Source organism: Streptacidiphilus jiangxiensis, from assembly GCF_900109465.1.
GTDB classification, from domain to species: Bacteria; Actinomycetota; Actinomycetes; order Streptomycetales; family Streptomycetaceae; genus Streptacidiphilus; species Streptacidiphilus jiangxiensis.
On sequence record NZ_FOAZ01000019.1, the window covers coordinates 114,060 to 168,948 of the forward strand.

At 70.7% G+C, this 54,889-nt stretch carries 54 protein-coding genes and 2 tRNA genes (2 of these 56 only partly in view); 29 read left to right on the plus strand and 27 right to left on the minus strand.

Annotation, left to right across the window (positions count from 1 at the left end):
* Together BMY61_RS30840 and BMY61_RS30845 are read left to right on the plus strand one after the other, a co-directional pair.
* Positions 1 to 685 carry the 3' portion of a sensor histidine kinase gene (locus tag BMY61_RS30840; RefSeq protein ID WP_042444754.1) on the plus strand. 560 nt of this gene lie to the left of the window's left edge, so the window shows 685 of its 1,245 coding nt (coding positions 561-1,245); its start codon lies beyond the left edge, outside the window; it ends in the stop codon at positions 683 to 685.
* A 64-nt stretch (positions 686 to 749) separates the two neighbouring features.
* Entirely contained in the window at positions 750 to 1,430 is a 681-nt protein-coding gene (locus BMY61_RS30845) for a response regulator (protein ID WP_042444752.1), read from the plus strand.
* A gap of 302 nt (positions 1,431 to 1,732) precedes the next feature.
* On the opposite strand, the gene ligD (BMY61_RS30850) is transcribed toward BMY61_RS30845, so the two are convergent.
* Both ligD (BMY61_RS30850) and ku read right to left on the minus strand, forming a co-directional pair.
* Positions 1,733 to 2,707, minus strand: a complete 975-nt coding sequence (gene ligD, locus BMY61_RS30850; RefSeq protein WP_042444750.1) for a non-homologous end-joining DNA ligase — start codon at positions 2,705 to 2,707, stop codon at positions 1,733 to 1,735.
* Positions 2,708 to 2,721: 14 nt separating this feature from the next.
* Positions 2,722 to 3,801, minus strand: a complete 1,080-nt coding sequence (gene ku / locus BMY61_RS30855) for a non-homologous end joining protein Ku (protein ID WP_042444749.1) — start codon at positions 3,799 to 3,801, stop codon at positions 2,722 to 2,724.
* Positions 3,802 to 3,999: 198 nt separating this feature from the next.
* Between ku and ligD (BMY61_RS30860) the strand changes: the two genes are divergently transcribed.
* Positions 4,000 to 4,899, plus strand: a complete 900-nt coding sequence (gene ligD, locus BMY61_RS30860; protein WP_143094599.1) for a non-homologous end-joining DNA ligase — start codon at positions 4,000 to 4,002, stop codon at positions 4,897 to 4,899.
* 140 nt (positions 4,900 to 5,039) lie between these two features.
* Here the strand turns inward: ligD (BMY61_RS30860) and BMY61_RS30865 are convergent, their stop codons facing one another.
* A complete protein-coding gene (locus BMY61_RS30865; protein ID WP_042444841.1) occupies positions 5,040 to 5,690 on the minus strand; it encodes an HAD family hydrolase in 651 nt (216 codons plus the stop codon).
* A 172-nt stretch (positions 5,691 to 5,862) separates the two neighbouring features.
* Here BMY61_RS30865 and BMY61_RS30870 point away from each other — a divergent pair, with 172 nt between their 5' ends.
* Together BMY61_RS30870 and BMY61_RS30875 are read left to right on the plus strand one after the other, a co-directional pair.
* Positions 5,863 to 6,399 (plus strand): DUF6542 domain-containing protein, encoded by a 537-nt coding sequence (locus tag BMY61_RS30870; protein ID WP_143094600.1) that lies wholly within the window; start codon positions 5,863 to 5,865, stop codon positions 6,397 to 6,399.
* Positions 6,392 to 7,999 carry an LCP family protein gene (locus BMY61_RS30875; protein WP_143094601.1) on the plus strand — a complete coding sequence of 536 codons (1,608 nt, stop codon included), beginning with the start codon at positions 6,392 to 6,394 and terminating at the stop codon, positions 7,997 to 7,999. The genes BMY61_RS30870 and BMY61_RS30875 overlap by 8 nt, the downstream gene beginning before the upstream one ends.
* Positions 8,000 to 8,026: 27 nt before the next feature.
* On the opposite strand, the gene BMY61_RS45385 is transcribed toward BMY61_RS30875, so the two are convergent.
* The gene (locus BMY61_RS45385) at positions 8,027 to 8,662 is read right to left on the minus strand and encodes an MTB12 C-terminal domain-containing protein (protein ID WP_143094602.1); all 636 of its coding nucleotides are present in this window, start codon (positions 8,660 to 8,662) and stop codon (positions 8,027 to 8,029) included.
* Positions 8,663 to 8,754: 92 nt separating this feature from the next.
* Positions 8,755 to 9,162: a hypothetical protein gene (locus BMY61_RS30890; RefSeq protein WP_042444741.1), complete on the minus strand. Its 408-nt coding sequence runs from the start codon at positions 9,160 to 9,162 to the stop codon at positions 8,755 to 8,757.
* Positions 9,163 to 9,406: 244 nt separating this feature from the next.
* Here BMY61_RS30890 and BMY61_RS30895 point away from each other — a divergent pair, with 244 nt between their 5' ends.
* On the plus strand, positions 9,407 to 10,750 hold the full coding sequence (locus tag BMY61_RS30895) for a DUF2254 family protein (protein WP_042444738.1): 1,344 nt from the start codon (positions 9,407 to 9,409) through the stop codon (positions 10,748 to 10,750).
* Positions 10,751 to 11,124: 374 nt separating this feature from the next.
* Here BMY61_RS30895 and BMY61_RS30900 read toward each other — a convergent pair whose 3' ends face one another.
* A complete protein-coding gene (locus tag BMY61_RS30900) occupies positions 11,125 to 11,676 on the minus strand; it encodes a YdeI/OmpD-associated family protein (RefSeq protein WP_042444839.1) in 552 nt (183 codons plus the stop codon).
* Between the two features lie 165 nt (positions 11,677 to 11,841).
* On the opposite strand from BMY61_RS30900, the gene BMY61_RS30905 reads away from it, so the two are divergent.
* Positions 11,842 to 11,916 (plus strand) — tRNA-Val (locus BMY61_RS30905).
* A gap of 56 nt (positions 11,917 to 11,972) precedes the next feature.
* Here the strand turns inward: BMY61_RS30905 and BMY61_RS47985 are convergent.
* The 4 genes from BMY61_RS47985 to BMY61_RS30920 all read right to left on the minus strand — a co-directional run bounded on the left by BMY61_RS47985 (position 11,973) and on the right by BMY61_RS30920 (position 15,927).
* The gene (locus BMY61_RS47985) at positions 11,973 to 12,413 is read right to left on the minus strand and encodes a tyrosine-type recombinase/integrase (protein ID WP_052438497.1); all 441 of its coding nucleotides are present in this window, start codon (positions 12,411 to 12,413) and stop codon (positions 11,973 to 11,975) included.
* Between the two features lie 594 nt (positions 12,414 to 13,007).
* A complete protein-coding gene (locus BMY61_RS45390; RefSeq protein WP_143094603.1) occupies positions 13,008 to 13,577 on the minus strand; it encodes a hypothetical protein in 570 nt (189 codons plus the stop codon).
* 460 nt (positions 13,578 to 14,037) lie between these two features.
* Positions 14,038 to 14,766: a HEPN domain-containing protein gene (locus BMY61_RS45395; RefSeq protein WP_143094604.1), complete on the minus strand. Its 729-nt coding sequence runs from the start codon at positions 14,764 to 14,766 to the stop codon at positions 14,038 to 14,040.
* 6 nt (positions 14,767 to 14,772) lie between these two features.
* On the minus strand, positions 14,773 to 15,927 hold the full coding sequence (locus BMY61_RS30920; RefSeq protein ID WP_052438496.1) for a DUF262 domain-containing protein: 1,155 nt from the start codon (positions 15,925 to 15,927) through the stop codon (positions 14,773 to 14,775).
* Positions 15,928 to 16,457: 530 nt separating this feature from the next.
* Between BMY61_RS30920 and BMY61_RS30925 the strand changes: the two genes are divergently transcribed.
* On the plus strand, positions 16,458 to 17,405 hold the full coding sequence (locus BMY61_RS30925; protein WP_143094605.1) for a hypothetical protein: 948 nt from the start codon (positions 16,458 to 16,460) through the stop codon (positions 17,403 to 17,405).
* Between the two features lie 269 nt (positions 17,406 to 17,674).
* On the opposite strand, the gene BMY61_RS30930 is transcribed toward BMY61_RS30925, so the two are convergent.
* Positions 17,675 to 18,316 carry a CGNR zinc finger domain-containing protein gene (locus BMY61_RS30930; RefSeq protein WP_082014860.1) on the minus strand — a complete coding sequence of 214 codons (642 nt, stop codon included), beginning with the start codon at positions 18,314 to 18,316 and terminating at the stop codon, positions 17,675 to 17,677.
* A gap of 90 nt (positions 18,317 to 18,406) precedes the next feature.
* Between BMY61_RS30930 and BMY61_RS30935 the strand changes: the two genes are divergently transcribed.
* From BMY61_RS30935 to BMY61_RS30950, 4 genes are all read left to right on the plus strand, one after another.
* Positions 18,407 to 19,162 (plus strand): MBL fold metallo-hydrolase, encoded by a 756-nt coding sequence (locus tag BMY61_RS30935; protein ID WP_042444733.1) that lies wholly within the window; start codon positions 18,407 to 18,409, stop codon positions 19,160 to 19,162.
* 131 nt (positions 19,163 to 19,293) lie between these two features.
* A complete protein-coding gene (locus tag BMY61_RS30940) occupies positions 19,294 to 19,518 on the plus strand; it encodes an FmdB family zinc ribbon protein (protein ID WP_042444731.1) in 225 nt (74 codons plus the stop codon).
* A 111-nt stretch (positions 19,519 to 19,629) separates the two neighbouring features.
* The gene (locus tag BMY61_RS30945; RefSeq protein ID WP_042444729.1) at positions 19,630 to 20,136 is read left to right on the plus strand and encodes a DUF4383 domain-containing protein; all 507 of its coding nucleotides are present in this window, start codon (positions 19,630 to 19,632) and stop codon (positions 20,134 to 20,136) included.
* Between the two features lie 61 nt (positions 20,137 to 20,197).
* The gene (locus BMY61_RS30950; protein ID WP_042444727.1) at positions 20,198 to 21,070 is read left to right on the plus strand and encodes a TerD family protein; all 873 of its coding nucleotides are present in this window, start codon (positions 20,198 to 20,200) and stop codon (positions 21,068 to 21,070) included.
* A gap of 81 nt (positions 21,071 to 21,151) precedes the next feature.
* Here BMY61_RS30950 and BMY61_RS30955 read toward each other — a convergent pair whose 3' ends face one another.
* On the minus strand, positions 21,152 to 21,886 hold the full coding sequence (locus tag BMY61_RS30955) for a Tellurium resistance (protein ID WP_052438495.1): 735 nt from the start codon (positions 21,884 to 21,886) through the stop codon (positions 21,152 to 21,154).
* A gap of 210 nt (positions 21,887 to 22,096) precedes the next feature.
* On the opposite strand from BMY61_RS30955, the gene BMY61_RS30960 reads away from it, so the two are divergent.
* Complete coding sequence (locus BMY61_RS30960) at positions 22,097 to 23,107, plus strand: DUF2637 domain-containing protein (protein ID WP_042444725.1); 1,011 nt, start codon at positions 22,097 to 22,099, stop codon at positions 23,105 to 23,107.
* Positions 23,108 to 23,376: 269 nt separating this feature from the next.
* Positions 23,377 to 24,594 carry an ROK family protein gene (locus tag BMY61_RS30965; RefSeq protein WP_052438494.1) on the plus strand — a complete coding sequence of 406 codons (1,218 nt, stop codon included), beginning with the start codon at positions 23,377 to 23,379 and terminating at the stop codon, positions 24,592 to 24,594.
* Between the two features lie 184 nt (positions 24,595 to 24,778).
* Here the strand turns inward: BMY61_RS30965 and BMY61_RS30970 are convergent, their stop codons facing one another.
* From BMY61_RS30970 to BMY61_RS30995, 6 genes are all read right to left on the minus strand, one after another.
* Entirely contained in the window at positions 24,779 to 25,543 is a 765-nt protein-coding gene (locus BMY61_RS30970; RefSeq protein ID WP_236655921.1) for a class I SAM-dependent methyltransferase, read from the minus strand.
* A 9-nt stretch (positions 25,544 to 25,552) separates the two neighbouring features.
* The gene (locus BMY61_RS30975; RefSeq protein ID WP_042444723.1) at positions 25,553 to 26,725 is read right to left on the minus strand and encodes a DUF475 domain-containing protein; all 1,173 of its coding nucleotides are present in this window, start codon (positions 26,723 to 26,725) and stop codon (positions 25,553 to 25,555) included.
* A gap of 76 nt (positions 26,726 to 26,801) precedes the next feature.
* Positions 26,802 to 27,380 carry a TerD family protein gene (locus BMY61_RS30980; protein ID WP_042444721.1) on the minus strand — a complete coding sequence of 193 codons (579 nt, stop codon included), beginning with the start codon at positions 27,378 to 27,380 and terminating at the stop codon, positions 26,802 to 26,804.
* Positions 27,381 to 27,563: 183 nt separating this feature from the next.
* The gene (locus tag BMY61_RS30985) at positions 27,564 to 28,022 is read right to left on the minus strand and encodes a peroxiredoxin (RefSeq protein ID WP_042444719.1); all 459 of its coding nucleotides are present in this window, start codon (positions 28,020 to 28,022) and stop codon (positions 27,564 to 27,566) included.
* 86 nt (positions 28,023 to 28,108) lie between these two features.
* Entirely contained in the window at positions 28,109 to 29,029 is a 921-nt protein-coding gene (locus BMY61_RS30990; protein ID WP_143094606.1) for a hypothetical protein, read from the minus strand.
* A gap of 164 nt (positions 29,030 to 29,193) precedes the next feature.
* Positions 29,194 to 29,640, minus strand: a complete 447-nt coding sequence (locus BMY61_RS30995) for a DUF3052 domain-containing protein (RefSeq protein ID WP_042444715.1) — start codon at positions 29,638 to 29,640, stop codon at positions 29,194 to 29,196.
* A 549-nt stretch (positions 29,641 to 30,189) separates the two neighbouring features.
* Here BMY61_RS30995 and aceE point away from each other — a divergent pair.
* From aceE to BMY61_RS31015, 4 genes are all read left to right on the plus strand, one after another.
* On the plus strand, positions 30,190 to 32,940 hold the full coding sequence (aceE, locus tag BMY61_RS31000; RefSeq protein WP_042444713.1) for a pyruvate dehydrogenase (acetyl-transferring), homodimeric type: 2,751 nt from the start codon (positions 30,190 to 30,192) through the stop codon (positions 32,938 to 32,940).
* A 169-nt stretch (positions 32,941 to 33,109) separates the two neighbouring features.
* Positions 33,110 to 33,850, plus strand: coding sequence for a G1 family glutamic endopeptidase (locus BMY61_RS31005; protein ID WP_042444711.1), 741 nt, complete (start codon positions 33,110 to 33,112; stop codon positions 33,848 to 33,850).
* 290 nt (positions 33,851 to 34,140) lie between these two features.
* The gene (locus BMY61_RS31010; RefSeq protein WP_042444709.1) at positions 34,141 to 35,259 is read left to right on the plus strand and encodes an alpha/beta hydrolase; all 1,119 of its coding nucleotides are present in this window, start codon (positions 34,141 to 34,143) and stop codon (positions 35,257 to 35,259) included.
* 65 nt (positions 35,260 to 35,324) lie between these two features.
* Positions 35,325 to 36,740, plus strand: coding sequence for a DUF4241 domain-containing protein (locus BMY61_RS31015; RefSeq protein ID WP_052438493.1), 1,416 nt, complete (start codon positions 35,325 to 35,327; stop codon positions 36,738 to 36,740).
* A 20-nt stretch (positions 36,741 to 36,760) separates the two neighbouring features.
* Here the strand turns inward: BMY61_RS31015 and BMY61_RS31020 are convergent, their stop codons facing one another.
* The gene (locus BMY61_RS31020; RefSeq protein WP_042444706.1) at positions 36,761 to 37,771 is read right to left on the minus strand and encodes an aldo/keto reductase; all 1,011 of its coding nucleotides are present in this window, start codon (positions 37,769 to 37,771) and stop codon (positions 36,761 to 36,763) included.
* A gap of 20 nt (positions 37,772 to 37,791) precedes the next feature.
* A complete protein-coding gene (locus BMY61_RS31025) occupies positions 37,792 to 38,187 on the minus strand; it encodes a MerR family transcriptional regulator (RefSeq protein WP_042444704.1) in 396 nt (131 codons plus the stop codon).
* A gap of 86 nt (positions 38,188 to 38,273) precedes the next feature.
* Here BMY61_RS31025 and BMY61_RS31030 point away from each other — a divergent pair, with 86 nt between their 5' ends.
* Positions 38,274 to 39,104: a serine hydrolase domain-containing protein gene (locus BMY61_RS31030; RefSeq protein ID WP_042444702.1), complete on the plus strand. Its 831-nt coding sequence runs from the start codon at positions 38,274 to 38,276 to the stop codon at positions 39,102 to 39,104.
* On the opposite strand, the gene BMY61_RS31035 is transcribed toward BMY61_RS31030, so the two are convergent.
* On the minus strand, positions 39,091 to 39,816 hold the full coding sequence (locus BMY61_RS31035) for a pirin family protein (RefSeq protein ID WP_042444700.1): 726 nt from the start codon (positions 39,814 to 39,816) through the stop codon (positions 39,091 to 39,093). The genes BMY61_RS31030 and BMY61_RS31035 overlap by 14 nt on opposite strands.
* A gap of 225 nt (positions 39,817 to 40,041) precedes the next feature.
* On the opposite strand from BMY61_RS31035, the gene BMY61_RS31040 reads away from it, so the two are divergent.
* The 5 genes from BMY61_RS31040 (at position 40,042) to fabF (ending at position 44,956) form a co-directional block, all read left to right on the plus strand.
* On the plus strand, positions 40,042 to 41,217 hold the full coding sequence (locus BMY61_RS31040) for a PucR family transcriptional regulator (protein ID WP_042444832.1): 1,176 nt from the start codon (positions 40,042 to 40,044) through the stop codon (positions 41,215 to 41,217).
* A gap of 117 nt (positions 41,218 to 41,334) precedes the next feature.
* Complete coding sequence (locus tag BMY61_RS31045; protein WP_042444698.1) at positions 41,335 to 42,279, plus strand: ACP S-malonyltransferase; 945 nt, start codon at positions 41,335 to 41,337, stop codon at positions 42,277 to 42,279.
* Positions 42,276 to 43,310 (plus strand): beta-ketoacyl-ACP synthase III, encoded by a 1,035-nt coding sequence (locus tag BMY61_RS31050; protein ID WP_042444697.1) that lies wholly within the window; start codon positions 42,276 to 42,278, stop codon positions 43,308 to 43,310. The genes BMY61_RS31045 and BMY61_RS31050 overlap by 4 nt, the downstream gene beginning before the upstream one ends.
* 31 nt (positions 43,311 to 43,341) lie before the next feature.
* Positions 43,342 to 43,584, plus strand: coding sequence for an acyl carrier protein (locus BMY61_RS31055; RefSeq protein ID WP_042444695.1), 243 nt, complete (start codon positions 43,342 to 43,344; stop codon positions 43,582 to 43,584).
* Between the two features lie 103 nt (positions 43,585 to 43,687).
* Positions 43,688 to 44,956, plus strand: coding sequence for a beta-ketoacyl-ACP synthase II (fabF, locus tag BMY61_RS31060; protein ID WP_042444693.1), 1,269 nt, complete (start codon positions 43,688 to 43,690; stop codon positions 44,954 to 44,956).
* Positions 44,957 to 45,023: 67 nt separating this feature from the next.
* Here fabF and BMY61_RS31065 read toward each other — a convergent pair whose 3' ends face one another.
* Positions 45,024 to 45,506 (minus strand): hypothetical protein, encoded by a 483-nt coding sequence (locus BMY61_RS31065; protein WP_042444691.1) that lies wholly within the window; start codon positions 45,504 to 45,506, stop codon positions 45,024 to 45,026.
* Between the two features lie 129 nt (positions 45,507 to 45,635).
* Here BMY61_RS31065 and BMY61_RS31070 point away from each other — a divergent pair, with 129 nt between their 5' ends.
* On the plus strand, positions 45,636 to 46,220 hold the full coding sequence (locus tag BMY61_RS31070) for a TetR/AcrR family transcriptional regulator (RefSeq protein WP_042444689.1): 585 nt from the start codon (positions 45,636 to 45,638) through the stop codon (positions 46,218 to 46,220).
* Entirely contained in the window at positions 46,217 to 46,630 is a 414-nt protein-coding gene (locus tag BMY61_RS31075) for a hypothetical protein (RefSeq protein ID WP_052438492.1), read from the plus strand. The genes BMY61_RS31070 and BMY61_RS31075 overlap by 4 nt, the downstream gene beginning before the upstream one ends.
* Here the strand turns inward: BMY61_RS31075 and BMY61_RS47175 are convergent, their stop codons facing one another.
* The 3 genes from BMY61_RS47175 to BMY61_RS31090 form a co-directional block, all read right to left on the minus strand.
* Positions 46,631 to 48,682 carry a protease pro-enzyme activation domain-containing protein gene (locus BMY61_RS47175; protein ID WP_082014859.1) on the minus strand — a complete coding sequence of 684 codons (2,052 nt, stop codon included), beginning with the start codon at positions 48,680 to 48,682 and terminating at the stop codon, positions 46,631 to 46,633.
* A 364-nt stretch (positions 48,683 to 49,046) separates the two neighbouring features.
* Positions 49,047 to 49,541, minus strand: a complete 495-nt coding sequence (locus tag BMY61_RS31085) for a DUF3145 domain-containing protein (protein ID WP_042444684.1) — start codon at positions 49,539 to 49,541, stop codon at positions 49,047 to 49,049.
* 334 nt (positions 49,542 to 49,875) lie between these two features.
* Complete coding sequence (locus BMY61_RS31090; protein WP_042444682.1) at positions 49,876 to 50,898, minus strand: NADP-dependent oxidoreductase; 1,023 nt, start codon at positions 50,896 to 50,898, stop codon at positions 49,876 to 49,878.
* A 93-nt stretch (positions 50,899 to 50,991) separates the two neighbouring features.
* Between BMY61_RS31090 and BMY61_RS31095 the strand changes: the two genes are divergently transcribed.
* The gene (locus BMY61_RS31095) at positions 50,992 to 51,438 is read left to right on the plus strand and encodes a MarR family winged helix-turn-helix transcriptional regulator (RefSeq protein ID WP_042444680.1); all 447 of its coding nucleotides are present in this window, start codon (positions 50,992 to 50,994) and stop codon (positions 51,436 to 51,438) included.
* A 119-nt stretch (positions 51,439 to 51,557) separates the two neighbouring features.
* Positions 51,558 to 51,631, plus strand: a tRNA-Ile gene (locus BMY61_RS31100).
* A 132-nt stretch (positions 51,632 to 51,763) separates the two neighbouring features.
* Here BMY61_RS31100 and BMY61_RS31105 read toward each other — a convergent pair.
* A complete protein-coding gene (locus BMY61_RS31105; protein ID WP_082014858.1) occupies positions 51,764 to 53,632 on the minus strand; it encodes a ricin-type beta-trefoil lectin domain protein in 1,869 nt (622 codons plus the stop codon).
* Positions 53,633 to 53,884: 252 nt separating this feature from the next.
* Between BMY61_RS31105 and BMY61_RS31110 the strand changes: the two genes are divergently transcribed.
* The gene (locus tag BMY61_RS31110; RefSeq protein ID WP_042444678.1) at positions 53,885 to 54,781 is read left to right on the plus strand and encodes a LysR family transcriptional regulator; all 897 of its coding nucleotides are present in this window, start codon (positions 53,885 to 53,887) and stop codon (positions 54,779 to 54,781) included.
* Between the two features lie 42 nt (positions 54,782 to 54,823).
* On the opposite strand, the gene BMY61_RS31115 is transcribed toward BMY61_RS31110, so the two are convergent.
* A protein-coding gene (locus tag BMY61_RS31115; protein ID WP_042444676.1) for a dienelactone hydrolase family protein crosses the window boundary here: on the minus strand, positions 54,824 to 54,889 show its 3' portion. It continues 678 nt past the right edge of the window; 66 of the gene's 744 nt are visible here — the last part of the coding sequence; its start codon lies off the right edge, out of view; its stop codon occupies positions 54,824 to 54,826.

Below are 54,889 nucleotides of genomic sequence, written 5' to 3' on the forward strand. Positions count from 1 at the left end.
CACGGAGGAGCGGCTGCGAATCGCCCGCGAACTGCACGACATGGTGGCGCACAGCATCGGCATCATCGCCATCCAGGCGGGCGTCGGCAGCCGGGTCCTGGACAGCCAGCCCGAGGAGGCCCGCGCCGCGCTCCAGGCCATCGAGGCGACCAGCCGGGAGACCCTCTCGGGCCTGCGCCGGACGCTGGTGGCGCTGCGTCAGGCCGATCCGGAGCCCGGCAGCCTGCTCGCCCCGCTCGCCCCCGCGCCCGGCCTCGACGACGTCGAGCGGCTCGCGGCGACGACGACGGAGGCGGGCGTCCGCGTCGACGTCACCCGCCGGGGCGAGCCTCGCCCGCTGCCGAACGACATCGACCTCTCCGCCTACCGCATCGTGCAGGAAGCCGTCACCAACGTGGTCCGGCACTCGGGCGCGCGGTCCTGCCGGGTGTTGATCGACCACGGCGTGGACGAGCTGGCGCTGGAGGTCGTGGACGACGGCGCACACGGTGTCCCGAGCCCGCACGCGCCGCACGGCCACCACGGATCCGGTTTCGGGATCACCGGCATGCGCGAGCGGGTCAGTCTGCTGCACGGAGAGTTCGGCGCGGGCCCGCGCCCCGAGGGCGGCTTCCGCGTCACCGCCCGTCTCCCGCTCCCACCCGCGAAGCCGGCCACCCCCGCCACGGCCGAAGCCACCGCGTGACCGCCGGGCAGCTGCGATGATCAACATCGTTTCGACTTCCGACGCCGCGACAACTGAGGACGGTATGAGCGACGCCCCTGCGCAGATCCGGATCCTGCTCGCCGACGACCAGCCGCTGGTCCGCTCCGGCCTGCGCGTGCTGATCAACGACAACGCCGACCTGCGGGTCGTCGCCGAGGCCGGCAGCGGCGGCGAGGCGGTCACCCTGGCCGCCGAGGTGAAGCCCGACGTCGCGGTGCTGGACATCCGCATGCCCGGCATGGACGGCATCGAGGCCGCCCACCGCATCGTGGAATCCCCCGACGCGCCGCGCGTGCTGATGCTGACCACCTTCGACGACGACGACTACGTCTACGGCGCGCTGCGCGCCGGCGCGTCCGGCTTCCTGGTCAAGGACATGGCCCTGGAGGAGATCCTCGGCGCGATCCGCGTCGTCGCGGCCGGCGACGCGCTCATCGCCCCGAGCGTCACCCGCCGCCTCATCGCGGAGTTCGCCAACCGCCCCGACCGCGGCGCCCCCTCCGGCTCCGCGCGCCCCCTCGCCGGGATCACCGAACGCGAGGTGGAGGTGCTGACCCTGGTCGGACGCGGCCTCAGCAACAGCGAGATCGCCGAGACCCTGGTGATCAGCGTGGCCACCGCGAAGTCCCATGTGGCGCGCCTGCTCACGAAGTTGGACGCACGCGACCGGGTCCAGCTGGTCATCCTGGCCTACGAGGCAGGCCTGGTCTCCACCCGGGGATAGTTGCCCGCCCCACGGAGTCGCAGCCTCCACAGGGCGCGGCCTCCACAGGGCGCGGCCTCCACGGGGCTCAGCCTCCAGGGGGCGCGAGGCTCCAGGGGGCGCGAGGCTCTGCCTGTGTGGCTCCTCCCCTGGCGTTCGACCGGGAGGTGCCCCATGCATGGGCGCGACAATCCCCTACCCTTCCGGCGGGGGGCACCCCCTCTGATGAGCAGATGGTCCTCACCGAGCGGGGCCGTCCTGGCAGGGGTGGCTTCTCGCGCGGTTCCTCGCACCCCTGGAGGCTGCGCCTCCCTGGGGGCGACTCACCCCTGAGGCGTCACTTCGCGCAGGCCCTTCCAGACGGGCTGGCGCAGGATCCCGCCGGCCGTCAGCTCCTGGTACTCCACCTCCGCCGCCAGGGCGGGCGTGGCCCAGTGGACCGTGGAGTCCGGCCGCCCGAGATCCGCGGGGGTGCCCAGGAACGGGGAGGTGTCCGTCTCCAGGTGCCGCAGCAACGCCAGCAGGTCCTCCCCCTCGTGCACGCCGATCCCGGAGCCCACGGCACCCAGGTAGCGCAGGCCCGACCGCTCCGACAGGCCCACCAGGACGCTGCGCAGCCGGCCCGACCCCTGCTCCCCGAGCCACCCCCCGAGCCGGACGTCCATGGTCTGGCGGTGCTTGTGCTTGATCCACGCCCGCGAGCGCCGTCCCGGCTCGTAGAGCGAGTCGAGGCGCTTGGCGACGATGCCCTCGATGCCGTAGGCCTCGGTCCACTCCACCGCGGAGCGCAGATCCCCGAGCCAGGCCGGCGGCGTGCGGACGGGGCCGTGCTCGTGGTCGAGCGGCAGCTCCTGCAGTTGGGCGCGGCGGGCCGTGTACGGCAGTCGGGTCAGGTCGCGGCCGTCGCGGTTGAGCACGTCGAAGACCATCAACGTCACGGGGGTCTGGTGCCGCGCCGCCTGGATCTGCGACGGGCGCCGCAGGCTCATCCGCTCCTGCAGCGCGCCGAAGCTGGGGGCGCCGCTCAGGCCCAGCGCCACCACCTCGCCGTCGAGGACCGCCGCGCGATCGCCCAACGCCTCGGCGACGGCGACGAGTTCGGGGAAGCGCTCGGTGGCCTCGCCGCCCGTGCGCGAGCGGACGTGGACGCTGCCGTCGCCGGGTGCGTAGACGAGGACGCGCATGCCGTCCCACTTCACCTCGGCGGCCCAGTGCGCCTCGTCGCGAGGCAGGGGCGCGGCTGTCGCGAGCATCGGGGAGTAGACCGGGAGGGCGGTCGGGGTGCGGGCGCGGGACATGGCGGGCCGGCCTCTCAGGACGCGCGCCGTGGCGCGGTCCTACGGGCGGCGGGCGCCGCCTTCTTCGCGGCCGCCTTCTTCGCGGTGCTCTTCTTGGCCCGGGTGTCCTTCTCGACGGCCGCCTTCGTCGAGGCGGTCTTCGCCGTCGCCGTCTTCGCCGTGGACGCCTTCGCCGTGGCCGACCTGGCCGTCGTCCCGGCCGGCGTCGTCCTGGCCGGCGTCTTGGCCGGCGCGCGCTTGCTCGCCTTCGGCGCCGGGCTCCCGCCCGTCGCCTCGACGGGCTCGGCCGCCTCCTCCGGGACGGCCTCGCCGCGCTGGGCCTTGGCGGCCGCGACGCTGGAGCGCAGCGCCGCCATCAGGTCGATCACCTCGGCGCCGCCCTCGGCCATCGGAACCGGGGCCGGCGTCGCGCCGTGGGCCTTGGCGTCCAGCAACTCCTCCAGCGCGACGGCGTAGGCGTCCTTCTCCGCATCCAGGTCGAAGCCCTCGGAGAGGGTCTCCATCAACGACTTGGCCATGGCCAGCTCCTGCGGGCGCAGCGTGGTGTCCTCCTCGGGGGCCAGGCCCTCCGCCGAGCGGATCTCGTCCGGCCAGCGCATGGTCTGCAGCACCAGCAGGTCGTCCATGACCCGCAGCACGGCCAGCGACTCGCGCGAGCGCATGGTGACCTTGGTGACGGCCACCTGGCCCGAGTCGCGCAGCGCCTCGCGCAGCAGCATGTAGGGCTTGGCGGGAGCCTTGTCGCCGAGGCCGACGTAGTAGGGGCTGTCCCAGCGCAGCGGATCGATCTGCTCGGCCGGGACGAAGGCCACCACGTCGATGATCTTCTTGCTGGGCACCGGGAGCGTCGCCAGGTCCTCGTCGGTGAGCACCACGACGCCGCCGTCGGGCGCGTCCCAGCCCTTGGCGATCTCGCCGTACTCGACCTCCTGGTCCTCCGCCTCGCAGAAGCGCTTGAGCCGGACGCGTGAACCGTCCTCCCGGTGGACCTGATGGAGCACCGGGCCGGAGTGCGTCTCGGTGGCCGGGTAGAGCTTGACCGGTACGGCGACCAGGCCGAACGTGATGCTGCCCGTCCAGACGCTGCGAGGCATGGGCGGAACCTTTCGCGCTGAACGATCGCGAGTATCGCGAGGTGTTCCTCACGGTATGTCCGATTCTTCGCGGCCTCCACCCGTGCGCCCCGCCGTCCTGACGCCGTCCCCGATCCCGACCCCGTCCCCGATCCCGATCCCGACCCGGTCCCGGCCGTGTCGCGCGCGGCGCGGGCACGCAGCTGCGAGGCTGGAGCCATGCCCGGTACCAAGGTGCCCGTGCAGGTCGGCGGGCGCTCACTACTCCTCTCCCACCTGGACAAGCTGCTCTGGCCCGCCTGGTCCAAGGCCGAGATGCTCGACTACTACGCCCGGGTCGCCGACGCGATGGTCCCGCACCTGCGCGACCGTCCCGCGTCGTTCCTGCGCGGCCCCGAGGGCATGACGGGTCCGCTCTTCGTCGCCAAGAACCCGCCTCCGCGCACGCCCGAGTGGGTCCGGATCGAGGTGATCGAGGCCAAGGAGGGCCCGCGTCCGCACCTGGTCCTGGACGACGCGCCGAGCCTGATCGCCGCGGCCAACCTCTACTGCCTGGAGGTCCACGTCCCGCAGTGGAGCCTCTCCCACGGCCGCGACGGCCACGACCGGCTGGTCGTCGACCTCGACCCGGGCGAGGGCACGACCGTGGTCGAATGCTGCGCGGCGGCCCTGCTGGTCCGCGAGGCTCTCGCCGAGGACGGCCTGCCCTGCTGGCCGGTCACCTCCGGCAACAAGGGCCTCCACCTCTACGCCCCGCTGCGCCCGAGCCCGGCGGCCGCGACCGTCGACTACGCGCGCAGGGTCGCCGAGCGGCTCGCCGCCGCGCACCCGACGCTGCTGGTGGCACGGATGACGAAGGCACTGCGCACGGGCCGGGTCTTCCTGGACTGGTCGCAGAACTCCTCCTCGAAGACCACCTCGGCCCCCTACACCCTGCGCGCGACCAGGACCCCCGTCCCGGGCGTCTCCGCACCGCTCACCTGGTCGGAGGTCGAGTCCTGCGCCACCCCCGCCGATCTGGCCCTCACCCCGACGGACGTCGCCGCGCGCGTCGCCGAACTCGGCGACCTGGCAGCGGACTTGTGCGACCCCCGACAGGCGGCCGAGCTGCCGTCGTAGCGGGCCGCAGGGACGTCCGACCGCCAGACCCCCCGCCCGCCGGTCAGTACCTCCACCCCGTCTCAGGACCTCCGTCCGCCGGTCCGGCCCCCGCCCGCCCGTCAGGACCTCCGCCCCGTGTCAGGACCTCCGCCCGCCCGTCAGACGTGGTCCAGCACCTGCCGGAGGTGGCCGATCAGCGCCGTGGCGCCCGCCGCGGTGAGGCGTTCCGCCGGCATCAGCGCGGTGTAGCCGAGGACGTCCATCCCGGCGGCACGGGCAGCGAGGACGCCGTTCGGGCTGTCCTCGACGACGAGGCAGCGCTCCGGCTGGACGCGCATCGCCTTCGCCGCGTGCAGGAACAGGTCCGGCGCGGGCTTGCCGACGCCCGCCATGTCCTCGGCGCTGAAGACCAGCGACGCGGGCAGTCGCCGTCGCAGCCCCGAGACGTCGAGCGTCCGGTCGATCCAGGCGTGGTCGGACGAGGAGGCCAGGCAGTAGGGCAGCTGCCGCGCCTCCAGGGAGGCCAGTAGGTCGGCCGCGCCGGGCGCGGCATCGACGCCGCGCTCGAAGGCGGCGAAGACGCGGGCGTGGCAGCGCACGGTGAAGTCCTCCGGGAGGGCGCCGCCGAAGCGCCGCGCCACGACCTCGTGGACGTTGCGCCCCGCGTTGCCGAGGAAGTCGCGGAAGGACTCCTCGAGCGTCGTCGGGTAGCCGAGCTCCGTCAGGTAGCCGGAGAGGACGGTGTGCGCCGTGGTCTCGCTGTCGACCAGCGTGCCGTCGTTGTCGAAGATCACCAACTCGTAGGTCACCCGCACCTGCCTACCACCCCAGGGCCGCACCCGGTCAAACACTTGCTAGATTGCGCAAGTCTCGCAACCGTTGGCGCGTGCAACGCGTCCCTGGGGTGTGCGAGGGGCTGCGGGGCCCGGCCGACCGCCGGGAGCGCAGCGTGCTGAGTGCAGTGGCGCGAGAGGTGTGGAGATGACGGACGCTTGGGACCGGTCCGGTCCGGGGGTGGGAGTGCCGACGGAGGCGCGGAGGTCGGCCCGGATGCGGCCGACCGGGCAAGGGCGGCAGCCGGAGCACCGGCGGCCCGGAGCCGTTGCCGCGCTGGTCCTGATCCTGCCGCCGCTGGTCGCGGCGCTGGTGAGCGGCGGCACGGGCGCCGTCTTCTGGGCGGGATCGCTGCTGGGCGTGGTCGGCGCGGCAGCGCTCTGCTCGCGCCCCGGCGTGTGGTGGGTGACCACGGGGGCTCCGCCCGTGGTGCTGCTGATGGCCCTGCTGGGCCTGGCCGTCCGCGACTCCTCGGCCGGCACGAGCAAGCTCGGGACCGACCTGGCGAAGGTCGTGGCGGGGGCGTTCCCGGTGATGGGAGCGGCGCTGCTGGGCGCGGTCGCCGTGGGCGCGGCACGGACGCTGTCCGCGCGCCGGGTCCGCGGGATCGGGGTCGAGGTCGGGGCTGGGGCTGGGGCTGGGGTCGGGGTCGAGGTCGGGGCGAAGGGGAACCGTCGTGGGTAGCCGCAACGCGGGTGGTGGACGCGCGGTGGTGCGCGCGTCGGGCGCGCTGAGGGCGGCGCGCGCCGCAGCCGTACTCGGATCGAGCCTGGTGATGGCGATCGCCGGGGTGACCTGGTACGAGTACGGCCAGCTCACCGACGGCGTGACCCAGTCCGACGCCCTCGACCTGGCGTCGAAGAGCGCGCCGAAACACCTCGACAACTCGATCAACATCCTGCTGATCGGCCTCGACAGCCGGAAGGGCAACGACGGCCAGGACCTGCCCGGCTGGTTCGTCCAGGACGAACTGCACGCCGGCTCGTCCTCCGAGGTCGGCGGCTACAACACCAACAGCCTGATCCTGCTGCACATACCCGCCGACCAGAACGCCAAGGTCGAGGCGGTCTCGATCCCGCGCGACGACTACGTCATGACCTACAACGGCGACGGCACCCCGCAAGGCATGCACAAGATCAAGGAGGCCTACGGCATCGCCAAGGCCGGCGCGATGAGCGGCCTGGAGGCCAAGGGGCTCAAGGGCGCCGCGCTGGAGCAGGCGAGCCGCGACGTGGGCCGGGCCGCCACCCTGGCCACGGTGCAGAAGTTCCTCGACGTGCCGATCGACCACTTCGCCGAGGTCAACCTCATCGGCTTCTACGACGTCGCCAAGGCGGTCGGTCCGGTCACCGTCTGCCTCAACCACGCCACCGCCGACCCGGCGATGGAGGGCCAGGGCTCCGGCGCGAACTTCCACGCGGGGCTGAACGTGCTGCAGACCCCGGCCGAGGCGCTCTCCTTCGTCCGCCAGCGCCACAACCTGACCAACACGGACGGCAACGGCAACGGCGGCGACTTCGCCCGCACGCACCGTCAGCAGGCGTACATCACCTCCGCCGAGACCCAGCTGAAGAAGGAGGGCATCCTCTCCGACCTGGGCAAACTGCAGGGCCTGATCGACACGGTCAAGAAGGACGTCGTCATCGACAACCGCTGGAACCTGCTCGACTTCGCACAGCAGGCACCGAACCTCTCCGGCGGCAAGGTCACCTTCAACACCCTGCCGATCACCGCGCAGCCGAAGGTCTACATCCCCGGCGAGGGCTACCAGGACGTCAACCAGGTCAGCGTCCCGCAGGTCCAGCGCACCGTGGCCTACCTGTTCCATGACGCCGCCCCCGCGCCCGCCTCCTCGGCCGCCTCCTCCCCCTCGGCGGGAACGACGAGCGCGGCCACCGCCCACGCCGTCGTCGACGTGCTCAACGGCGGAGCGCGCGCCGGATCCGCCGGCATCGAACTCGACGCGCTGGTCACCGCCGGCTACACCCGCGGACACACCGGCAACCATGCTGCGGTCGGCGCCACCCGGGTCCTGTACGGCGCGGGCGCGCAGACGGCGGCGAGCCGGATCGCGAGCGGGCTCGGCGCGGCCGCGACCGCGAGCGGCGCCGTGGCGGCCGGCACCGTGGAGGTGATCCTCGGCCCGGACTTCACCCCGCCGTCCTCCGGCTCGTCGGGCTCGTCCGGCTCGGCCGCGGGCGCCCACCCATCGAACACGCCGCACCTGGTTTTCCAGGGCTCGGCGGTCAACGGCGGCGGCAACGGCATCCCCTGCGTGGACTGACCGACCGGCTCACCGGTACAGGCGAGCTCACGAGCAGCCAGGGACCGGCTTCCCGCCGTTGCTCAGCGCGACCAGGCCGCACAGCGTCGTGTCCGAGACCTTCCACGTGCCGTTCTCCAGCACGGACTTGCCCTTGGCGTTCGGCAGCGCCGGGGTGCCGCTCTCGCAGAGGTTGTAGGTCACGTCGGCGGCGGTCGGGCTGGTGAACTGCACGGCGGTCACGGTGACGGTCGCCTTGGCCGCGAGCGGGTTGCCCGCGAAGCCCTGCAGCACGGACGTCAGCTGCTCACCGTTCTGCAGCAGCATGACCTTCTCGGCGGCGGGCGTGGCGGGGTTGAAGAACTTCGCGTAGTTCTGGGCGACGTTCTTGCCCGCGGTGGCGGTGTCGCTCGGGCCCGACCCGCTGACGGTCGGCGCCACACCCGAGGCGCAGGCCATCGCGGCGGCCCCACCGGTCGCCGCGCCCGTCCCGGGCGCGCTCGTGGCTGGCGCACTCGTGGCGGGCGCACTCGTGGCGCTGCCGGCGGTCGGGCTGCCGGAACCGGGGCTGCTGGAACTGCTCGAACCCGTGCTGCTGCAGGCAGCCGCGACGAGCATCAGACCCGCCACGGCGCCGGTCACGAGCACGGGGTGACGTCTGGGGAGGGTTTGGTTCGGGAGCATGGTCTCCACCACCTGATGGCTGCGTGCCGATCGACCTACCCCCCTATGGTCACCCCGCAGCTGAGCCTCGGCCCGTCCGAAATAAAGATTTCTTAAGGACGACCGGTCAGGGTGACGATCCGCGAGTCCCAGTCCATCCCGTGCGGGACGATCGCGGTCAGCACGATGTCGGTGTGATGCGTCCAGGCGTCCACGTCCGACTGCACGTTCGTCCCGCAGACCTTCGCGATCGAGTCACCACCGAAGTACGTCCCGAGGTGCATGTTGACGGCCTTCAGTTCGACGCACCCCTTCACCGACTCCACGTACCCGTGCAGCCGGTAGCCGCCGTTCTCCCGGGTGACGACAAGGTCGGCGACCCCGTCCGCGGAGTCGTCACCGGCGACGGCCTGCAGATAGACGCTCTGTTGCGGCAGGAGGTCCCGCTGCGCCCCGGGCGCCGCCACGGCTCCCCCCACGAGGGTCACGGCGGCGACGACGGCGTAGGCGAGATGGCGCACGAGAACTCCTGAACCTGAACGGGCCTGGGCAGGGGACAGCACTCCTAACCTCGCGACCTGCGAGGACGGCCACCGGCCGGACGGGTGATCTTGATCGCCGGTCGCGTGGGCGTCCTCGACCCCCTGCGCCCCCACCGATCCGGCCCGTCACCCGAACGGACCTCCCCACCGCACCGGGCGGGGCGGGTCGGCCTCCCGGTTCCGTTTACTGGGAGTCACTCCCTCTCCCCTGGAGGTCCGCCGGATGGCGACACCCGCAACGCCGCCCGCGCAGCCGCCGGAACCCGTCCCCGCGCCGGCCCGCAGCCGCCACCCCCAGAAGCAACGCCGTCGCCGGCTGGAGCTCAGCGCCCGCAACCAGCTCGTCGCGCTCGGCATCATCCTCATGGGCACGCTGCTGGGCTGGGTGGTGCCACACTCCGAGTCGTGGCTGCCCAAGGTCGGGCTGACCTACGACGCCGGGACCGCACAGGCCGCGCTCGCGGCGATCGCGGGGGCGATGATCACTCTCTCCGGCTTCGTCATCACCGCGCTCACCCTGGTGCTGCAGACCGTGCAGAGCATGTCACCGCGGCTGGTCGGCGCCCTGCGCCACATGGGGCGGTACCTCTCCCTGTTCGCCCTGCTCGTCGGCACGGCCCTGTACGCGCTGGTCGCACTGAGCCAGATCAGCGGCGACACGGTGCCCCGGCTCACCGTCACCTTCGCCGTCGGCCTGGTCCTCGGCGACGCGGTCGCCGTCCTCTACATGCTCGCGTCGCTCCGCAACGCCGTGACCGGCGGCGGCCTGGCCCGCGCGGTCGGCGAGCGGCTGCGGCAGGTCGTCGACGCGAGCTTCCCGACCCGGCTCGACGACGCGCCGACTCCGATCACCCCCTCCCCGGCCACTCCGCTCACCTGGCTCGAGGTGCCGGGCCCCGACCGCCCGGGCGTCCTGCAGAGCTTCGACGAACGCCACCTGGTCCGGCTCCTGGCCCGCGCCGACGCCCGCCTGGAACTGACCGTAACCGTCGGCGAGTTCGTCAGCAGCCGGACCGCACTGGGCCGCCTCGGCGTGCCCAGCGGCGCCGCGGCGATGCCGCCCCGCCTGCCCGAGCTCGTCGCCGCCTGCGCCCGCTACGGCCCCACCCGCACCGTGGAGCAGGACCCCTCCTACGGCTTCCGGCTGCTCGCCGACATCTCCATCCGCGCCCTCTCCCCCGCCGTCAACGACCCGACGACGGCCGTCCAGTCACTCGACCAGATCGAGGAGGGACTGCTGCGGATCGCCTCCCGCACCCTCGGCCCGGCGCTGCTGCTCGACGACGACTCCATCGCCCGCGTCGCCTACCCGGCCCCCGAATGGCCCGACCTGGTCGCCCTCGCCCTCGACGAGACCCTCCTCTACGGCGCGGGCAACCCCCAGGTCGTCCGCCGCGCCCGCGCCCTCCTCGACCGCGTCGAGGCCGCGACTCCCCCCGAGCGCCGCGAGGCGCTCACGGCCCGCCGCGCCCTCCTCGACCGCCTCAGCAGCGCCGCCCTCCCGGATCCCTTCCTGCACGCTCTCGCGTCGGTCCCGGACCCCTTCGGCCTCGGCGGTCCGACCTGAGCCGACCTGAACCGAGCCGAGCCGACCTGAGCCGAGCCGAGCCGAGCCGGCCTGCCAGGGCGGAGCCGAGCCGACCTGGGCCGAGCCGACCTGACGCAAGCGAAAGGGGCGTGCGGCCACTCCCCGGCCACACGCCCCTCACCTGCTCGCCCGTCCTCCACCGAACGGGGCCCCGCCAAGGTCCCCGTTCGGCAGGGCGACACGTCCGGTCCTTCAGCTCCCCACAGAACCCCGGGCCGGCTCCCCCTACGCCGATCAAGCTATCGGGCTCCCTCTGCGTCCCCCGTCCGCCCTGACGCCTCCTTTGCGCGCACTCCAGCAACCCTGACGTCCCCTTGACGCCCCAGCCTCCCGATCACTCCGACTCACTCCGATCACGCCTCGGCGAGCAACTCGCGCACCGCCCGTTCCGCCTGCGCGACCCGTCCTTCCGGCGTCCTGGCCTTCAGCACGGGCAGCATCACCTGGTACCGCGCGGTCCGCCCCATCGCCTCGAACCGCTCCGCCGCCCGCGCCGACCCGGCCAGCGCCTCCACGAGCTCGACGGGCACCTCCGCCTCCCGCTGCCCGGCATACGCGGCCTCCCACCGCCCATCCGCCTGCGCGGCAGCCACCTCTGCCAACCCGGCCTCGGCCATCCGCCCAGCCGCGGCCAGCGCCCCGACCCGCTCGACATTCGCGGCCGACCAGAGACTCCGCGGCCCCCGCGGCGAGTACCGCTGCAGGTAGGCACCGGCATCGTGAGCGCGCCGCAGACTGTCGATCCACCCGTAACAGAGGGCGACCTGCAACGCGTCCTCGATACTCACCGTGGCGACTTCGCGGGTGTGTCCCTTCTTGGCGATCAGCAACCACGCCTCGGGCTCGCTCCGATGGTGCGCGGCCAACCACTCCTCCCACGCCCGGGCATCCTCGAAGTGCAGCATCCGCCTCCCCGCCTCTCCTCCCTCGTCCGGCACCCTCAACCGAGTCTCCACCGGCCCAGCACGCCCCTGCCACACCACACCCACCCACTCCGCAGCGAGCCCCTCCCCGGACCAGGTACTCTTAGCCCTTGCCCCGGTCCACACCGGGCCCCGGGCCACCCCCGAGGGCGCATAGCTCAGCGGTAGAGCGCTGCTCTTACAAAGCAGATGTCGGCGGTTCGAATCCGTCTGTGCCCACCAGCTCCGAACAGCAACGGAGCCCCACACCATGATCGGCGTGAGGCTCCACGTGCCACTTACGTGCCAGATGGGTCCGTGTCCGGCGAACCGTCTTCCCTGGCTTCTTTGATCATCTGCCCGAGCTTGTCCGCGATGACGCGGTCCCGACCGGCGGTCATGTGCTGGTAGATCAGCGCGGCGCGGGTGCTGCTGTGGCCCATCTGGGTCATGAGCTCCCGCGTGCTGGCGCCGGCGTTGGCCGCGAGGGTGTTCCCCGTGTGGCGGAGATCGTGGAAGTGCACCTCATCGCTGATCTTCGCCTTCTTCCGAGCCCGCTCCCACACCTCGTGGAAGTTCCTCCGCCGGAGCCGACCGCCCAGGGCTCCCGTGAAGACGTGGGACGTGTCAAAGGCGTAGATAATGGTGTCGCCTTCGCGTCCATCGCCCAGTGAAACCGCGAACTTTTCAATGGGTAGGAATTCATGGGCAACTGACGGGTCTAGAACCTCGGCATTCACGTGGAAGATCCTCACCCAGAGTCGGGATGAATCTGGCCTGGCTGGGCATGGAGAAAGCGGTCCTTGGCCTGGATCATGCCAACTGATGATTGCGCGACCAAGATCCGGGCCAACCACGGACCTGCGTGCCTGAGCTGTGCGGGAATTGGATGCCTGCAAGCAGGTCAGAGGCTTGATCGACGGAGAATGCAGAACGGCCTATAAAGCCGATCGCGTCTTGGTCAAGCCTTTCGGTGCGTGGACAATGCCCGTCGTGACTTCAAAACTCGACCAACCCAGATGACCTTCCGATCTTCGCAGCGGCAGGACCTTTCTGGTGGGCGGAACCATTGGGACCGTTGCCTATGCCTTGATCGCGCACCGGCCGGGGGGAGTGGCCAGGCTGCCGTGGTGGGGGATCCTGGTGGGAGCGGCCGTCGCAACGAGTCTGGCCGCGCTGTCCCCGAACCGTCAGCGGCAACAGAGATGACGGCCGAGCCGATTGAGTCGCCGTGCCCGTTGCGTGCCCGCAGGGGCGGGGTCTGGTCCGAGGCGAGCTTCCGCTGATATGGGAGGTAGACGGCCGTTTGGCCAATAGCGAGCGGAGCTTGGGACCTACCAGTCTTGCGTGAACCCTGGGTCGTCTCCGCCGAGGGCCCTTCGAGCCCTCGCAATGAACTCGCGCAGGGCGACGACTTCAGCAGCGTGGAGGGCCAGTTGCTCATCGCTGATGAGCTTCACGAGCACCTCTGCCGTGCCGAGGTGGGCACGAGCAGCGGCCTCCATGCCACGGTGAGCTTCTAGAGCAGCGTTATTGAGCTCTCTGGCCGCGTCGCTCACCTCAGGAGGACCTTCGAGGCGGACGTACTCTGCTTCGCTCTCAGGGGCTTCAAGAGCTGGGAAGTAGTCCTCCCATATCCGCGGCCAAGACAGGGCGGTGGGTAGAGCTGCCTGCCGGCGCGTGTTGCCGACGATTGCACCTTCTTCGCGGCAGCCATCATGCAGATGTAATGCCTCCCGACGCTCAAGGCGATGTCCGGCACGGCGTTCTGACCTAGACCTGTCTGCTTGGGCTTGGGCCAGTCGTTCCTGGCGGCCTTTCAGTGCACCGAACAGCCCTGTGAGTGCTAAGCCTCCGAGCGCGGACGCTGCCGATATGACCGCTCCCCAGTTTCCGTCACCCATACAGTGAAGCATCCGGCAGCGCAGTTGCCGGCAGTTCCTGATGATCCGTGCGAGAGGCCAGAGCGAATGCTTCATTCGGAGGGCAGGGGCGTGCCACAACCGCGCCAGGACAGACAGCAGCCGGCGGGGAATGGCGGGCACGGCAACGGCTGGAGTGCAGGTCAGAGACTCGCAGGCCAGACAGATTCTGCCCCGGGAAGGCTTAAAGGCAGATATCGCTGACTCGAAGCCAACTCCAGGTGACGAAAGGTTGCGACTTGCCGGACCGGCCCTTCACCCTTGTCATAGTCTGATTGCGCCCCTCACTAAGTGAATTCGACTCCCTTACCCGAATGATCCGGTGCCCCTGACCTTCCGGTTCGGATGCTGGCGTATCGTAGATGTAAGGCTCAATTCGCTTTTTCATGGCTTCGAAACTCAGAGGAGCGACTGGCACACACTTATCTACGGAATCCCTAGATCACGATGGCGACGCAACCTCCGTGCTTCCTGCTTCTGCATAGCTGTCAACTATGTCAGTGACATAACCGTTTAGAATATCGAAAAGTGTTTTGGCCAAGACTTCAATAAAGCGCACGTTGTACGTCAACTCCGGGCGCGAGATGTGAAGTGCCGAAGCAGTGTGGGCGACTTGATGTCGAGAGTTCACCAAGGCATCAAGTTTTTGCTCTTCGAAGCCTTCAATTTCTGGCCTTCCCCATAGCTTGGTAAATTCTGGGGAGGCTTTCTTGAAGACCTCTGATATCCCTACGGTCTTGAACATTCTTTTCACGCAAGCCGCGTCCGGATTACTGTTGGTTGCTGCCAGCGCCCTAGGCTCAAAGCTTCCCTTTGAGAGCAACTTTGCCGCAGCGATAACGCCTTCAAGGCGTTGCTCTCTTTCCATTCCCTTACTTGAATAGTCTCCCTTGATGGCCAACTCCATAGAAGCAAACGATGCTTCCACGCGAAGCTTTTGAGGCAGCAATGCAGCGGGAACGCCAGCGGCGCGAATGCGATCTAGTTCCTCTTCGAAAAGGTCCCGAAGGAACTTTTCGAATGCGGCGACGGTAAGGACAGTGCATGCTCCACGAAGGGCCGATACCGTAGCAATCTCACGATCCTCGGGAGGATCTAGGTAAACCGACTCCAGGGAGATCAGGGCTTTGACCGATAGCAGACTGGAGTCCAGGTTCGGAAGTGATGACATCGGAGATTAGCCGATCACATCCGAAATCATGTTTCGCATGTGTTGGATACGCTCACGGAAATATGTAGGGGTGTTGGTAGCTGCGTCGACCACCCGTCGAAATGATGGTTCCTGGAAGAGCTTCTTCACCCCTTCGATGATTTCCTTCTGATTCTTCGCCAGGTCCTCCTTGGAGAAGTCACTAAGGGCGAAGATCTCAGCGTCATAGAGCGAAGCAAGGACCTGCCTTCGCCACGTCCCCTTCTCGGGCGACCATCGCTGGAACGCATTAGGGCCGAACGCGGCGTGCGCCTTACTGATTGCCTCGCGGAAAGCCTTGCGCTGCTCCTCTACCTCTTCCTCCTTCATGGCATGGTTCTCGCCCATGAAGGAGTCCAGCTTCCGCCCCATTCCGCCCGCAAATGTGTCCCAATTGCTGCGGAATGTCAGATACCTTAGGACAAACTCGGCGTCACGCATCTCTTTGTAGATCGCAGACCGACTCTTGTCCTTGATTCCGAGCAGCACGTGAAACTCTCGCGAAATGGACTCCTCTAGGATCATATCGTTCAACTTACCGGGCCAGGCACTATTCCTGATCTCTTGAGGATTCAGGCGAATACCACCGGTATTCAGGCGCTGGAAGACTTGGTACTTAATGTCAGGATCCGACTGCCTCAGGATGATTACGGCGCGAAGGTTCGCCCGGGTCTCGAGGATGGTCTGCAAGGTGGATGGGAGCTCGTCAAAAGTCAAGCCGTTTGCCTCCGGAAAAACGGAGAGACCTTGCAATCGATAACGCCCCAGAAGAAAGTCGCTAATGGCGGTGAGGCGCTGCTTTCCGTCGATCACTGAGTAGTGGCCGTAAGCATCTTCGTTCAGGAAGATGTTTGGGATAGGGACGTTCATGAGAAAGGACTCGATGAGTTGAGACTTTCGAGTTTCATCCCATCGATTACGCCGCTGATATGACGGAGAAAGATCAATACTCCGGCTTCGGACTAGGTCCGTGAGAGATTTGAGGTTGTAGTCTAGGACGCTTGTCAGAAGATCCCTCTGCTTGGCTTCCCAAAAACCAATGGGATCTTGCTCGAACTCCGAGTCGAGCTCTAGCTCCTGCTCCTCGATATCGCGTTCCTCAGAGAATTCGAGGTCAAGAGTCTCATTGTCGTCGTTGCCCATGATCAGCTCCCGTCTGCGTCCTTGATCCAGATCCTACGGTGCTCGAGAGAGCATGTCCTTCAGTTGTAGCGATCTGTGAGGAGCTCTCAACAACCGTGACAGACCGACGCGTTGTCACCAGGAAGCCGCTGCCGTAGACGGCCCGTAAGGTGAACGTGCACCTGGGATGCGGGTTTCATGTCCGTTCCACTGCCGGCTGCGGGCGGCTACTTGCGGCAGTTCCCCAATCAAGCCGCGCAGGCAGGCCCGCAGGTGCAGCGGTACATCTAGGCGGAGGCTGCGCCTGAGGTGTGCGTGCGTGCCTTCACCGCACGGGCAGCTCACTGATCTGACATCAACCCCAACAGCCCCAGGTGATCAGCGGTGCTCCACGGTGGTGCCTCTACATGCTGCGGCGGGCAGCGCCCGCACGTCCCGCCAGGCGCTGGTCGAGCTCGCAAAGCAGATGTCGGCGGTTCGAATCCGTCTGTGCCCACCAGCTCATTGGCGCCACAGCGATCAAGCTCCGGGACCGCGGACATGCCTACCCAGTGGCGCTGCGCCGTGGAACGATCAGCCCCATGAGCGAGCCCTGGGACGTCGTCAGTTGGTCCGGCTGTGTGCACGCCCATGGCTCGGCGGAGAACATCCCCGCGCACATTGCCGCATGGCGCGACGGCGGCCCGCGTCAGCGGCTGGACAGTGGCGACTACCTGCGTGAGGCGAACTTCGCGTTCGGCATCTGGCCGGCCACGGCGCCGACCGCGACGGCGCTCGCGGTGCTGCTGGAATCCGGCGGCCTGGACGAGGAGCAGGCCCAACTGCCGCTGCTGTTCATCGACCGGATCGCCCACCTGTGTGACCTCGGGAGTGAGGCCGAAGCGCTTCGCGAACGCTGTGGGCAGCATGCCGGGGACATCGCAGCGTGGGTGACGGCCTATGGTGCGGGCGACCAGGACGTGCGGGAGTCGATGCGCTCCGACGAGTCCGAGGCGCTGAGGCTTGTCCATGAGTCCTCGCGGCTTGCCTGCTTCGACGTGATCCCGCGACTTGTCACGGCGGTGCTGCCGCACCTGGACGACGAGCGGATCAGGCGGCGCGGCTGGCTTGCCGCGACGCTCGCCGCGCTCGCCCGGCATCCGCTGGTGGAGGTCCACAGGCCGCTGCTCTCGGAGCGCGTCGAGAAGATGGCACAGGCTCAGACGGACCCGCACGAACTCGCGACCGCGCTGCTCGCTCTCGGTGATCTCGGGGGCACTCCCCGGGCGTGGCTGGAGCACCCTCACATCGGGGTCCGATGGAGCGCTGCCCTGGCGACGTCTTTGGCCGCCGACGGGGTTGCGAAGAGGCTGCGGGAGGAGCTTGTTCGATCGCCCAGCGCGTACTTCGCCTCCTTCGGTCCCGGCATGGCGGCGCCGGGGCAGTTCATGGCGCCTCCGTACGGACGCGGCTTCGGCGAAATGCTGCTGGAACGCGCGCGTGCGTGCTCGACGCCGTGACCCGGCGCGCCTGATCTCGGCCGTCGTTCGGTGTGGGCCGTGGGCCGTCCGCCACAATGGGGCTGTGGAATTCGAGGGTTCACGTCCAGTTGCTCCGAGGCTTCTCCTCGTCGATCGCGTCGGCTGGTTCGTGCTGGAGCGCCCTGGGTTGATCCCCGCCGGATGCCGCTTCTGGACCGAGTCGGACGCGCTGGTCGTCGAGCTTCCTGAAGGGGAGCGGCGCAGGTACCCGGGCAGGATGGTCCGCTGACACGGACGCGGGCGGTCCGTCAGGCCTGCCCGGTTCGGCGGGCGTAGGAGCGGGCGGCTCGGGCGCGGTCGCCGCAGCGGGTGGAGCACCACTGGCGGCGACCGTGGCGCAGGAGGAAGCGAGTGCAGGGCGGGGAGCCGCAGGCGGTGAGGCGGGGGGCGTCCGGGCCGGTGAGGAGGTCAGCGGCATTGTCGGCGAGGGCCGCGAGGGCGTGTTCGAGGATCTGCGTCGTGGGGTGCGGGGCGGCCCGGTAGTGGCCTGCGCCCTGGTCCCAGTGCAGGAGGGCGACCGCGCGGGTGCGCAGCATGGCGTCGTTGACGGCCGCCAGGGCGGTGGGTGGGGCCGGCATCTCGTCGACGCGGGCGGCGAACAGCATGCGGATCTGCTCGCGCAGTGACCGCAGTTGGGCGGCGCACACTTCCCTGATCCCGGCGTCTGCCGGCGCGAGGCCGTGCGCGGTGAGCCAGGCGTTCGCGCTCTCGGGTGTGCCGAGGAGGTCGATGACGTGGCCGCCGGGAAGGGTGCGGGCGCTGTTGGCGAAGTCGAGCGCCGAGTAGGCGTCCGCGCCCGGCGCGGGCTCGGGTGCGGGCTCGGGTGCGGGCTCGGGTGCGGGCTCCGGGACGGACTCCGGGACGGAGGTCGGGATGGCGGTCTCCTGCATGGGTCTCATGGTAACGCTTGCGCTATCCGTGAGAAGCCGCCTATGGTCATCTCACGGATAAGTCGCAACCATCCATGAGAGTGGTGTCCCATGCAGCAGATCTCCGTTCGCGTCCTCGGCGGCCCGACGGCGTCCTTCCAGTACGGCGGCCTGCACTTCCTCACCGACCCGACGTTCGACGGGCCGGGCGAGTACCAGAACCCGGGTCGGCCCCTGCTGACCAAGACCGCTCCCTCCGCCGCACAGCCGGACGAGCTCGGGCCGATCGACGTGGTGCTGCTCTCCCACGACGAGCACGCCGACAACCTCGACCGCAGCGGTCGTGGCCTGCTGGCCGAGGTCCCGCTGACCCTCACCACGACCGGCGGCGCCCAGCGCCTGGGCGGGACGGCAAAGGGCCTGGCCACATGGGAACAGGTCACGCTCGACCGTCCCGGCGGGGGCAGTGTCACCGTGACCGGCGTCCCCGCGATCCACGGCCCCGGCAAGCGCGAGGAGGTCGAGCCGTTCAGCGGGCAGGTCACCGGCTTCGTGCTGACCGGCGAGGGCCTGCCGACCGTCTACGTCAGCGGCGACAACGCCTCACTCGAGGCCGTCGCCGAGATCGCCGACCGGTGCGCGCCGGTGGACACCGCCGTGCTGTTCGCGGGCGCGCCTCGGATCCCGGTCCTGTTCGGCGGGCAGCCGCTGGTGCTGGACAGCGCGCAGGCGGCGGAGGCGGCCCGGATCCTCGACGCTCGCCGGGTGGTCAGCGTCCACCACGACAGCTGGTCCCACTTCACCGAGGGCCGGGAGGAGATCGTCGCCGCGTTCGAGGCCGCGGGGTTGGCCGATCGCCTGGTGTGACCACCGCACCCACCTGTGACCACCGCGCACCACCGCACACCACCGCGCCGCCCCCTGACCACCACACCCGCCCGACACCCGCCCGCTGGTACCTGGCGCCGTACCAGGGGGCGGGTGAGAGGATGGGCGGCATGCCTCGCTATGACTACCGCTGCCACTCCTGCGGCGCCACGTTCGAGCTGAACCGCCCCATGTCGCAGGCCAACGCGCCCGCAGTGTGTCCGGCCGGACACGAGGACGTCACCAAGCTGATGTCGATGGTCGCCGTGACCGGCTCCGCCGCGGGCGGGGGCGCCGCGCCGCAGGCCGGCGGTGGTGGCGGCGGCGGTTGCTGCGGAGGCGGCTGCTGCGGCTGAGCCGCGGGCCTCACAGCCTGGCGAGGCGGGTGTTGCACCGGGTGGGACACGGTCGGACGATGGAATCCGGACTGCCGTCACCGCCCACGCGCACCCTCCGAGGAGGCGGCCATGAAACTGCAGGACCATCTGCCGGTCGACCACCGGCTCGGCCAGGTCTACCGGTACAGCGCCGGGGCCATCGGCCTGTTCCTGATCGTCTTCGGCATCCTCGGCTTCACCAACAACGTCGGGTTCTTCTCCACCACCGGTGCCCACGTCGCCGGGATGACCACCAACGGCGCGCTCAGCCTGCTCTCGGTGCTGTTCGGCGCGCTGCTGGTGGGCGGCGCCGTGGTCGGCGGGAACACCGCGTCGACGCTGAACATCGGCGTGGGCATCCTCTTCATCATCAGCGGGTTCGTGAACCTCGGCCTGATCGCCGGACCGGACAACCTGCTCAACTTCCACATGCGGAACGTCATCTTCAGCTTCGCGGTCGGGTTGGGCCTGCTGCTGTTCGGCATGTACGGACGGGTGACGCTCCACCTGCCGCACGACAACCCGTACTGGCAGAGCCGGCACCCCGACGCCGCGAAGGGGAACGCACTGCCACCGCGGGCCCTGCCGCACGGGTGACGATCGGCTCCCCCGGCCTCCCGGTTCCGTCGCCGCGCGCCGGTACGGCAGGATGTTCGGCATGACCGAGGTCATGCCGAAGGGCTCCAACACACAGCTCCCCGCCGAGGTGGCCGCGGTTCGGGTGGTGCTGCGCTGGCAGCTGCTGCCCGGAACGCCGGACGTGGACGTGTCGGCCCTGCTGCTGACCGCGCAGGGCCGCGTCCGCGAGGACGCGGACTTCGTCTTCTACAACCAACCCCGCCACCCCAGCGGTCTGGTCCGGCACCGGGCCAAGGCCCGGCGCCCCGGCGAGGCCAGCGACACCCTGGACGTGGACCTCGACCGCCTGCCCGGTTGGGTGGACCGGGTCGTGCTCGGCGCCAGTGTCGGCGACGGCCAGGACTTCGCCGCCGTGGGCGGACTGCAGCTGCTGCTCTTCGACATCGCAGGCGGCCCCGGCGCCCCCGCGCTGGCCCGGTTCGACCTCTTCGACGTGCGCCTGGCCGCCGCGCTGCTCTGCGGCGAGCTCTATCGGCGCTCCGGTGCCTGGAAGTTCCGCGCCATCGGCCACGGCTACACCGCCGGACTCGCCGCCCTCGCGCAGGACTTCGGCGTCACCGTCGAAGAAGAGGAGAGCGAGGAGAGCGAGGAGAACGAGGGGAGCACGGAGGGCGCGGAAAGCAGAGAGAGAGCGAACAGCAGGGAGAGCGCGGAGCAGGGGCCGGATTCCGCGTCGGCTCCGCTGCCGATGCGGGAGCCCGCGGCGACCGACGGGGAGCCGGTGGCCCAGTCATCCGCACAGGGCCAGGCACAGGGCCAGGCACCGGGGCAGGCTCAGGCGCCGGCACAGGCGCTCGTCCACGCGCCCCCGCTGCCGCCGTTCGAGCAGCTCCTGCCCGAGCCCGCCGGGTTCGCCCTCCCGCCGCAGGGTCCGCAGTTCGTCCGCCCGTAGGACGGACAGAAGGGCACGAGGGCATAGGGCATGGGGGCACCAGGCCGTGAGGACCTGGGGCCATGACCGTGCGGGGGCCGCTCAGGACCCGACCGGCTTGAACCCCCGCTGCCACTGCAGGCCCCAGCCGTACAGCCGGTCCAGCTCCGCCTGGAAGCCGTAGACGTAGCGGACCTCGCGCGTCACCAGGAACTCGCCGTCGCCCTTGTTCTCGATCAGCAGCACCGCGCACGAGCGCGCCTGCGCGGCGCGCTCGTCCAGGCGCACCTCGATGCGCGGACCGGAGGTCGGGAAGAGCGTCACCACCGCATGGGTGCGGTCGAACGCCGGGGTGTCGTCATAGATGTAGACGAAGATGAGCAGGCGCTTGAACTGGTCGCGCTTGTCCATGTCGATGTACATCATCTCGCCGGTCGGCGCACCCGAGCGGTCGTCGCGGCTCAGCCGGATGTACGGCGAGTGGTGCAGATCGCCCATGTAGGGGCCGAGCGGTTGGATGACGCCCTTGCTGCCGTCCGTCATCTCGTACAGGCAGCCCAGGTCCAGGTCGACGGCGAGCGGTTCGCTCCCGGCCTGACCGAGCGTCACCGGACGGAACGGGTTCGGGTTGAGCAGCGCCCGGAACTGCTCGCGGGCCGAGCGCCGGGGCGGCTCGGCCTCGCGGGCGGTCCAGTGCAGATTGACCTGCATTGTCCCGGCCAGCGCGCCCGTCTCGGTCAGCGAGACGGTACGGCGCTTGCGGTCCAGGGTGATCCGCTCGATGCCCACGTCGAGACCGCGATCGGCCTTGCGCAACAGGTCCAGCAGTCCGGCCATCTCTGGCGCCCCCTCAGTCCACCCGGCGTGTGCCTCAGTTCCCCCGCCCCTCAGCAGCGGGTATACCCGCAGGAAAGGGACGCATGCGGCGCGCCGTCGGCATCGGGCCGGGAGCGCCCCCGGTCTTGGCTCCACCCGGTCGATAACACACCTGGCTCACGCGTACGATACGGAGTCTCCTGCCACACACCCAAGCCGAGGCGCCTCCGTATGAACCTCTCCTCCATACAACTGGTCTGGCTGGTCGTCGGCTGCGCGATCGCGCTCGTCGTCGCCGTCGTCATGAGCCTGCTGCGCACGAAGAAGCCCAAGCACGCCGCATCCGAGGACTCCTGGGAGCGCAGCGAGGAGCGTCGCCGCCGCAAGGAGGCACTCTACGGGGGCGCGTCCTACGTACTGCTCTTCTGCTGTGCCGCCGTGGCCGCCGCACTCTCCTTCCACGGCCTGGTCGGCTTCGGCCGTCAGAACCTGAACCTGTCGGGCGGTTGGGAGTACCTGGTTCCGTTCGGCCTGGACGGCGCTGCCATGTTCTGCTCCGTCCTCGCGGTCCGCGAGGCCAGCCACGGTGACGCCGCGACCGGCTCGCGCCTGCTGGTCTGGCTCTTCGCCGGTGCCTCCGCCTGGTTCAACTTCGTGCACGCGCCGCGCGGCGGCGACCACAACGGCGCCCCGCAGTTCTTCGCCGGCATGTCCCTCTCCGCGGCTGTCCTGTTCGACCGCGCGCTGAAGCAGACCCGTCGCGCCGCCCTGCGGGAGCAGGGCCTGGTGCCGCGTCCGCTGCCGCAGATCCGCATGGTCCGCTGGCTGCGCGCCCCCGTCGAGACGTACAAGGCCTGGTCGCTGATGCTCCTGGAGAACGTCCGCAGCCTGGACGAGGCGGTGGACGAGGTCCGCGAGGACAAGCGCCAGCGCGAGGCGAACGCCGCCGCGCAGCGCAGCGCGCAGCGGCGCGAGCGCGCCGAGCTGAAGGCGATCGCGCGCTCCGCGCCGATCAAGGAGCTGACGACGCTGGACGCGTCGGCCACCGCCGAGGGCGCGGGTGCCTCCGCGCTGGAGCCGGCCGCGCCGCGCGGCGTGCTCCCCCGCCGTCGCAGCGCGAGCGCGCTGACGGGCGGCATCCCGACCGTCCAGGGCGGCCGTGAGGACGAGGAGGACTCGACGATGTCCCGCCTCGACTCGCTGGACCGCAAGCTCAAGGACCTGGAGCAGCAGTTCGGCTGAGCCGAGCCGCGCGACAGACGCTCTGCGCGCCGGGGAAGCGCTCCGCGAGACGCACGATTCGCACGGGACGCCGAGACGCACGGGCGCACGATTCGCACGAGACGCACGCAGGAAGGGCCTGCCCGGGGTGACCCGGGGTGGGCCCTTCGGCGTTCAGGCTCGGGCGGGCGGGTGTTTCAGGCCGTTTTGGGCGCGGGTGCACGGCCAAGAGCTGGGAAAAGGCCCGTTGGGCCCGGCAACCGTGCGGGCGCAGACCCTACAGTGTGACCATGCTCGCCACACCGTCCGGCCCCAACGGGCCAGCTGGGCCGACCGGTCCGTCCAAGCCGGCCACCTCCGCCACGCTGCGGGAGATCAACCTGCGTACGGTCTTCGACATGATCCGGGCGCAGGCGCCGATCTCACGGGCCGAGGTGGCGCGCCAGACCGGCATCTCCAAGCCCACCGTCTCGGCGCTGTTGCAGGACCTGCTCGACCTGGGGCTGGTCGCGGAGACGGCCCGTGGCGCGCAGGATCTCGGCCCCACCTACGGCGCGCTCTTCTTCGCCCCGCGCCCGGAGGCCGCGCACGTGCTGGCGCTCGACGTCGGCGCACGCCGCCTGCGCGGTGCGGTGGCGGACCTCGAGGGCCGCCAGCTGGCCCGGGAGGACGTCGACGTGGCCGGGATGGACGCGCCGCGCATCGTGGCGGCCGCGGAGGCGCTGGCGCAGCGGCTCTGTGCGAGCGCGGGTGTCCCGCAGAGCGGGATCCAGCACGCGGCGATCGGGGTGCCCGGCGTGGTGGACCTGCGCGAAGGGCGGATCTGGCAGGCTCTCAACATTCCCGCCCTCGACGGTTTTCCCGCACACGAACGGTTCGGTGCGGCGCTGGGCTGCCCGCTCACGCTGGAGAACGACATCCACCTGGCCGCGCTCGGCGAGCAGCGGGCCGGTGAGGGCCGGTCCGTGGGCAGCTTCTGCTTCCTGTCGGTCGGCACGGGTGTGGGCGCCGGACTGGTGCTCCGCGGCGAGCTGCATCGCGGCTTCGCCGGGGCCGCGGGCGAGTTGGACACGGTCTTCGGCACGGACGAGATCGAGCGCAAGGACCCGTGCGCGGAAGCGCTGCTGCGGCACGCGGCCACGCTCTTCCCCGCGGGGGCGTCGCCCGCCTCCACGGAGGAGCTGTTCGCGATGGCGCGGGCGGGCGAGCCGGCCGCGATCGCCGCGGTCGACGAGGAGGCCCGCCGCATTGTCGGCTACCTCGCCCCCGTGGCCGCCGTCGTCGACGTCGAACTCGTGGTGCTGGGCGGCGGGATCGGCCTCAACGCGGACCTCCTGCTGGACCGCGTCACGGAGCTGTTGGCGAGCCGCGTGCCGTATCCCCCGCGGGTCGAGGTCTCCTCGCTGGGCGAGGCGGCGGTCCTGACGGGGGCGGTCGCGGTGGCGACGCGGGAGGCGCTGGAGCAGATTCTCGCTGCGCGGTTCACTGCGGGGCATCGCAGGCCGTAGCCGTTCGACGCCTGGGGCCCATGGCACTGCCCCCAGGGGCGCGAGGAACCGCGCGAGGAACCGCGCGAGAGACCACCGGCGTGCGGATGGCCCTGGTCGCAGAGGACCGTCCGCACGCCGGTGGCTGGCCGCGCCGATGCGGCAGAGCCGCACAAGCAGGGACTCGCGCCCCTGGGGGTTGCCACTACCTCTTGACCGCCACCGTGACGATCGAGCGGGAGGTGTCCGTCACCGGGCCGCCCTCCCAGTCGCCCTGGCGGAGCTCCACGGCGAAGCCGGCGTGGGTGAGGAAGGTGTCCAACTCGGTCTCGCCGAGGAAGCGGAGAGTGGTCCGGCCGACGTCGAGGACGGTGCCGTCCGGGCGCGCGGTGGTCTCGGTGAAGGTGACGGTGTCGTCGATGACGGACTCCACCTCGTGCCACTGGCGCAGGTCCCAGCCGCCGCCGGCGATCGTCTGGACGGCGGACGGGATCCAGCCCTCCCACGCCCGCGCAGCGGGGTTGCGGGTCTCGAAGGCGAACCGCCCCCCGGGGCGCAGCGCGCCGTGGATCGCGGCGAGCGAGGCGCGGAGGTCCTCGTCGGTGACCAGGCACTGGAACGCGTTGCTGGCCATGGTCGCGAGGGCGAACTCGTCCTGCCAGCGGGCGGAGTCCACGGCGACGCCCTCGACCCACTCGATGTCGGTGCGCCGACGGGCGCGCCGCAGGGAAGGGAGGTCGGGGTCGAGGCCGACCAGGCGGCCGGTGTGGCCCGCGTCGCGGGCCTGGTGGAGCATCATTCCGGTGCCGCAGCCGATGTCCAGTACCGAATCGGCGTCGTGCACCAGCAGATCGAAGAACCGGTCCGAGGGGACGTTGGCGCCGTCCCATCGGTACATCTCGTCGTAGAGGGCGACCGCGTCGTCGGGAGTGAAGGCGTCGGGGGTGAAGGCGTCAGGAGTGAAGTCCACCCGCGAACGTTAGAGTCCGATCGATTTGGAGGCAACGGGGTTTTCCCTCGGCCCACCCCGTGGCCCGGCCCCGGGCCCGCCGTCGCCGTCGCCGTCGACATCGCCGCCCACAGCGGCGCCACGGCGGTTGCGCAGCTCGGAGCCGAGCAGGGCGAGGGCGATGAAGGCGACACCGATCAGGCCGGTGACGACCTCGGGGATCGCGTACCTGATCGAGGCCATCAGGATCACGGCGAGGGCGCCGATGGCGTAGTGCGCGCCGTGCTCCAGGTAGACGTAGTCGTCCAGGGTGCCCTGCCGGACCAGGTGGACGGTGAGCGAGCGGATGTAGACCGCGCCGATGCCGAGGCCCAGGGCGATCTGGAAGATGTTCTGGCTGATCGCGAACGCGCCGACGACGCCGTCAAAGGAGAAGGAGGCGTCAAGGATCTCCAGATAGACGAAGAGCACGAAGGCGGCCTTGCCGGCGACGCGCACGGCGGAACGGGCCGAGGACGCCGCGGCGGCCGGCTCGGCGTCGGAGCCGTCCTCGTCGGGCATGCCGACGGACTCGAAACGTTCCGCCAGGCCGGTCGCGAGCAGATAGGTGGCCAGACCCGCGATGCCGGCCACGAGGACGGTCTGCGCGTTGTCACCCGCGAAGAAGTGGGCGGCGAGCAGCAGGACGCCGAGCGAGAGGACGACCGGCAGCCGGTCCATCCGGCCCACGCGCTCCATGACGCGCTCCAGCGGCGCGATCCAGCGGATCTCCTTCTCCCCGCAGAGGAACTCCAGGAAGATCATCAGCAGGAAGACCGCGCCGAAGGCGGCGATCGCCGGGTGGGCGGCGTCGAGGTGCTCGGCGTAGCTGCGGCCGTGGTACGTCCGCGAGGAGTCGAGGGCCAGCTCGAGCACCGTGAACGGGGCGATGTGCGCGGTGAGGCCGACGACGACGAGCGGAAAGACGAGCCGCATCCCGAAGACCGCGACGAGCACGCCGACCGTCAGGAAGATCCGCTGCCAGAACCCGCTCATCCGACGCAGGACGGTCGCGTTGATCACGGCGTTGTCGAAGGAGAGGGAGATCTCCAGGACCGACAGGACCAGGACGATCCCGAAGCCGCTCGCTCCCCACAGGTACGCGGCCGCTGCCAGCCCCAGCAAGGTGATCCCGAAGGACCAGCCGAAGGTGCGGAGGAACACCGCGCGCCCACCCCTTTCACGGCCGACCGGCCGACTGGCCGACACCAGTCGACGCGCCGCGACTCATGACGACTTCTTACGAAACATTCACCCCGAAGTCTAGGGCGATCCCTCGCAGTCCGGTGGCGTACCCCTGGCCAACGGCTCGGAACTTCCACTCGCCCTCGTAGCGGTAGAGCTCGCCGAAGATCATCGCGGTTTCGTCCGACGCCTGTTCGGACAGGTCGAAGCGGGCGAGCTCGGCCCCGTCGGCCTCGTTGACCACCCGGATGAAGGCGCCGCGAACCTGGCCGAAACTCTGCCTGCGGGGGTCGGCGTCGTAGATGGAGACCGGAAAGACGATCTTGTCGACCTGGGTGGGCACCAGGGCGAGCTGGACCGTGATCACCTCGTCGTCCTCGGCGCCGCTGCCGCCGCGGACGTCGTCGCCGTGGTGCTCGACCGAGCCCTCCGGGCTCTTGAGGTGGTTGTAGAAGACGAAGTACTCGTCCCCGAGGACGCGGCCACCGGAGCAGAGCAGCGCACTGGCGTCCAGGTCGAACGGCGCACCGGTCGTCGAGCGGGCCTGCCAGCCCAGCCCGATCCGCACCGCCGTCAGATGCGGTGCCGCCTTCGAGAGTGAGACGTTGCCGCCTTTGGCCAGCGTGACGCCCATGGCTGCTTCCTGCCCCTCTTGCCGCGCGAATCGGCCTTGCCGGCCTCGATCGTAACGGCGTATCAGCAGTCAGCACAGGGCCCGCGGGCCCGGGCGAGCCGGGACACCGCGGGCCCTGTACCCACGTCGCACATGGCGCCACGTCGACGGTGCGGCGACGTCGCGCCGACGTCACACGGACGCTCAGATCGACTGCAGCGCCTTCAGGTACTCCTGCTGGTCGCGCGCGTCCGGCAGGCCGTTGACGACGGACCAGCGGACGACGCCCTGCTTGTCGATGACGAAGGTGCCGCGCACGGCGCAGCCCTTCTCCTCGTCGAAGACGCCGTAGGCGCGGGACACCTCACCGTGCGGCCAGAAGTCCGAGAGCAGCGGGTAGGCGAGACCCTCCTGCTCCGAGAAGATGCGCAGCGCGGGCAGCGTGTCGTTGGAGACGGCCAGGATCTGCACGTCGTCGTTCTGGAACGACGGCAGCTCGCGCTCGATGCTGCAGAGCTCGCCGGTGCAGACGCCGGTGAAGGCGAACGGGTAGAAGACCAGCACCACGTTCTTCTCGCCACGGAAGTCCGCGAGCGAGACGGACTCACCGTGCTGGTTCTTGAGCGTGAACTCGGGAGCCGGAGAACCGACCTCGATAGCCATGCGAAAACCCCTCATCGTCGTAGGCCGTGCCGAGGCCAATCCTGCCATGCGCGTCCGGGCGCTCCGGAGCTGACCACGATGAACACTCAGCGCAGGCCCGGCAGGCGGCCCAGGAGCGAGACCGCGCCCACGGCCTTGCGCAGCAGCGGGCCGCCGGGGAGGTTCGGCACCTGGTCGACCAGGGGGGCCAGGGCGAGGAGGCCGCCGACGCGGCGCAGCCGGATCTCGCCGCGGGCGAGCATCGCGGGGACGGAGCCGGTGCTCACCAGCAGGTGGCGGGCCGCACCCTCGACGCCGGGGAGGTCGTCGGCCGGCTCGCGGCGGCGCGTGCGCCAGCCGTCCGCGTCCGCGGTGAAGACCCAGCCCAGGCCGCCGTCCGGCTCCCACAGGCCCGCCGACGCGGGGATCCGGGACCGCCACGCCAGAGCGCCCACGACGTCGACCATCGCGGCGAGGCCCGCGTCGGCGAGCGGCGGCGGGACGGAACCGGTGGCGGTCTGCACGGCCTGGGCGGCCTCGTGGCCCATCGCGTGGATCTGGGTCAGCACGGGCAGGGGGCCGAGCGGCGAGTCGACGATCCGGCGGCCCAGCTCCGGGACGGCCAGCACCTCGTCGAGCGCGGCAGCGACCCTCTCGCGTGCCTCGGCGAGCGCGGCGAGGATCTCCTCCCGCGACGGATCGAACGGCTTCGGCCGCCGCTCGGGCACCGGCAGCCCGTGCGCCGCGGCCATCACCGCGCCCAGCACCGGCCTTCCCGGCCACGACCCCAACTCGGCCAACACTCTCAGGTCCCCGGCCGCGCCTGCGCCTCCGTCCGCGCGCTCGTCCGCGCCCCCGTCCGCGGCTTCGTCCGCGCGCTCGTCCGCGCGCTCGGCCGCGCCTTCGTCGGCCTGGGCGGCGGTCAGGGCCGCGTCCCAGCCGCCGAGGATGCGGGCGCGCAGGGTGTCCGGGGGTTCGTCGGCGACGCCACGTGGGCCGTGGAGGACCGGTTGGTGATCTTCTCCCATGCCGCCATTCTGCCGCCGGGCCCGCAGGCCCGGCATTTCGGCCTCCCGCTCCGGTTTCGCGAGTTTCGCGCGAAGCGAAACAGGAGCGGGCCCGGACGGATGATCCGTCCGGGCCCGCTCTGTGTCGTTTCGGGAGATTCAGCTCGGGATTCTCAGCGGGAGCGTCAGCGCTTGCCGGCCTTCGCGGCCTTCGGCGTGGCCAGGCGGACCGCCGACCACTCCTTGCTGACCGCAGCCGTCACGGTCTGCGACAGACCGGCCGTCTGGGCGGCGTCTGCGATGTCATGGGCCTCGACGTGGCCGTCGCGCCCGGTCTTCGGAGTGAGCAGCCAGACCAGGCCGCCCTCCACCAGGTACTCCTGGGCATCGACGAGGGAGTCGGTGAGATCTCCGTCTTCGCTGTCCTCGCGGAACCACATCAGCACGACGTCGGCGACGTCGTCGTAGTCCTCGTCGACGAGCTCGGTGCCGGTGAGTTCCTCGACGGACTCACGCAGCTCCTGGTCGACGTCGTCGTCGTAACCGAGCTCCTGGACCACCTGTCCGGCCTCAAGGCCCAGCCGACGTGCCTGGCTGGTCTTGTCCTCCGCGGGGTCCGCGGTCGCGCTCACGGGAATTGCCTCCTATATCCGACCCTGAATCTGGAACCAGGGCTGTGCCGGTAGTCCACACGGGCGCGGCGCGGAGCGCAAGTACCCGGCAGCCGATCGGGCCCTGGTCACGGTGCGTCGCGGGGCGACACGCCGTGGGGCGTGACCGGTATCACGCCCTTTTGCCCCAGTATCTCCGGCACGCGTGGTTCCGCGCAGCGGATTGCCCTTCCCCTTACCCGCCGTAGGCGATGCTCACTCCTGGTAGGGGCTCGACCCCGTGGACGTCTCACCAGTCGACCATGTGACCGACTAGTCCTTGACCAGGCGTAGAGTCTCCTGTTGGCCCTCCCCAGCCTGCCCACTCCACAACGTTGTGGGGAACGGTCGGGCCACCTCGTCGTGCGACACCGCGCAGCAGACGGGACCGGGTCGATTGCCCCTAAGGGATTACTCCCACAAAGGGCGCGAAACGGTTACTCATGGGTAGAGATGACGTTTCTCCCCTTGCGGTCCACGATGGAGGCGGCGCGACACCCTCCCGCAACGACCGACAAGTGAAGGAACAGCGTGGCTTCCGGATCCGATCGCAACCCGATCATCATTGGCGGCCTGCCCAGCCAGGTCCCGGACTTCGATCCCGAGGAGACCAGCGAATGGCTGGACTCCCTCGACGCCGCCGTCGACGAGCGCGGCCGTGAGCGCGCCCGCTACCTCATGCTGCGGCTGATCGAGCGCGCCCGCGAGCGGCGCGTGGCCGTGCCGGAGATGCGCAGCACGGACTACGTCAACACCATCGCCACCAAGGACGAGCCGTTCTTCCCCGGCAACGAGGAGATCGAGCGCAAGGTCCTCAACGCGACCCGCTGGAACGCGGCCGTGATGGTCTCCCGTGCGCAGCGCCCGGGTATCGGCGTCGGCGGCCACATCGCCACCTTCGCCTCCTCCGCGTCGCTGTACGACGTGGGCTTCAACTACTTCTTCAAGGGCAAGGACGCCGACGGCGCCTCCGGCGACCAGATCTACTTCCAGGGTCACGCCTCGCCGGGCATCTACGCCCGCGCGTACCTGTTGGACCGACTGAGTGAGCAGCAGCTCGACAGCTTCCGCCAGGAGCACTCGCGCGCGCCGTTCGGCCTGTCCAGCTACCCGCACCCGCGGAACATGCCCGACTTCTGGGAGTTCCCGACCGTCTCCATGGGTCTCGGCCCCCTGGGTGCCATCTACCAGGCGCGGATGAACCGCTACCTGGAGAACCACGGCATCAAGGACACCTCCGACTCGCGCGTGTGGGCCTTCCTCGGCGACGGCGAGATGGACGAGGTCGAGTCGCTCGGCCAGCTCTCCATCGCCGCGCGAGAGGGCCTGGACAACCTGACCTTCGTGGTCAACTGCAACCTGCAGCGCCTGGACGGCCCGGTCCGCGGCAACGGCAAGATCATCCAGGAGCTGGAGTCGATCTTCCGCGGGAACGGCTGGAACGTCATCAAGCTCATCTGGGACCGCACCTGGGACCCGCTGCTGGGCCAGGACCGCGACGGCGTGCTCGTCAACAAGATGAACACCACCCCGGACGGCCAGTTCCAGACCTACGCCACCGAGTCCGGCTCGTACATCCGCGAGCACTTCTTCGGCGGCGACCTGCGCCTGCGCGCCATGGTCGAGAACATGACCGACGAGCAGATCCAGCACCTGGGCCGCGGTGGCCACGACCACAAGAAGGTCTACGCCGCGTTCAAGGCCGCGACCGAGCACAAGGGCCAGCCGACCGTCATCCTGGCCCAGACCGTCAAGGGCTGGACGCTCGGCCCGAACTTCGAGGGCCGCAACGCGACCCACCAGATGAAGAAGCTGACGGTCGAGGACCTCAAGCGCTTCCGTGACCGGCTGCACCTGCCGATCACCGACAAGCAGCTGGACGAGGGCTACCCGCCCTACTACCACCCGGGCAAGGACTCGGAGGAGATCCAGTACATGCACGACCGCCGTGCGGAGCTCGGCGGTTACATGCCGACCCGCAAGGTCCGGCCGCGCAAGCTGGAGCTCCCCGGCGACGACGCCTACAAGGTCCTGAAGAAGGGCTCCGGCCAGCAGTCGATCGCCACCACGATGGCCTTCGTCCGCCTGCTCAAGGACCTGATGCGGGACAAGAACATCGGCAAGCGCTTCGTGACGATCGCGCCGGACGAGTACCGCACCTTCGGTATGGACTCGCTCTTCCCGTCCGCGAAGATCTACGACCCGATGGGCCAGCAGTACGAGTCGGTCGACCGCGACCTGCTGCTCGCGTACAAGACGTCCCCGCAGGGCCAGATGATCCAGGACGGCATCACCGAGGCCGGCTCGACCGCCTCGCTGATCGCCGCGGGTTCGTCCTACGCCACCCACGGCGAGCCGCTGATCCCGGTCTACGTCTTCTACTCGATGTTCGGGTTCCAGCGCACGGGTGACCAGTTCTGGCAGATGGCCGACCAGCTGGCGCGCGGCTTCGTGCTCGGCGCGACCGCCGGCCGCACCACGCTGACCGGCGAGGGCCTGCAGCACGCCGACGGTCACAGCCAGCTGCTGGCCTCGACCAACCCGGCGGCCGTCAGCTACGACCCGGCCTACGGCTACGAGATCGCCCACATCGTGCAGGACGGTCTGCGCCGCATGTACGGCAGCAGCGCCGAGCACCCGCACGGCGAGGACGTCTTCTACTACCTCACCGTGTACAACGAGCCGATCCAGATGCCGGCCGAGCCCGAGAACGTCGACGTCGAGGGCATTCTCAAGGGCGTCCACAAGATCTCGGAGGGGCATGGCGGCCAGGTCCCGGCGCAGATCCTCGCCTCCGGCGTGGCGGTGCCGTGGGCGCTCGAGGCGCAGCGCATCCTCGCCGAGGAGTGGAACGTCAAGGCCTCGGTCTGGTCGGTGACCTCCTGGAACGAGCTGCGCCGCGAGGCCGTGGACGTCGAGGAGTTCAACCTGCTGCACCCGGACGAGGAGCAGCGCGTCCCGTTCGTGCAGCGCAAGCTGTCGGGCGCGGAGGGTCCGTTCGTGGCCGTCTCCGACTGGATGCGCGCGGTGCCGGACCAGATCGCGCGCTGGGTCCCGGGCCAGTACCAGTCGCTGGGCGCCGACGGCTTCGGCTTCGCCGACACCCGTGGCGCGGCGCGCCGCTACTTCCACATCGACGCGCAGTCGATCGTGCTGGGCGTGCTGACCGAGCTGGCCAAGCAGGGCAAGGTCGACCGCACGGCGCTGAAGGCGGCCATCGACCGCTACCAGCTGCTGGACGTCACCGCCGCCCACCCGGGCAACGCCGGCGGCGACGCGTGATCGCGTAGTACGTAAGCGCCAGAGGCTCGGTGACGATTCGTCACCGAGCCTCTGTGTGTGCTCGGGCCATTTCCTGTGGATTCAGGGAAACCACTCCCCCGTGGGGTGACAGCTCCTCTACCTTGGCGGGACGCCGACAACAGTCGGTCTCCTGTGCGAGAGGAGCCCCATGCGTACGACTCGTCGCGCCACCGCTCTGTCCGCCGCACTCCTGGCCGTCCTCGCGACGGCCGCCCCCGCCGTCGCGGTCACCGCCCCCGTGATCGGCAACGGCACCGTGCACAACCTGCACGTCCACCTGCGCAACAGCTCCAGCTCCAACTGGTCCGGCTTCGCCGCGACCGGCGGGGGCTTCACCAGCATCTCCGCCAGCTGGGTGGAGCCGACCGGCAAGTGCACCAGCGCCACCACCTACTCCAGCTTCTGGGTGGGCATCGACGGCGACGGCAGCAACAGCGTCGAGCAGACCGGCTCCGAGGTCGACTGCTCGGGCGGCGTGCCGCAGTACTACTCCTGGTACGAGATGTACCCGGCGTACCCGGTCAACTTCTCGAACACCGTCAGGCCGGGCGACCACTTCACCGGCTCGGTCACCTACAACGGCTCCGGCAAGTTCACGATGAAGCTCAGCGACACCACCCAGGGCTGGAGCCGCTCGGTGAGCAAGACCTACTCGCCGGCCCAGCGCTACTCGGTCGAGGTCATCGCCGAGGCGCCGTCCAGCTCCACGGGCGTGCTGCCGCTGACGAACTTCGGCACGGTCAACTTCACCAACGCAGCTGCCAACGGGCAGGCGTTGGGCAACTACGGCCCGGACCAGATCAACATGGTCTCCGGCTCCACGACGAAGGCGACCACGTCCTCCCTGTCGGGCGGCGAGAACTTCTCCGTGACGTGGAAGCACGCCTGATAACCGCTTAGCGACGGTGGGTGACGCCCTGGGGCGTCGCCCACCGTCGTCGTGTGAACGCCTCGTAAGAATCCGGCGCGATTGCCGGTCGATTGACGGCCATTGTGATGGTTGTCGCAGTTTGGCTCTCCTTCGTACAGCGTACGCAGCCGGACGATGCCCTTACGCTTGCGCAGAGCGTCTCGCATGGCGGGCATGTCGCCCCATCGACCCGCTCCCCGCATTCCGCTAGACCTCCGGGCCGCTCGCGCCCGCACGACGGTCGACGGCTTCCCCGAGGAGACACCTGCATGCGGTTCAAGCGCACCCTTGTGGCAGCACTGGTCTCCTTCACCTGCCTCGCCGGTACGGGTGCCGCGGCCGCCGGAGCGGCCGTCTCCGCCGAGCAGATCGCCGTCACCACGCCGCCGGCCGGGAGCACCGCCTGGCTGCACGACCGTTCGCTGGGCGTCACCATGCCCGACCCGGCCAGCGCGTCCGCGACCGATGTCGCCGCGTTCTTCTCCGGGCTGAGCGCGGCCCAGGCGCAGCACCTCGTCGAGACCTACCCGCTGGTCGTCGGCAACCTCGACGGGGCCCCGCTCGCGCTGCGCTACCAGGCCAACCAGATCGCCATGCAGGCCGAGCTGGGGCGCCTCAAGCGCGAGGACCCGCAGGCCACCGCGCAGATCGCGATGCTCACCACGCTGACGCAGCCCGGCCACCAGGTCATCGCCTTCGACCCGCGCAGCCGAGGCCTGGTCGCCGAGGTCTTCGGCGACCTCGCGACCGCGGACAAGGTCTCCGTCCTGGTCCCCGGCTCCGACATCGACCTCGCCCACTTCGGCAAGGTCCAGACCGAGGCGCAGGCGCTGCGCGCCGAGGAGCAGCAGGTCTCCCCCGGCACCTCCACCGCGGCCATAGCCTGGGCCGACTACGTGACCCCCGTCGGCCTCGGCGCCGACGCGGCCACCTCCCGCCTCGCGGACGCCGCCGCCCCCCGCCTCACCCGCTTCCTCGCGGGCCTCGCGGTCACCTCGCAGCCGAGCACGCCGCCGTCCCTGTTCTGCCACTCCTACGGGTCCGTGGTCTGCGGCGTGGCAGCCCCCACGCTGCACGCGACGGGCACGGCGACGGACATGGTCGTCCTCGGCAGCCCCGGTATGGACATCGACGACGCCGGGGCACTGGGCACGGGCGTGCGCCTGTGGGCGACCGAGCGGAACGCGACCGACTGGATCGGCAACGTCCCCTACCTGGAGTTCGCCGGCCTCGGCCACGGCCAGGACCCGACCTCCGCCGGCTTCGGCAGCCATCTGGTCTCCTCCACGGGCGCCGCCGGCCACAACGGCTACTACGCCGACGGCACGGCGAGCCTGCGCAACTACGCGAACATCGCTCTGGGCCACTACGGCGACGTGACCAGCTGAGACGCTGTCGGTCCCGGCCACTACAGTGACCGCCCTGGGACGATCCCGACCGGGGAGGGGCGTACATGGAGGGCATGGCCGTCGAGGTCACGTACGGCGTGGACTGGCACGAGCGGGAGGCCCGGCTCGTGAGGCCGCTCCTCGTCGAGGAGGCCCGTCGCCGTCACGAGGCCGGCGAGCCCTACACGGTGCTGGTGACCGCCGGACAGGCGCCGCGGGCCGTGCTGCGGATCTGTCGGGACAGCGGGTACGTGTCCCTCGACCTGCCCGTGCCGGACGGTGGCGACCCGGACGATCGCGGCGAGCAGCGGTACGAGTTCCGCGAGCTGTGGGAGGGCCGACTCCATCTGTTCCGGCTCCGCGAGTGGCTGCTGCCGGAGTCACGGGAGGATGAGGACGAGGACTCCGAGCCGAGCTTCAGCGCCGAGACCCGCCCGAACGGCCGGGCGCGCGTCGCGGTCGAAAGCGAGGACGGAGGCCTGTTCGAGACCTGGACGGAGATCCCGGCAGAGTTCCGGACCGTCGTGTTCCCGGCCTTCGGCGCATGGGGCGGGTGGCTGGACGCCGAGCTGTTCGGTGCGAGCGGACCGCTCGTCGTCGTGCTCCCGCGCGGTGACGAGGAGGTCCACGCCACTGAACCGCCCTCGCCCCAGCCCGCCTGGGCCGAGCCCAAGGGGATGCGCCCAGGGAACCTCGCCGCGCTCTTCACCGCCGGTGCCCGGCTGCGCAGCCGCGACGGCGACGCCGAGATCCTCGAACCCGAGGACGCGGGCCTGCTACACGTGCCGACGGGCCGGATCGTCGCGGCGGATCCGGGCACACTGAGCGAGCGCAACCAGCCGTTCACGGTCGCCGTGTCGCCCGGTGACCACCGCGTGCTGATCGCCCGGATGCGCTGGGACGAGCACCCCTGGAGCGAGACCCCGGCCGCCGCCCTGGTGATCCGCCCCGAGGAGCCCACCGTGAGCTGGGAGTTGGCGCTGCGGCCCGGGCAGGACGTGCGGATGCTCGGCGACGACGAGTTCTACGGGTTCGGCGTCGACTCCGGAACCGGGTCCTTCCTGGACCTGGCCACGCGCGACGCGGTCCTCGCGCAGGAGGAGCGGCCCGGCTCGCTCTTCGCCTTCGACGGCGAGAAGAGCCACGCCCGGTGGCAGGACCCCGGCACCGGGCTCAACCTCGTCGCCTACCCGAGCGGCCACGGCGACGGCAGCTACCCCGTCTGGATCGGCCGCGGCGCGGACGGCGAGGTCACCCGCCTGGTCGCGGACATGCTCGTCCTACACGGCGCCGAGGCCCTGGCGCCGACGCCGACGGACCGGGCGGCCTTCCGCGCCGAGGCGCCGCGTCGCCTCCCAGCCACGGACGCACCGAGCGCCGGCCCCCTCGGGGAGGCGGTCAGGCACTTCTCGGCGGTCCGCGCCCGGACGGTCGCGACCGCCGCCGAGGCCCGCGCGCGGTGGCTGCGCCCTCGGTTCTGACGCCGGCCCTGCCGGGGAAGCTACTTGGAGATACTGCTCATGTCCGCGTAGCGGTCGCCCGCGACCTGGGCCGCGATCGGCTCCAGGGTGGCCAGCTCCGCCTGGGTGAGCGTGAGCGACGCCGCGCCGACGTTCTCCTCCAGGCGGGTGCGCTTGCGGGTGCCCGGGATCGGGATGACCGGGAGGCCGTGGACCTGGGAGCGCTGCTGGACCCAGGCGAGGGCGACCTGCGCGGCCGTCGCACCGCGGTCCGCGGCGATCTTGTGGACCGGGGCCAGCAGCGCGGCGTTGTGCGCGGCGTTGTCGCCGGTGAAGCGCGGCTGGTAGTGGCGGAAGTCGCCCTGGGCCAGCTCGCTCGCGTTGCTGAAGGACCCCGTGAGGAACCCGCGGCCGAGCGGCGAGTACGGCACGAAGGCGACGCCGAGCTCCGCCGCCGCGGGGACCGCGGTCCGCTCCACGTCGCGGGAGAAGAGGGACCACTCCGACTGCAGCGCGGCGATCGGGTGGACGGCATAGGCCTCGCGCAGCTCCGCGCCGTTGACCTCGGACAGGCCGAGGAACCGCACCTTGCCCGCGGCGACGAGCTCGCCCATCGCGCCCACCGACTCCGCGAGCGGGACCTCGGGGTTGCGGCGGTGCATGTAGTAGAGGTCGATGTGGTCAACGCCCAGACGGCGCAGGCTCGCGTCGACGGCCTGCCGGATGTACGCGGCGTCGTTGCGCACCGCGCGGTACGTCGGGTCGTCCTCGCGGCGCTCGATCGCGAACTTCGTCGCGACCAGCACCTCGTCGCGGTGGGCCTGGACGAACGGGCCGACCAGCTGCTCGTTGCGGCCGTAACCGTACATGTCGGCGGTGTCGAAGAGGGTGACGCCCAGCTCCAGGGCGCGCTCCAGCGTCGCGCGGGACTCGGTCTCGCCGGTGTCACCGAACTGGTCGCTGTAGAAGTCGCTCATGCCCATGCAGCCGAGGCCCTGCACGCCGACGACCGGACCGTTCGCGCCCAGGGTGGTGGTCGGGATGGTGCTCATGACTCAGTCCTGCCTCTCGCTCACTGGCAATCTTGGCCGTACAAGTCGATCTTGTAATCCAGGACCAGAAGGTTGGTCTGCAGGTCGCGGATGCGCGCGAGCACCTCCTCGCGGTGCTCGATCAGCAGCTGCCGCCGCTCCGCCCGGGTCTCGTCGCCCGTCCGCACCAGCTCCGTGTAGCGCAGCATCGCCGCGACCGGCATGCCGGTCGCGCGCAGGTTGCCCAGGAACGCCAGCCAGCCGAGATCCGCGTCGCTGAAGCGGCGCTGGCCGTGGTGCGAGCGGGCGGGGTGGTCCAGCAGGCCGATGCGCTCGTACCAGCGCAGCGTGTGCGCGCTGAGGCCGGTCTGCTCGGCGACCTCGCCGATGGTGTAGCGGGCCTCGAACTCGGCTCCCGCCACCGCTGCCTGGGACATCCCCGGCCCCCTTCCGATCATGTCGTACTCGACGCTACTGACCTTGAGTGCACTCTAAGCAAGCGACGCTCCGTAGACTCGCCGACATGGAGAGCCTGCGCCTGATCGAACAGTGGCCCGTCACCACCGCCGCCGCGGTCGTCGTCCGCAAGGACGGCAGCGTCGCCGGGAGTCACGGCCCCCAGCGGCACCCGTTCAAGCTGGCCTCGGTGACCAAGCCGCTCACCGCGTACGCGACGCTCGTCGCGGTCGAGGAGGGCGCGCTGGAGCTGGACGACCCGGCGGGGCCCGAGGGATCGACCGTCCGGCACCTGCTCGCGCACACCTCCGGGCTCGCCTTCGACGAGCAGAAGCCCATGGCCGCGCCCGGCAACCGACGCCTCTACTCCAACGCCGGCTTCGACGTGCTGGCCGAGGCGGTCTCCAAGGCGACCGGCATGCCGTTCCCGCAGTACGCGGCGGAGGCGGTCTTCGCGCCGCTCGGCATGACCGACACCTGGCTCGACGCCTCGAGCAAGAGCCCCGCCGGCGCGGGCGGCGTCTCCACCGCCGCGGATCTGGCCCGCTTCGCGGCGGAGCTGCAGGCACCGCGGGTGCTCCACGCCGACACCGTCGCCGAGGCGACGACCGTCGCGTTCCCGGGCCTGAACGGCGTGCTGCCCGGCTACGGGCACCAGAAGCCGAACGACTGGGGCCTCGGCTTCGACATCCGCGACCACAAGTCCCCGCACTGGACCGGCCTGACCAGCTCCCCGGCGACCTTCGGCCACTTCGGCCAGTCCGGCACGTTCCTGTGGGTCGACCCGGTGGCGGGCGCCGCCTGCGTGGTGCTGACCGACCGCGACTTCGGCCAGTGGGCGGCCGAGCTGTGGACCCCGTTCACGGACGCGGTCCTCGCCGAGCTCACCCGTAGCTGACCGGCGAGTCCATCGCCCAGACCAGCAGTTCGACCCCGTCCGGCCCCGCCGTCGGGTCCACCAGGGCGGCGCCGTCGGACATCCTGACGGCGTCGCCCGCCTTCAGTTCGCGGCCGCGTCCCTTCGGGCCGTCCTGCTCCCGGAAGCCCAGGGCGCCCTGGGTGACGTGCAGGTAGCGGTACGCCGCCTGCGGCAGCTCCGGAACCGGCAGGTACGGCTGCGCCCGCAGCAGCTGCAGGGCGGCGTCGTCCCGGCGCAGCAGCCCCGGAGGGGTGAGCAGGACCGACGGCGCCTCGGTGTCGACGTCCCGAACGGCGTAGTCCGGCTCGGTCGCGAACTCCCCCGGCTGCAGCCAGAACTGCAGGAAGCGCACCGGTTCCTCCGCCGACGCGTTGACCTCGCTGTGGCTGACGCCGGACCCCGCGCTCAGGTACTGCAGCTGTCCGGCCCGCACGACCGCCTCGTGGCCGTGGTCGTCGCGGTGGGTGAGCGTGCCGTCCAGGACCCAGGTGAGGATCTCCGTGTCCCGGTGCCGGTGCGCGCCGAAGCCCGCGCCCGCGTCCAAGGACTCCTCGTTGCAGGCCAGCAGCGCGCCGAAGGAGACGTTGGCCGGGTCGTAGTGCGCGGAGAACGAGAACGCGTGAGCGGTGGTGATCCCCGGTTCCGGCTCGGAGCGGTAGCGGTGTCCTGCGCGACGGATACTGAGGGTCATGGGGCCACTCTAGGCAGTTGTGACCGGCGTCTCCCGCGACGGGGACCTCCCCGTGCACGCAAGCGGACGGGGATGGTGCACGCTTGGACTGTGTCAGCCCCAGCCGCAGAGAACCCCCCGAACCAGCCCACCGCCGTCGACCCGGTCGACACGGCCGACACCGCGCAGCGCCAACCGGCGCGACGCGGCTCCCGGCGCGGCACCGCGTTCGAGCGCAAGACGGTGATGGCCACGGCCGACCAGCACGCCCAGACCCTGAAGAACCTGGAGCGCGCCGCCGGCAAGATGGCGACGGCCGCCATCGCCCGGATGGACGACAACCTCGCCTGGTACCGCAACATGCCGCCGGAGCACCGCTCCTGGATCGGGCTGGTGGCACAGGCCGGTATCGCGGCGTTCACCGAGTGGTTCCGCCACCCCGAGGCGCCGCAGGCGATCAGCACGGACGTCTTCGGCACCGCGCCCCGCGAGCTGACCCGCGCGGTGACGCTGCGGCAGACCGTGGAGATGATCCGGACCACCATCGAGGTCGTCGAGGAGGCGATCGAGGAGGTCTCCGCGCCGGGCGCGGAGGAGGCGCTGCGCGAGGCCGTGCTCGTCTACGCCCGCGAGATCGCCTTCGCCACCGCCCAGGTCTACGCCCAGGCCGCCGAGGCGCGCGGCGCCTGGGACGCGCGCCTGGAGGCGTTGGTGGTGAACTCGCTGCTCTCCGGCGACGCGGACGAGGGTGTGCTGTCGCGCGCCGCCGCGCTCGGGTGGGGGCAGCCGGACCGGGTCATGGTCGTCATGGGCAGCGCCCCGGCCGGGGACAGCGAGCTGGTGGTCGAGGCCATCCGCCGGGCCGCCCGGCACGCGAAGCTGCACGTGCTCACCGGGGTGCTCGGCGCCCGCCTGGTCGTGGTGGTCGGCGAGAAGAAGCCGCGCAGCGGCGAGCGCCTGTGGGATCCGGTGATCGCCGCCCGCGCGCTGATCGGCCAGTTCGCGCCCGGTCCGGTGGTCATCGGCCCGACCGTGTCCGACCTGCTCTCCGCGACCCGCTCCGCGCAGGCCGCCGCCGCCGGCCTGCGCGCCTGTTCGGCGTGGCCGGACGCGCCGCGTCCGGTGCTGGCCGACGACCTGCTGCCCGAGCGGGCGCTCGCCGGGGACGGGCACGCGCGGACCCAGCTCGTCGAGGAGATCTACGCGCCGCTGGACGAGGCGGGCTCCGCGCTGCTGGACACGCTCTCGGTCTACCTGGAACAGGCGTCCTCGCTGGAGGGCGCCGCCCGCATGCTCTTCGTCCACCCGAACACCGTGCGCTACCGCCTGCGTCGTGTGACCGACATCACCGGCTACGCCCCGTCCGACGTGCGCTCGGCGTTCACTCTCCGCATCGCCCTGGCCCTCGGGCGGCTCCAGTAGGGGTCGAGCCATGAGCTGGGATGATGCACGGCTGTAGGGAATCCACAACTCGATCGGTGGTTCTTCGTCGCGGTCCTCACCCGCGCCGCACCGGCCGGACAAGAGAAGGTTGATGACGTGCTCGTACTCGTTGCTCCCGGACAGGGTGCCCAGACTCCCGGATTCCTCGCCCCTTGGCTGGAGGTCCCCGGCGTAGCCGACAGCCTGCGCCGTTGGTCCGACGTGGCCGGCCTGGATCTGGTCCACGCCGGTACCGAGGCGTCCGAGGAGGAGATCAAGGACACCGCCGTCGCCCAGCCGCTGCTGGTCGCCGCCGGCCTGGTGACCGCGGGGGCGCTCTTCGGCGACCTGACCCGCGTCCCGGCCGTCGTCGGCGCCGTCGCCGGTCACAGCGTCGGTGAGATCACCGCCGCCGTCGCCGGCGGTGTGCTGAGCCCCGAGGACGGCCTCGCCTTCGTCCGCGAGCGCAGTCAGGGCATGGCCGAGGCGGCCGCCGTCACCGCGACGGGCATGCTCGCCCTTCTCGGCGGGGACCCGGAGGAGGTGGCCGCGAAGCTGGCCGCCCACGGCGTCACCGCGGCCAACAACAACGGCGGCGGGCAGCTCGTGGCCGCCGGCACGCTGGAGCAGCTGGACGCCCTCAAGGCGGACCCGCCGGCCGGTGCCCGCCTGATCCCGCTCAAGGTGGCCGGTGCCTTCCACACCGAGCACATGGCCCCGGGCGTGGCGCGGCTGGAGAAGCTGGCGCCGACCCTGACCGCGGCCGACCCGCTGGTCCCCTACGTCTCCAACAAGGACGGCGAGGTCGTCGCCTCGGGCACCGAGGTGCTGGCCCGACTGGTCTCCCAGGTCTCCAACCCGGTCCGCTGGGACCTGTGCATGGAGACGCTCGGCCGGCTGGGGGCGACCGCGGTGATCGAGCTCTCGCCCGCCGGCACCCTCACCAACCTGGTCAAGCGCAACGTCAAGGGTGTCGCGACGCTGGCCCTGAAGACACCGGCCGATCTCGACAAGGCCCTCGCGCTCGTGGCCGAGCACGGAGCCGGGGAGCAGCACGCATGACAGCTCAGCCCACCATCAAGCCCAGCACCGGTGCGCAGTTCTCGCGCATCCACGGTGTGGGCGGCTACCGACCGGTCCGGGTGATCCCGAACTCCGAGGTGCTGGACTGGATCGACTCCTCCGACGAGTGGATCCGCACCCGCAGCGGCATCACCGAGCGCCGCTGGGCGGGCCCGGAGGAGAGCGTCGCGGAGATGTCGGTGCAGGCCGCCAGCAAGGCGATCGCCATGGCCGGCATCCGCCCGGAGCAGGTCGGCGGCGTCGTCGTGGCCACCGTCTCGCACCTGAAGCAGACCCCGGCCATCGCCACCGAGATCGCCCAGCGCCTCGGCTGCGGCACCGCGCCCGCCTTCGACATCTCCGCCGCCTGCGCCGGCTTCGGCTACGGCCTGTCGCTGGCCGACGGCATGGTGCGCGGCGGCAGCGCCGAGTACGTGGTCGTGATCGGCGTGGAGCGCCTGTCCGACCTCACCGACATCCACGACCGCTCGACCGCCTTCATCTTCGGTGACGGCGCCGGCGCGGCCGTGGTGGGCCCCTCCGACACGCCGGGCATCGGCAAGGTCGTGTGGGGCTCCGACGGCTCCCAGGCCGATGTGATCTCCCAGACCGAGGCGTGGGACACCGCCTTCGCCAAGCCCGACGCCGTCAACGGCGCGGGCGAGGAGACGAAGTGGCCCGCGCTGCGGATGGAGGGCCAGACGGTCTTCCGCTGGGCGGTCTGGGACATGGCCAAGGCCGCTCAACAGGCCCTGGACGCCGCGGGGATCACTGCCGACCAGCTCGGCGCGTTCATCCCGCACCAGGCGAACATGCGCATCATCGATGCCATGATCAAGGCGCTGAAGCTGCCCGAGTCGGTCCCGGTGGCCCGCGACATCGCGGAGACCGGGAACACCTCGGCGGCCTCGATCCCGCTGGCCATGGAGCGCATGCTCCAGTCCGGCGAAGCGAAGAGCGGCGACCTCGCCCTCATCATCGGCTTCGGGGCGGGTCTCGTCTACGCAGCAGCAGTCGTTACCCTCCCGTAGAAACACCGTTCATCACGAGAAGGAGCCTTCAATGGCCACCCAGGAAGAGATCCTCGAAGGTCTCGCGGAGATCGTCAACGAGATCGCCGGGATCCCGACCGAGGACGTTCAGCTCGACAAGTCCTTCACGGACGACCTCGACGTCGACTCGCTGTCCATGGTCGAGGTCGTCGTCGCCGCCGAGGAGCGCTTCGACGTCAAGATCCCGGACGACGAGGTCAAGAACCTGAAGACGGTCGGCGACGCGGTGAACTACATCGTCGCCAACTCCTGAGCGACCGCTCGCTCCCGGGGGACGCCGTCGTCCGGCGGTGTCCCCCGACCCCCAAGTTCCACCGGGTTTCCATGCCCGGACTTCCCTGCCAGGAGACACAGCAGTGACCAGCGACAGCCGCACCGTGGTCGTCACCGGGATCGGCGCCTTCACGCCGCTCGGCGCCGACGCCGCGTCCACCTGGGAGGGCCTGGTGGCGGGCCGCTCCGGCGTCTCGCTCCTCGAAGAGGAGTGGGCCGAGGACCTTCCGGTCCGCATCGCCGCCCGCACCGCGGTCGACCCGGGCGAGGTGCTGCCCCGTCCGCTCGCCCGCAAGCTCGACCGCTCGGCGCAGTTCGCCGTGATCGCCGCGCGCGAGGCCTGGGCCGACGCCGGCTTCACCGCCTCCGCCACCGAGGAGGGCTCCCCCGTCGCCCCCGAGCGCCTGGGCGCGGTCGTCGCCTCCGGCATCGGCGGCGTGACCACCCTGCTCGACCAGTACGACGTGCTGAAGGAGAAGGGCGTCCGCCGCGTCTCCCCGCACACCGTGCCGATGCTCATGCCGAACTCCCCCGCCGCCAACGTCGGCCTGGAGGTCGGCGCCCGTGCAGGCGTGCACACCCCCGTCTCCGCCTGCGCGTCGGGCGCCGAGGCCATCGGCTACGCGATCGAGATGATCCGCACCGGCCGCGCCGACGTCGTCGTCGCCGGCGGCACCGAGGCCGCGATCCACCCGCTGCCGATCGTCGCCTTCGCGAACATGATGGCGATGTCCAAGAACAACGAGCACCCGCAGGAGGCGTCGCGCCCCTACGACAAGGCTCGTGACGGCTTCGTCCTCGGCGAGGGCGCCGGCGTCGTGGTGCTGGAGTCCGCGGAGCACGCCGCCGCGCGCGGTGCCCGCGTCTACTGCGAGGCCGTCGGCCAGGGTCTGTCCTCCGACGCCCACCACATCGCCCAGCCGGAGCCGACCGGCTCGGGCGTGGCCCGCGCGATCGCCCAGCTGCTGGAGTCCTCCGACGTGGACCCGGCCGAGATCGTGCACGTCAACGCGCACGCCACGTCCACCCCGCAGGGCGACACCGCCGAGATCAAGGCGCTGCGCCGGGTCCTGGGCGACCACCTGGACCACATCGCGATCTCCGCGACCAAGTCCATGACCGGCCACCTCCTCGGCGGCGCGGGCGGCATCGAGACCGTCGCGACGGTCCTCGCCCTGCACCACCGGGTGGCCCCGCCGACCATCAACGTCGACGACCTCGACCCCGAGGTCGACGCCGACATCGTCATCGGCGAGCCCCGAGCCCTCCCGGCCGAGGGCCGTCTGACGGCGCTGAACAACTCCTTCGGCTTCGGCGGCCACAACGTCGTCCTGGCCTTCCGCACGGTCTGACAACTGCGGCATCCCCAGGGGCGCGGCGAACCCGAGTGGTTCGCCGCGCCCCTCATGCCGTCCGGTGTCATGCCGTCCGGCGCACCCGGCCGGGATCAAGGTGCAGTTCGTACGGGGTGTAGCACTCGCTGACCTGCGTGCCCACCTCGGCCCCGCACCCGGGGCAGAAACGGTTCATGCCCTCGGTGCCGCGCAGTCCGCAGCATCCGGCATCGCGGTAGTCCGGGTCGGGGCGCAGTTCCGGGGCGTCGTCGGGATGGATCACGACGGTGTCACGAGGGCCCGCGGAGACGAGGAACCCGTCGCCGTCGGGGTCGGTCATGCACGGCCCGCCGGGGTACGCGGCCACGCAGTCGTCCGTCGGCGCGAAGGGCGCGCCCCAGGGCTCGGGTTGCACGGCGAAGTATCCGGCCGGGACCGTCGAGGGCGCCCTGCGGAGCCCGTCGGCCTGGACCCGGCCGTCGAATTCAGGAAAAGCCGGCAGACGGGGCAGTTCGGCCAGGTCGTTCGTCAGCGCGGTCGCACAGGTGGTGCAGTGAAAAACGGTCACCGGTCCTTCCTACCGATCGGTTCCGGTCCGGCCAAACGAATATCGGGTTCACCCGAGTGGCTTGTGGGCCGGGCGGACGAGGTCTACATTCGTTTTTGAGCGAGTGCTCAAAACGGGGGTGGTGCAGGCATGGCCACGGCGGAGACGCGGGACGCGCTGGTCGCCGGAGCGATCGCGACCTTGCGGGAGAAGGGCCACGCCCACGCCAGCGCACGCGAGATCGCCGCGCGGGCCGGCTGCAACCAGGCGCTGATCTTCTATCACTTCGGGTCCGTCGAGCGGCTGCTGCTCGCCGCCCTCGACCGCGTCGCGGAGCTGCGGCGGGAGCGCTACCAGGGGCTCGTGGACGAGAGCCGGTCACTCAAGGAGCTGGTCGCCGCCGCCCGGACGGTCTTCGAGGAGGACCTCGAGCTCGGCCACACCGCCGTGCTCGTGGAGATGATCGCCGCGGCTCAGGCGAACGCCGCCCTGCGGCCCGAGGTGGCGGAGCGGCTGCGTCCCTGGCGCGGCTTCGCCGCGGACGCATTGCGCGGGACGCCCGCCGCACGGCTCGGGTCACCGGACGAGCTCGCACACGGGGTCGTCGCGCTCTATCTCGGCCTGGAGCTGTTGGCCGTGCTCGACGAGGACCCCACCCCGGCGCTCGCGCTCTTCGCGCGCGCCGACTCGCTCGCATCCCTTCTCGACCTGATTCCACGACGGAGGCGGTCATGAGGCACGGTCGGCTGCACGGTTGGCAATGGTTCCTGGCCTGGGCGGCGGTCGGCGGCGGCGGGGTGACCGCGCTGCTGACCGTCCTCACGGTCGGGCCCTACGTGGCGGTGCTGACGCTCGGCGGCGCCGTCCTGCTCGGCCGGACACGGCGCTCGCACACCGGCCTGCCGGGGCTGATCGCCGGGGCGGGGGTGCTGCCGCTGGTGATCGCCTGGCTGAACCGGTCGGGGCCGGGGAACGTCTGCACGCCCGGGGAGTGCACCGAGGAGTGGAGCCCGTGGCCGTGGCTCGGCGCCGGCGTCGTGCTGATCGCGGTCGGCACCGCGGTCTGGGTCGCGGCGACGCAACGGGCCCGGCAGGGGACGAACTCCCCTGCCGGGCCCGGCTGGAACCGACCTGCCGATCGCTGACTACGGAAGGAACGACCGCAGGTAGGCCGTCGTCGGCGAACCGACGCCGGTGGCGTCGTCGAAGCCGCGGGTGGCCTGCAGGCTGGTGTCCTCACCGAAGGCGGCGAGGCGGATCTTGAGCTGGCCGCCGATGACGCCGAAGTCGGCCACGTTGCTCAGCGGAGCCTGGTGGTGAAGGGCGCGCTCGTTGACCACGTCACGGAAGACACCGAGACGGGCGCGGAGGTAGATCTCCGGGTTGGCAAAGCCGATCGCCTGGCCCTGGGCCTGGATCGCGTCGGCCTGGACGGCGGAGAACTCCGGCGCGGCAACGCTGGTGCCGCCGACGCCGCCCTCGCTGTAGACACCGGCGGTGGTCTGACCGACCAGCACCGAGGTGTACAGGTCGCCGTTCATGGCGACGTCCGGGGTCACCCGCTGCGCGGTCTTGCTGTGCTGACCGGTCATCAGCGTGTGCGACAGCGCGTTGGGGACGACACCCTTCTGGTAGAAGGGCTGGGCGAAGTCCTCGGACGTGCCGCCGCCACCACCGAAGTAGAACTGGCCGGGGAACGGGTTCCAGGACTTGCCGTCGGTCGAGAGGACCGAACGCAGGGTGCCCATGGAGGTCTCGAACCCGTACGTGCCGCTCTTGTCCTTCAGGCCCAGCGCGGTGCCACCCACGTCGGTGACCCACGCCGAGGAGGACGGGTAGTCGACCTGGGCGCGCGGGGTGTCCGTCTGGCAGTTGACGCCGGTGGCCGCGGCCTTCGGGGACTCGTCGCCGCAGTCGCCCGAGGAGAAGTCGAAGCTGATGCCCTCGATGGCGCCCTGCTGGAAGATCGTCTCGTACGCGGCGATCTGCGCCTTCGCCATGTCGCCCTGGTCGGTGGTGTGCATGATCTCGCTCCAGGAGTTGGAGACGACATCCGCCAGGTGGTGGTCGACGATGTTGGCGAGCGCGGCCGACAGGTCGCTGTCGTTGCAGGAGTTGGCACCGACGTAGACGACGTTGGCGTCCGGGGCCAGCCCGTGCACCATCTCGACGTCGAGCGACTCCTCGCCGGCCCAGCCGGCGGGACCACCGCAGGCCTTCTGGCTGTTCCAGTTCGCGGGCGTGACGACCTCGCGGTACTGGCCCTTGCGGAACGCCTTGTCACCGTGCGCGGTGGCGAAGTGGTTGGCGTCGGCCAGCATCGTCGGGGAGCCGTAGGCGTCGACGATGGCGACGGTGGCGCCCTTGCCCGTGAGGTGCGTGGCGCTGATGCCGTAGGCCTTGCGCAGCTGGGACGGGACGAAGGAGCACTGGTCGAACGGGACGGCACCCTTGGTGTAGCCCTGGGGAGCGCCCTTGGCCGTCTTCTGGCCCCAGTAGTCCGAGCAGGTCGCGGTGGTGGGCAGGCCACCACCGGTCTTGCTGCCGGGGGCGGCGATGGTGTTGTTCACCGTCACCGAGTCGGGCTTGGCGTGGCTGCCGAGCGTGGAGCTCAGGTCGGCGACACCGAGGACGTACGGGGCGACGTCGGCGGGGATCACCACGTCGGCGGCCGGGGCGTGCGCCTGCTGGCCGGCCACGCGGTACTCGTGGATGGTGGTGCCGAAGGCCTTGGCCATCTGGGCGCTGGTGCCCGAGACGCTGATGGCGTGCCAGCTGCTGCTCTCGACGGACAGGCCGGCACCCTTGAGCCAGGCGTTGACCTTGGCGACCGAGGCGTCGGTCGGGCCGAACTGGCTGCGGACGAAGGCCGCGCTCTGGAACTTGCGGTACTGCGGGCTGGACGGGTCGGAGACCGCCTGGGCGTAGGCGGCCAGACCGGCCGAGTCGCGCATGGCGAGGTACACCGTGCCGGTGAACGTCGCCGCGGCGGGCGCGGTGCCCTGGTCGGCGGTGTGGGTGGCCCAGGCGGGGTGGCTGCCGGCGACCGCCTTGGCGACGGGGGCGGGCGCACTGGCCTGGGAAGGAGCAGCGAGAGCCAGCGAACCGGAGGCCAGCGCGAGCGACGCGGTGGCGATGGTGGCTATCCGGGCGCGGCTGACGCGGGAGCTGTTGTTGCGGGTGATGACGACTCCCAGAGTGAAGGTCCGTCAGATGACGAGGGGAGCGGCAACAGATGTTCGAAGGCCCCCGGCGGGATGTCTATCGGGATCGCGTTTTCTCGCACAACGGCCGACTGGGGGTTGACTTCACAGCCGACGCACATCTGACACCACGCAGAGGGACTACACCTACGGGGACCCCCGGCCCACCACGCCCGACTGTCCGCAAGGTGAACATCATGCTCTGAATATCGATCAGTTCCCGGTCGGCGGCTTGGGACATCATGGGCATACCCGGGCAAGACCACGACCATGACATGGCGTGGATCGCGTGCGAAAGCGCGGCGCGCGCACCCGCACGCACGCCCCCCCGATCGGGGGTCGCCGGATGGCTGGAGGCTCAGACCACCTGGTGCAACCAGCGGACCGGGGCGCCCTCGCCGGCGTAGCGGAACGGCTCGAGCTCGTCGTCCCAGGGCTTGCCCAGCAGTCGGGTGATCTCCGACTCCAACTCGCTCTCGCCCAGTCGGGCACGGAGCAGCGCGGCGCGGAGCCGATCCTCGGGGATCATGATGTCACCGTGGAGGCCGATGACGGCATGGAAGATGCCCAGCTCGGGCGTGCTGGAGAAGCGCTCCCCCTCGGTGCCGCCGACCGGCTCGGCGGTGACCTCGAAGCGCAGCAGCTGCCACCCGCGCAGCGCGGAGGCCAGCCGCGAGGCGGTGTCGGGCGCACCCTGCCAGGACAGCTCGGCACGCCAGGTGCCGGGCGCGGCCGACTGGCGGGTCCAGTCCAGGCTCACCCGCTGTCCGAGCACGCCGGCAACCGCCCACTCCACATGCGGGCAGAGCGCGCGTGGCGCGGAGTGCACGTAGAGAACTCCACGAGTCGTCACCGGACCTCCAGTGTGGTGCGAGGGGCGCCTTCCCCAGCGTTCTCGCGCCAGCATGGTGACGGTGTGTCCGGTTTGTTGTGCTTGTTCCCGCTATGGGCTGACGACTACCCCGCACCGGCTGCGATAAACACACGCGAGACTGGACCCTTGAGCAGAAACGGTACCGCTCCCCCGCCCCGACAGGGCGGCTGTCCAGCACAACCACCCGGACGGCACGCCGATCCGCCCGAGTGGTCGCACTCTCACTGACCGATCGTCAGACTTATGGGCCGGTCAGCCCAACCGGCCAGCCCGACCGGCCAGCCCGACCGGCCAGCCCGAGCGGCCCGCCCGCTCAGCCGACGTGAACCAGCATCTTGCCGGTGTTCGCCCCGCGCAGCAGGCCGAGGAAGGCGTCGACGGCGTTGTCGAAGCCGTCGACCACCGTCTCCTCGAAGCGCAGCCTGCCATCGCGCAGCCAGCCGCCGACCTCGGTGACGAACTCGCGCTGGAGGTCGTAGTGGTCGCCGACGAGCATGCCCTGGAGGGTGAGGCGCTTGCCGATCACCGTGGCGAGGTTGCGCGGCGCAGCCGGCGGGGTGGTGTCGTTGTACTGGGCGATGGCCCCGCACAGCACCGCGCGGCCGTGCACGTGGAGCGCGCCGATCGCCGCCTCCAGATGCTCGCCGCCGACGTTGTCGAAGTAGACGTCGATGCCCTCGGGAGCGGCCTTGGCCAGCTGGCCGACCACGTCGCCGTTCTTGTAGTTGAAGGCGGCGTCGAAGCCGTACTCCTCGACCAGCTTGCGGACCTTCTCGTCCGAGCCGGCGCTGCCGACGACCAGCGAGGCGCCGCGGAGCTTGGCCACCTGTCCGACGACGCTGCCGACAGCCCCCGCGGCGCCGGAGACGAAGACGGCGTCGCCCTCCTGGAACCGGCCGACCCGCAGCAGACCGGCGTAGGCGGTCAGGCCCGGCATGCCGAGCACGCCGAGGTAGGCCTGGAGCGGTGCCGCGCCCGCGTCCACCTTGAAGGCCTGGTCGGCGGGCACGTCGGCGTACTCGCGCCAACCGAGCCCGTGCAGCACCGCGTCGCCGGGCTCGAAGCCCTCGGCCGCGGAGGCGACCACGCGCCCGACCGCGCCGCCGTGCATGGCCTCGCCCAGCGCGTACGGCGGAGCGTAGGACTTGGCGTCGTTCATCCGGCCCCGCATGTAGGGGTCGACGGAAAGGTACTCGTTGCGAACCAGGATCCGGCCCGGCGCGGGGGCCGTGACGGGGGCCTCGACGAGGGCGAAGTCGGCAGGGGTCGGCCAGCCCTGCGGGCGGGCGACCAGGTGCCACTCGCGACCGGTGGCGGGAAGGCTCTGCTGGGCCATGGCGTGATCACTTTCGACGTGGAACGTTGACCTACTCAAGTAACGGTGACCGGAAAGGTTAACCTTGTCAAATATTCAGGTAGCCTGGATGCCATGCACGAGGAACAGGAACAGCCGGATCCGCTGACGCCTGAGGTCGTCGACCTGATGGCCGCACTGGTGGGCGTCTTCCACAAGGAGTACGAGGAAGCCGCGGCTGCCCGCTCGCTCACCGGCGCCCAAGCCAAGGTGCTCGGTCTGCTGCGCCGCGGGCCGATGCCGATGCGCCAGATCGCCCAGACGCTCAGCTGCGAGCCCTCCAACATCACCGGCATCGTCGACCGCCTGGAGGCCCGCGGACTGGTCGAACGGCAGCCGGACCCCGAGGACCGCCGGGTCAAGCGTGTGGTCACCACCGAGACCGGCAGCGCCGCGACCTCCGAACTGCGCGCCTCGCTCAACTTCGCCCGCGAGCCGCTGGCCGCGCTCAGCGGAGAGGAGCGGCTCCAGCTCCGGGATCTTCTGCAGCGGATGCTCGACCACGCACGCCGTCAGGACTGATCCCACTCCTGAAGGATGGAACCCACCGCGCACGGACGGCGTCTCACCAGCTATGCTGCGGCGAGCGGCCCTTTACGGGGCCGCTCGTGCTGGTGTTCCAAGAATCGTTCCAGAATCGAGGGGCTGTAGCTCAGCCGGTTAGAGCAGGGGACTCATAATCCCTTGGTCGTGGGTTCGAGTCCCACCGGCCCCACTTCCTTCGAGGTACGTTAGCGAAAACGCTCCGTGGTGCCTGCACCACGGAGCGTTTTTCACTCGAACGGGGACACTCAGGGATGAGTGATCAGCAGCGCATACCCGGAGGTGGCCGGCGCGCCGGCCGCGCTCAGGCCGGCAGGGTCCACTTCTGGTTGGCCGCTCCGGTGCAGTCCCAGATCTGCAGCCGGGTGCCGTTGGCCGAGCTCGGGCCGGTGGCATCCAGGCAGCGGCCCGACTGCGGGTTCAGCAGCGAGCCGTCCGACTGCGCCTGCCACTGCTGGGAGCCGGTGCCGTTGCAGTCGTACAGCTGGATCTGGGTCCCGTTGGCCGTGCCGGCGGAGGTCACGTCCATGCACTTGCCGAGCGCCTGCAGCGAGCCGTCCGCGGCCACCGTCCATGACTGCGCGCTCGTGCCGTTGCAGTCGTAGAGCTGGACGGCCGTGCCGTTGGCGGTGTTCGCACCCGCCACGTCCACGCACTTGCCGCCGTAACCGGCGATCTGCCCGGTCGGCGCCGACGCGGCCGAGCCCGACCAGGTGAAGGTCGCGCTGGTCTGCGCGGGCAGGGTGTAGGTGAAGTGCTGGCCGCCCCAGTTGACCGTGAACGGCTCGCTGCCGCCGGTGGCGTTGTAGGCGACGACGGCCTTGGAGCCGTCCGGGTTCAGCCAGGCCACGTTCGGGACCGCGGTGCTGGCGGTCGAATCGATCCGGTAGGCGCCGGGCTTGACGAACTTGGTCAGCTGGCCCAGGTCGTAGTACTCGATGTTGTAGTCCACCTGCCCGCTGCGCGCGTCCCCGTTGTGCACGGTGATCAGGCCGGTGCAGGTGCCGCAGCCGCCGTTGTGCGGGCCCATGTTCTGATCGACCGCCAGCGACCACTTGACCACCGACTTACCCCAGTTGCGGGTGTAGTCGACGATGTTCTGCATGTCCTCCTGCTGCTGGTCGGCGATCCAGGTGCCGCCGGAGTGCTCGGTGTCGAAGGCGTCCACGTTCGGGTACTGGTTGTGGACGGTCGTCTGCTCGGTCGGGTCGCCGCTGTAGCCGTGCCAGGCGATGCCGCCGAACAGCGGGTCGTTGCGGACCGTCGCGTCGTTGACGGTCTGGGCGGCGTAGTTGTCGTAGCTGTCCCAGTTCCAGTCCAGCGCCAGGACCTTGGTGGTCAGCCCGGCCGCGTGGAAGGCCGGCAGCAGGTCGGTGCCGGTGAAGTAGTCGAGCCCGTTGGCGTTCCACTGCATCGAGGGGTAGCCGGAGCAGCAGGTGGGCTCGTTCTGGGCGGAGACGTAGTCGATGTGCACGCCCTGCGCCTGGTAGGCCTGGATGTACTTGACGAAGTACTGCGCGTAGGCGGCGTAGTACTGGGACTGGAGCCAGCCCTGACTGTAGGCGCCGCTGTCCTTCATCCACGGCGGGGCGGTCCACGGCGTGCCCATCACCTTGAGGTTCGGGTTGAGCTGCTCGGCCTGCTTGGTGAGCGGCAGCACGTCCGCGAGGTCGTGGGCGATGGAGAAGTTCGCGAGCGTGGGGTCGCTCTGCCCGCTGGGCATGTCGTCGTAGGTGTAGTTGTAGCGGGCCAGGTCCGAGGCGCCCATGGGATTGCGCAGGAAGTCCAGGCCGATGCCGTTGACGGGGTCGAACAGGTTGGTCATCACGGCGTTGCGCGTGGCCGTGCTGAGCGCGCCGCTGCTGTTCATCAGCCAGGCGGCGGTGTCGGTGAACGAGGCACCCGCGCCGGTGAACTGCTGGTAGCGGGTGCCGTCGTTCACGGCGACGGTGGCCCCGGTACTGCCGGAGCCGGAGGAGAAGGAGATCGGCGTCTGCTGCTGCAGACCCCGGGTGACGGTCCGTCCGGCGGAGTCGGACGTGGTGGTCAGCCAGATGTTCACCGTCGGTCCCGCGGCCGCGTGGGCGAGGGGGGTGACGGGCGAGGCGAACAGCAGACCGGTGGCCACCGTCAGGGCTCCGCAGAACCGGACGGGGAGGAGCTTGCGCCGCATGGGCTCAGTCCTTCGCGTGGGGGCGGGTGGGACGCCGCCGCATTCAACTCCCGTATGGTCTAGACCGTCAAGGCCTACGAGAACGCTCTCTTGACTTCACTCGTCGAAGTGCAGGTCGGGACGGATGCGCTGCGGTCGGGCCGAGCGGCTCCATTTGATGAACTGTCATGGTCTGCATCGACCCGGCGTGGCGGATGACGTCCGCAGCGGCGCACGTACCATCGGGGCAACCGAACGATCGGGGGATCCGCCGTGGAACTGCGTCAGCTCCGTGTCTTCGAGGCCGTGGTCGCGCATCGGACCGTGACGGACGCGGCTGCCGCACTCGGGCTCGCCCCGTCCTCGGTGTCCGAGCAGATCCGGGCGCTGGAGCAGTCCTTCGACGTCGCCCTGTTCGTCCGCGCGCCGCGCGGGATGACGCTGACGCCCGCCGGACGGCGCCTGCTCCCCTGGGCGCGCAGACTGCTCGGCGGCGCGGAGGAGGCACGGCAGGAGGTCGTGACCGATCGCCCCGAGCTGCGACTCGGAACGCTGGAGACGATCGCCGCGACGCACGCGCCGGGCATGCTGGCCCGCTTCGCGCAGCGCCGGCCCGACGTGAGGGTCGCGCTGCACACGGACGCCGCGCGGGACGGGCTGCTGGGGGCCGTCGCCGCCGGGGCCCTGGAGGCGGCGATGATCCTGGACATCGCCGGCCCCCTGGGCGAGCTCGGCTTCGTGCTGCCGCCGGTACCGCTGGACCACCTCGACCTGGAGGAGGTGCCGCTGGCCCTGGTCGCCGCGCCGGACCACCCGCTGGGCGGGATCACCGAGCTGTCCCGCGCCGACCTGCGTGGCCGGCCGCTGCTGGTGGACGGCCCGGCCTGCTCGTTCCACCTGGCCGGGGAACGGCTGCTGGGCGGCGAGGTCGAGCGGGTCCGGGCCGGGGGTGTCGCGGTCACCCGCGCGTGCGCGGAACGCGGGCTGGGGATGGCCGTGCTGCCGGAGTTCGCCGTCCGGGAGGAGCTCGCCTCCGGCGCGCTGGTCCGGCTGCCGCTGCCGGGACCCCGCGGCGGGGACGCGTTCCCGCTGCGGGTGCGCGTCGTGTGGCGCGCGGACCGGGAGGCGCTACCCGGCCTGCGCGCGATGCTCCACGCGATCGCCGTCTGAGCCGCTCGGGGCGGCTCCGGACCGGTCACGCGCCGCGGTCGGTCACTTGCCGCGCAGCCACGCCTCGATCCGCTCGTGCGCGTCCGCCGCGGCGGGCGACTCGTCGCG

Bases quoted from the DNA above. Each gene is read 5' to 3' on its own strand.
- BMY61_RS31090 (WP_042444682.1), bottom strand. From the start codon at position 50,898: ATGGCCCAGCAGAGCCTTCCCGCCACCGGTCGCGAGTGGCACCTGGTC.
- BMY61_RS30870 (WP_143094600.1), top strand. From the start codon at position 5,863: ATGACGGACGCTTGGGACCGGTCCGGTCCGGGGGTGGGAGTGCCGACG.
- BMY61_RS31070 (WP_042444689.1), top strand. From the start codon at position 45,636: ATGGCCACGGCGGAGACGCGGGACGCGCTGGTCGCCGGAGCGATCGCG.
- BMY61_RS45385 (WP_143094602.1), bottom strand. From the start codon at position 8,662: ATGCTCCCGAACCAAACCCTCCCCAGACGTCACCCCGTGCTCGTGACC.
- BMY61_RS30955 (WP_052438495.1), bottom strand. From the start codon at position 21,886: ATGGCCGGACTGCTGGACCTGTTGCGCAAGGCCGATCGCGGTCTCGAC.
- BMY61_RS31050 (WP_042444697.1), top strand. From the start codon at position 42,276: ATGACAGCTCAGCCCACCATCAAGCCCAGCACCGGTGCGCAGTTCTCG.
- BMY61_RS31025 (WP_042444704.1), bottom strand. From the start codon at position 38,187: ATGTCCCAGGCAGCGGTGGCGGGAGCCGAGTTCGAGGCCCGCTACACC.
- ku (WP_042444749.1), bottom strand. From the start codon at position 3,801: ATGCCTCGCAGCGTCTGGACGGGCAGCATCACGTTCGGCCTGGTCGCC.
- BMY61_RS31020 (WP_042444706.1), bottom strand. From the start codon at position 37,771: ATGAGCACCATCCCGACCACCACCCTGGGCGCGAACGGTCCGGTCGTC.
- BMY61_RS45395 (WP_143094604.1), bottom strand. From the start codon at position 14,766: ATGTCATCACTTCCGAACCTGGACTCCAGTCTGCTATCGGTCAAAGCC.
- BMY61_RS31030 (WP_042444702.1), top strand. From the start codon at position 38,274: ATGGAGAGCCTGCGCCTGATCGAACAGTGGCCCGTCACCACCGCCGCC.
- BMY61_RS30985 (WP_042444719.1), bottom strand. From the start codon at position 28,022: ATGGCTATCGAGGTCGGTTCTCCGGCTCCCGAGTTCACGCTCAAGAAC.
- BMY61_RS31010 (WP_042444709.1), top strand. From the start codon at position 34,141: ATGCGGTTCAAGCGCACCCTTGTGGCAGCACTGGTCTCCTTCACCTGC.
- ligD (WP_042444750.1), bottom strand. From the start codon at position 2,707: ATGTCCCGCGCCCGCACCCCGACCGCCCTCCCGGTCTACTCCCCGATG.
- BMY61_RS30930 (WP_082014860.1), bottom strand. From the start codon at position 18,316: ATGCAGGAGACCGCCATCCCGACCTCCGTCCCGGAGTCCGTCCCGGAG.
- BMY61_RS31055 (WP_042444695.1), top strand. From the start codon at position 43,342: ATGGCCACCCAGGAAGAGATCCTCGAAGGTCTCGCGGAGATCGTCAAC.
- BMY61_RS31005 (WP_042444711.1), top strand. From the start codon at position 33,110: ATGCGTACGACTCGTCGCGCCACCGCTCTGTCCGCCGCACTCCTGGCC.
- BMY61_RS30895 (WP_042444738.1), top strand. From the start codon at position 9,407: ATGGCGACACCCGCAACGCCGCCCGCGCAGCCGCCGGAACCCGTCCCC.
- BMY61_RS30980 (WP_042444721.1), bottom strand. From the start codon at position 27,380: ATGGGCGTCACGCTGGCCAAAGGCGGCAACGTCTCACTCTCGAAGGCG.
- BMY61_RS30900 (WP_042444839.1), bottom strand. From the start codon at position 11,676: ATGCTGCACTTCGAGGATGCCCGGGCGTGGGAGGAGTGGTTGGCCGCG.
- BMY61_RS30960 (WP_042444725.1), top strand. From the start codon at position 22,097: ATGAACCTCTCCTCCATACAACTGGTCTGGCTGGTCGTCGGCTGCGCG.
- BMY61_RS30940 (WP_042444731.1), top strand. From the start codon at position 19,294: ATGCCTCGCTATGACTACCGCTGCCACTCCTGCGGCGCCACGTTCGAG.
- BMY61_RS31105 (WP_082014858.1), bottom strand. From the start codon at position 53,632: ATGCGGCGCAAGCTCCTCCCCGTCCGGTTCTGCGGAGCCCTGACGGTG.
- BMY61_RS45390 (WP_143094603.1), bottom strand. From the start codon at position 13,577: ATGGGTGACGGAAACTGGGGAGCGGTCATATCGGCAGCGTCCGCGCTC.
- BMY61_RS31075 (WP_052438492.1), top strand. From the start codon at position 46,217: ATGAGGCACGGTCGGCTGCACGGTTGGCAATGGTTCCTGGCCTGGGCG.
- BMY61_RS31095 (WP_042444680.1), top strand. From the start codon at position 50,992: ATGCACGAGGAACAGGAACAGCCGGATCCGCTGACGCCTGAGGTCGTC.
- BMY61_RS30945 (WP_042444729.1), top strand. From the start codon at position 19,630: ATGAAACTGCAGGACCATCTGCCGGTCGACCACCGGCTCGGCCAGGTC.
- BMY61_RS31015 (WP_052438493.1), top strand. From the start codon at position 35,325: ATGGAGGGCATGGCCGTCGAGGTCACGTACGGCGTGGACTGGCACGAG.
- BMY61_RS30990 (WP_143094606.1), bottom strand. From the start codon at position 29,029: ATGGGAGAAGATCACCAACCGGTCCTCCACGGCCCACGTGGCGTCGCC.
- BMY61_RS30845 (WP_042444752.1), top strand. From the start codon at position 750: ATGAGCGACGCCCCTGCGCAGATCCGGATCCTGCTCGCCGACGACCAG.
- BMY61_RS30920 (WP_052438496.1), bottom strand. From the start codon at position 15,927: ATGGGCAACGACGACAATGAGACTCTTGACCTCGAATTCTCTGAGGAA.
- BMY61_RS30935 (WP_042444733.1), top strand. From the start codon at position 18,407: ATGCAGCAGATCTCCGTTCGCGTCCTCGGCGGCCCGACGGCGTCCTTC.
- BMY61_RS30950 (WP_042444727.1), top strand. From the start codon at position 20,198: ATGACCGAGGTCATGCCGAAGGGCTCCAACACACAGCTCCCCGCCGAG.
- BMY61_RS31040 (WP_042444832.1), top strand. From the start codon at position 40,042: ATGGCCACGGCCGACCAGCACGCCCAGACCCTGAAGAACCTGGAGCGC.
- BMY61_RS30965 (WP_052438494.1), top strand. From the start codon at position 23,377: ATGCTCGCCACACCGTCCGGCCCCAACGGGCCAGCTGGGCCGACCGGT.
- BMY61_RS31035 (WP_042444700.1), bottom strand. From the start codon at position 39,816: ATGACCCTCAGTATCCGTCGCGCAGGACACCGCTACCGCTCCGAGCCG.
- ligD (WP_143094599.1), top strand. From the start codon at position 4,000: ATGCCCGGTACCAAGGTGCCCGTGCAGGTCGGCGGGCGCTCACTACTC.